The 46,543-nt window shown below is 67.5% G+C and carries 41 protein-coding genes and 3 pseudogenes; 23 read left to right on the plus strand and 21 right to left on the minus strand.

The genetic code is table 11. From position 1 onward, the window contains the following. Positions 1–97 precede the first annotated feature (97 nt). Positions 98–943 carry a hypothetical protein gene (locus ACFWAY_RS38815; protein ID WP_378451287.1) on the minus strand — a complete coding sequence of 282 codons (846 nt, stop codon included), beginning with the start codon at positions 941–943 and terminating at the stop codon, positions 98–100. A gap of 142 nt (positions 944–1,085) precedes the next feature. Beyond that, on the minus strand, positions 1,086–2,525 hold the full coding sequence (proS, locus tag ACFWAY_RS38820; protein WP_378514283.1) for a proline--tRNA ligase: 1,440 nt from the start codon (positions 2,523–2,525) through the stop codon (positions 1,086–1,088). A gap of 190 nt (positions 2,526–2,715) precedes the next feature. On the opposite strand from proS, the gene ACFWAY_RS38825 reads away from it, so the two are divergent. From ACFWAY_RS38825 to ACFWAY_RS38840, 4 genes are all read left to right on the plus strand, one after another. Continuing rightward, complete coding sequence (locus tag ACFWAY_RS38825) at positions 2,716–4,263, plus strand: DUF1254 domain-containing protein (RefSeq protein WP_378452269.1); 1,548 nt, start codon at positions 2,716–2,718, stop codon at positions 4,261–4,263. 11 nt (positions 4,264–4,274) lie between these two features. Next, entirely contained in the window at positions 4,275–5,528 is a 1,254-nt protein-coding gene (locus tag ACFWAY_RS38830) for a cation:proton antiporter (RefSeq protein ID WP_378514284.1), read from the plus strand. 34 nt (positions 5,529–5,562) lie between these two features. After that, complete coding sequence (locus ACFWAY_RS38835) at positions 5,563–6,516, plus strand: hypothetical protein (RefSeq protein ID WP_378514285.1); 954 nt, start codon at positions 5,563–5,565, stop codon at positions 6,514–6,516. A 106-nt stretch (positions 6,517–6,622) separates the two neighbouring features. Further along, positions 6,623–8,170, plus strand: a complete 1,548-nt coding sequence (locus tag ACFWAY_RS38840; RefSeq protein WP_378514286.1) for a DUF1254 domain-containing protein — start codon at positions 6,623–6,625, stop codon at positions 8,168–8,170. A gap of 194 nt (positions 8,171–8,364) precedes the next feature. On the opposite strand, the gene ACFWAY_RS38845 is transcribed toward ACFWAY_RS38840, so the two are convergent. Next, positions 8,365–9,021, minus strand: coding sequence for a maleylpyruvate isomerase N-terminal domain-containing protein (locus tag ACFWAY_RS38845; RefSeq protein WP_378514287.1), 657 nt, complete (start codon positions 9,019–9,021; stop codon positions 8,365–8,367). 34 nt (positions 9,022–9,055) lie between these two features. Between ACFWAY_RS38845 and ACFWAY_RS38850 the strand changes: the two genes are divergently transcribed. Beyond that, entirely contained in the window at positions 9,056–9,718 is a 663-nt protein-coding gene (locus ACFWAY_RS38850) for a class I SAM-dependent methyltransferase (protein WP_378514288.1), read from the plus strand. 42 nt (positions 9,719–9,760) lie between these two features. Here the strand turns inward: ACFWAY_RS38850 and ACFWAY_RS38855 are convergent, their stop codons facing one another. Continuing rightward, positions 9,761–10,417, minus strand: a complete 657-nt coding sequence (locus ACFWAY_RS38855) for a TetR/AcrR family transcriptional regulator (protein WP_378514289.1) — start codon at positions 10,415–10,417, stop codon at positions 9,761–9,763. Here ACFWAY_RS38855 and ACFWAY_RS38860 point away from each other — a divergent pair. Continuing rightward, a complete protein-coding gene (locus tag ACFWAY_RS38860) occupies positions 10,395–10,994 on the plus strand; it encodes a DUF2867 domain-containing protein (protein WP_378514290.1) in 600 nt (199 codons plus the stop codon). The two genes, ACFWAY_RS38855 and ACFWAY_RS38860, sit on opposite strands and share 23 nt — an antisense overlap. Before the next feature lie 14 nt (positions 10,995–11,008). Here ACFWAY_RS38860 and ACFWAY_RS38865 read toward each other — a convergent pair whose 3' ends face one another. Further along, positions 11,009–11,944: an RNA polymerase sigma-70 factor gene (locus tag ACFWAY_RS38865; RefSeq protein ID WP_378514291.1), complete on the minus strand. Its 936-nt coding sequence runs from the start codon at positions 11,942–11,944 to the stop codon at positions 11,009–11,011. A gap of 206 nt (positions 11,945–12,150) precedes the next feature. Here ACFWAY_RS38865 and ACFWAY_RS38870 point away from each other — a divergent pair, with 206 nt between their 5' ends. From ACFWAY_RS38870 to ACFWAY_RS38890, 5 genes and pseudogenes are all read left to right on the plus strand, one after another. After that, positions 12,151–12,636 carry a carboxymuconolactone decarboxylase family protein gene (locus ACFWAY_RS38870; RefSeq protein ID WP_378514292.1) on the plus strand — a complete coding sequence of 162 codons (486 nt, stop codon included), beginning with the start codon at positions 12,151–12,153 and terminating at the stop codon, positions 12,634–12,636. 77 nt (positions 12,637–12,713) lie between these two features. Then, positions 12,714–13,379, plus strand: coding sequence for a HEAT repeat domain-containing protein (locus ACFWAY_RS38875; protein WP_378514311.1), 666 nt, complete (start codon positions 12,714–12,716; stop codon positions 13,377–13,379). 14 nt (positions 13,380–13,393) lie between these two features. After that, complete coding sequence (locus ACFWAY_RS38880; protein ID WP_378514293.1) at positions 13,394–14,440, plus strand: MerR family transcriptional regulator; 1,047 nt, start codon at positions 13,394–13,396, stop codon at positions 14,438–14,440. Positions 14,441–14,667: 227 nt separating this feature from the next. Further along, positions 14,668–15,102, plus strand: a complete 435-nt coding sequence (locus tag ACFWAY_RS38885) for a hypothetical protein (protein ID WP_378514294.1) — start codon at positions 14,668–14,670, stop codon at positions 15,100–15,102. A 73-nt stretch (positions 15,103–15,175) separates the two neighbouring features. Further along, a pseudogene (locus tag ACFWAY_RS38890) lies at positions 15,176–15,337 on the plus strand (gas vesicle protein); the annotation flags it as partial. 535 nt (positions 15,338–15,872) lie between these two features. Here ACFWAY_RS38890 and ACFWAY_RS38895 read toward each other — a convergent pair. The 4 genes and pseudogenes from ACFWAY_RS38895 to ACFWAY_RS38910 form a co-directional block, all read right to left on the minus strand. Beyond that, positions 15,873–16,653 (minus strand): annotated as a pseudogene (locus tag ACFWAY_RS38895) (DUF899 domain-containing protein). Positions 16,654–16,774: 121 nt separating this feature from the next. After that, the gene (locus ACFWAY_RS38900; RefSeq protein WP_378453416.1) at positions 16,775–17,191 is read right to left on the minus strand and encodes a hypothetical protein; all 417 of its coding nucleotides are present in this window, start codon (positions 17,189–17,191) and stop codon (positions 16,775–16,777) included. A gap of 126 nt (positions 17,192–17,317) precedes the next feature. Continuing rightward, the gene (gene helR, locus ACFWAY_RS38905) at positions 17,318–19,462 is read right to left on the minus strand and encodes an RNA polymerase recycling motor ATPase HelR (protein WP_378514295.1); all 2,145 of its coding nucleotides are present in this window, start codon (positions 19,460–19,462) and stop codon (positions 17,318–17,320) included. Between the two features lie 4 nt (positions 19,463–19,466). Beyond that, entirely contained in the window at positions 19,467–20,696 is a 1,230-nt protein-coding gene (locus ACFWAY_RS38910; RefSeq protein WP_378514296.1) for a glycosyltransferase, read from the minus strand. A gap of 463 nt (positions 20,697–21,159) precedes the next feature. Between ACFWAY_RS38910 and ACFWAY_RS38915 the strand changes: the two genes are divergently transcribed. Next, positions 21,160–22,425, plus strand: coding sequence for a hypothetical protein (locus ACFWAY_RS38915; protein ID WP_378514297.1), 1,266 nt, complete (start codon positions 21,160–21,162; stop codon positions 22,423–22,425). A 16-nt stretch (positions 22,426–22,441) separates the two neighbouring features. On the opposite strand, the gene ACFWAY_RS38920 is transcribed toward ACFWAY_RS38915, so the two are convergent. Further along, positions 22,442–23,188 (minus strand): glycoside hydrolase family 25 protein, encoded by a 747-nt coding sequence (locus tag ACFWAY_RS38920; RefSeq protein ID WP_378514298.1) that lies wholly within the window; start codon positions 23,186–23,188, stop codon positions 22,442–22,444. A 47-nt stretch (positions 23,189–23,235) separates the two neighbouring features. Further along, complete coding sequence (gene speB / locus ACFWAY_RS38925) at positions 23,236–24,270, minus strand: agmatinase (RefSeq protein ID WP_378453411.1); 1,035 nt, start codon at positions 24,268–24,270, stop codon at positions 23,236–23,238. Positions 24,271–24,378: 108 nt separating this feature from the next. Between speB and ACFWAY_RS38930 the strand changes: the two genes are divergently transcribed. The 4 genes from ACFWAY_RS38930 (at position 24,379) to ACFWAY_RS38945 (ending at position 29,032) form a co-directional block, all read left to right on the plus strand. Next, positions 24,379–24,999 (plus strand): helix-turn-helix domain-containing protein, encoded by a 621-nt coding sequence (locus tag ACFWAY_RS38930; RefSeq protein WP_378514299.1) that lies wholly within the window; start codon positions 24,379–24,381, stop codon positions 24,997–24,999. Positions 25,000–25,092: 93 nt separating this feature from the next. Then, the gene (locus ACFWAY_RS38935) at positions 25,093–26,550 is read left to right on the plus strand and encodes an amino acid permease (RefSeq protein ID WP_378453409.1); all 1,458 of its coding nucleotides are present in this window, start codon (positions 25,093–25,095) and stop codon (positions 26,548–26,550) included. Further along, the gene (locus ACFWAY_RS38940) at positions 26,547–27,347 is read left to right on the plus strand and encodes a carbon-nitrogen hydrolase family protein (RefSeq protein WP_378453408.1); all 801 of its coding nucleotides are present in this window, start codon (positions 26,547–26,549) and stop codon (positions 27,345–27,347) included. The genes ACFWAY_RS38935 and ACFWAY_RS38940 overlap by 4 nt, the downstream gene beginning before the upstream one ends. Beyond that, the gene (locus ACFWAY_RS38945; protein ID WP_378514300.1) at positions 27,344–29,032 is read left to right on the plus strand and encodes a flavin monoamine oxidase family protein; all 1,689 of its coding nucleotides are present in this window, start codon (positions 27,344–27,346) and stop codon (positions 29,030–29,032) included. Before ACFWAY_RS38940 ends, ACFWAY_RS38945 begins: the two co-directional genes overlap by 4 nt. A gap of 51 nt (positions 29,033–29,083) precedes the next feature. On the opposite strand, the gene ACFWAY_RS38950 is transcribed toward ACFWAY_RS38945, so the two are convergent. Genes ACFWAY_RS38950 through ACFWAY_RS38960 form a run of 3 tightly spaced genes read right to left on the minus strand, consistent with a single transcriptional unit; the run spans position 29,084 to position 31,411 of the window. Next, positions 29,084–30,421: an amylo-alpha-1,6-glucosidase gene (locus ACFWAY_RS38950; protein ID WP_378453406.1), complete on the minus strand. Its 1,338-nt coding sequence runs from the start codon at positions 30,419–30,421 to the stop codon at positions 29,084–29,086. Positions 30,422–30,468: 47 nt separating this feature from the next. Continuing rightward, entirely contained in the window at positions 30,469–31,296 is an 828-nt protein-coding gene (locus ACFWAY_RS38955; RefSeq protein WP_378514301.1) for a class I SAM-dependent methyltransferase, read from the minus strand. Next, entirely contained in the window at positions 31,289–31,411 is a 123-nt protein-coding gene (locus tag ACFWAY_RS38960) for a hypothetical protein (RefSeq protein ID WP_378453404.1), read from the minus strand. The genes ACFWAY_RS38955 and ACFWAY_RS38960 overlap by 8 nt, the downstream gene beginning before the upstream one ends. Positions 31,412–31,533: 122 nt before the next feature. Between ACFWAY_RS38960 and ACFWAY_RS38965 the strand changes: the two genes are divergently transcribed. The 5 genes and pseudogenes from ACFWAY_RS38965 to ACFWAY_RS38985 all read left to right on the plus strand — a co-directional run bounded on the left by ACFWAY_RS38965 (position 31,534) and on the right by ACFWAY_RS38985 (position 37,325). Then, on the plus strand, positions 31,534–31,740 hold the full coding sequence (locus ACFWAY_RS38965; protein ID WP_378514302.1) for a heavy-metal-associated domain-containing protein: 207 nt from the start codon (positions 31,534–31,536) through the stop codon (positions 31,738–31,740). Between the two features lie 30 nt (positions 31,741–31,770). Beyond that, positions 31,771–32,661 carry a hypothetical protein gene (locus ACFWAY_RS38970; RefSeq protein WP_378514303.1) on the plus strand — a complete coding sequence of 297 codons (891 nt, stop codon included), beginning with the start codon at positions 31,771–31,773 and terminating at the stop codon, positions 32,659–32,661. Continuing rightward, positions 32,661–34,931 carry a heavy metal translocating P-type ATPase gene (locus ACFWAY_RS38975; protein ID WP_378453401.1) on the plus strand — a complete coding sequence of 757 codons (2,271 nt, stop codon included), beginning with the start codon at positions 32,661–32,663 and terminating at the stop codon, positions 34,929–34,931. Before ACFWAY_RS38970 ends, ACFWAY_RS38975 begins: the two co-directional genes overlap by 1 nt. Then, on the plus strand, positions 34,928–35,248 hold the full coding sequence (locus ACFWAY_RS38980; protein WP_378453400.1) for a metal-sensitive transcriptional regulator: 321 nt from the start codon (positions 34,928–34,930) through the stop codon (positions 35,246–35,248). Before ACFWAY_RS38975 ends, ACFWAY_RS38980 begins: the two co-directional genes overlap by 4 nt. Before the next feature lie 36 nt (positions 35,249–35,284). Then, a pseudogene (locus tag ACFWAY_RS38985) lies at positions 35,285–37,325 on the plus strand (heavy metal translocating P-type ATPase). A 194-nt stretch (positions 37,326–37,519) separates the two neighbouring features. On the opposite strand, the gene ACFWAY_RS38990 reads toward ACFWAY_RS38985, so the two are convergent. Both ACFWAY_RS38990 and ACFWAY_RS38995 read right to left on the minus strand, forming a co-directional pair. Beyond that, positions 37,520–38,842 (minus strand): peptide MFS transporter, encoded by a 1,323-nt coding sequence (locus ACFWAY_RS38990; RefSeq protein ID WP_378514304.1) that lies wholly within the window; start codon positions 38,840–38,842, stop codon positions 37,520–37,522. 77 nt (positions 38,843–38,919) lie between these two features. Further along, positions 38,920–39,243: a hypothetical protein gene (locus tag ACFWAY_RS38995; protein WP_378514305.1), complete on the minus strand. Its 324-nt coding sequence runs from the start codon at positions 39,241–39,243 to the stop codon at positions 38,920–38,922. A 21-nt stretch (positions 39,244–39,264) separates the two neighbouring features. On the opposite strand from ACFWAY_RS38995, the gene ACFWAY_RS39000 reads away from it, so the two are divergent. Continuing rightward, positions 39,265–39,612 (plus strand): cupin domain-containing protein, encoded by a 348-nt coding sequence (locus ACFWAY_RS39000; RefSeq protein ID WP_378514306.1) that lies wholly within the window; start codon positions 39,265–39,267, stop codon positions 39,610–39,612. 39 nt (positions 39,613–39,651) lie between these two features. Here the strand turns inward: ACFWAY_RS39000 and ACFWAY_RS39005 are convergent, their stop codons facing one another. From ACFWAY_RS39005 to ACFWAY_RS39015, 3 genes are all read right to left on the minus strand, one after another. Further along, entirely contained in the window at positions 39,652–41,304 is a 1,653-nt protein-coding gene (locus ACFWAY_RS39005; RefSeq protein ID WP_378514307.1) for an FAD-dependent monooxygenase, read from the minus strand. 36 nt (positions 41,305–41,340) lie between these two features. Beyond that, positions 41,341–42,303, minus strand: a complete 963-nt coding sequence (locus tag ACFWAY_RS39010) for an MBL fold metallo-hydrolase (RefSeq protein WP_378514308.1) — start codon at positions 42,301–42,303, stop codon at positions 41,341–41,343. Positions 42,304–42,502: 199 nt separating this feature from the next. Continuing rightward, entirely contained in the window at positions 42,503–43,558 is a 1,056-nt protein-coding gene (locus tag ACFWAY_RS39015; RefSeq protein WP_378514309.1) for a YeiH family protein, read from the minus strand. A gap of 101 nt (positions 43,559–43,659) precedes the next feature. Here ACFWAY_RS39015 and ACFWAY_RS39020 point away from each other — a divergent pair, with 101 nt between their 5' ends. Then, positions 43,660–44,565, plus strand: coding sequence for a LysR family transcriptional regulator (locus ACFWAY_RS39020; RefSeq protein WP_378514310.1), 906 nt, complete (start codon positions 43,660–43,662; stop codon positions 44,563–44,565). A 7-nt stretch (positions 44,566–44,572) separates the two neighbouring features. Here ACFWAY_RS39020 and ACFWAY_RS39025 read toward each other — a convergent pair whose 3' ends face one another. Next, positions 44,573–45,304, minus strand: a complete 732-nt coding sequence (locus ACFWAY_RS39025) for a sulfite exporter TauE/SafE family protein (protein WP_378453391.1) — start codon at positions 45,302–45,304, stop codon at positions 44,573–44,575. A gap of 49 nt (positions 45,305–45,353) precedes the next feature. Next, on the minus strand, positions 45,354–46,382 hold the full coding sequence (locus ACFWAY_RS39030; RefSeq protein WP_378453390.1) for a phosphotransacetylase: 1,029 nt from the start codon (positions 46,380–46,382) through the stop codon (positions 45,354–45,356). Between the last annotated feature and the right edge of the window lie 161 nt (positions 46,383–46,543).

Here is a 46,543-nt window from a genome sequence, read left to right on the forward strand (position 1 = left end):
GGGGTTGGGGGGGGGGGGGTTGCGCCCGCCCCCCCCCCCCCCCGGGGGGGGGCTTGGGGTGCCAGGGCACGCTTCGCCGCTCACCTACCGAGGGTCGCTACCGTTCGGCCACGCCGCATTCGCCGCACGCGGGCACCAGTGCCTCACTGCGCGGCTGTGCCGCACCGGCCGGCGACCGTACCGGGAGCAGCGGCGGCCACGGCCAGTGCTGGCCGAGGCGCCCCCGCGCACGCAGGAAGCCGAGGCCGAGCACGAGCCCGAAGATCAGATGCCCGACCAGCGACAGCGTGATCGTCGTCGGCGTGAGCGGGAACATGTCGTGCTGTCCGCGTGGCGACAGCGCGACCGTTGCGATGAGCCCGGCCCACACCGGGAACACCGCGAAGGTGACGAACGCGAAGAGGACGACGCGGCGCGACCGATGTTGGAGGCCGAGCGCGAGGGCGATGAGGAAGAAGGCGATTCCGATACCGCCGCCGTCTCCGAGGTACCGCCACAGGTAGCCGACGATCGCGCCGGTCCGGGTATCGGTTCCCGAGTGCAGCCACGTACCCATTTTCGGAATGAAGTCGCCCCACAGCCCGAGCAGATACACGGTGTCGAGGCGGAAGACGTCGTAGGCCAGACACGCGAACATCCCCCAGCCGAGGCCATGGCCGACGATGCGGTCGATGGGGTGCGGAGCGAACACGCACAACACGGCGAGGGTGGCGGCGAGCGGAATGATCACCAGGGCACCGGTGGCATTCATCGGCACGACACCGAACACCTGCGCCGAGATCGCGAGCAACGGTAGGGAAGCGAGCAGCAGGTACAGGCCTATCCGGGCGAAGGCCCAGTGGTGACGGACCGCCTTCCGGACGGATTCGACGGCGGGCAGGGCCGCGCCCGGCGGATCGTGTTCGTGGACGTCGGGGACGGTGGTGCCGAGGATTCGGGGCATGGTGGAAGGTTCCTTCCGATCGAGGGGAGTCTCTCTCCGAGTGGTCGGTTTTCGCGATCCCCAGCGTCCGTCGAGTGCCGGGCATGCGAATAGTCCCCCGAGGGGTGGTGATGGGCACCCCTTCACGTACCGCCCCGTTCCGTCAGTAGGCGCGCCCGAAGATCACCCGCTTGCCGTACGCTGACGCCGCGCCACATCGCACGCACCCGCCTGTCTCCGGTTCGCCGTCGAGGGGGACACACCGCGGGGTGGCAGCGGTGAGGGACTTGATCTCCTCCTCGCACGTGGAGATCCCGCAGTGCAGTGCCAGTGCCCACCCGGTCGACACCGCGTCCGCGAAATCCGCCCAGTTGTCGACGGTCCGAGTGTGGTTGTCGCGGAACGTGGTGGCACGATCGAGCAGGAAGGCCTGGAAGTCGTCCAGGACCCCCGGCATGGTCTCGGGCAGGGCGCCGATCGGCACGGCCTGCTTACCGTCGTCGCCGAGTCGTTTCACCATCATCACGGTGCCGGCCTCCAGATCTCGCGGGCCGAGCTCGAGCCGGATCGGGACGCCGCGCAACTCCCACTCGTTGTACTTGAACCCCGGAGTGAGCTGGGGACGGGCATCGACGTGGGTCCGCACCCCTGCCGACCGCAGGCGGCGAGCCAGCTCGTCGGCCGCTTCCTCGACCGCAACGTTGCCGCCACGGGTGATCGGCACGATCACCACCTGGTGGGGTGCCAACCGCGGCGGGAACACCAGACCCTTGTCGTCGCCGTGAGTCATGACGATGCCACCGATCATCCGGGTGCTCATTCCCCAGGACGTGGTGTGACACAACTTCTCTCGCCCCGACTCACTGGTAAAACGGATGTCGAACGCCGACGCGAACCTGGTGCCCATGTAATGCGAGGTGCCGGACTGCAGCGCACGGCCGTCCCGCATCATGCCCTCGATCGTGTAGGTCGCCTCCGCACCGGCGAACCGTTCACCGGGTGTCTTCTCACCCGGAACGACCGGGATCGCGGCCAACTCGCGCGCCACCTCGTGATAGATGTCCAGTGCCAGCATCGTCTCGCGGCGGGCGGTGGCCTCGTCGGCGTGCGCGGTGTGGCCCTCCTGCCACAGAAACTCTGTGGTGCGCAGAAACATTCGTGGCCGCAGCTCCCACCGCACGACGTTCGCCCACTGGTTCAACAGCAGCGGCAGGTCGCGGTGCGAGCTGATCCACTTCGCCATCATCTCGCCGATGACCGTCTCCGACGTCGGCCGCACCACCAGCGGTTCTTCGAGCATCTTCCCGCCGGCGTGGGTGACCACCGCCAGCTCCGGGGAAAACCCTTCGACGTGTTCCGCTTCCCGGCCCAGGTAGCTTTCCGGAATCAGCAACGGGAAGTATGCATTCTCGTGACCGGTGTCCTTGATGCGGCGGTCGAGCTCGGACTGCAACAGCTCCCACAGCCGGTATCCGTACGGTCGGATCACCATGGTGCCCTTGGCCGGACCTCGGTCCACGAGGCCCGCCTTGAAGACCACCTCGTTGTACCAGGCAGCGAAGTCCTCACTCTGGGCCGTCACACCACGCTCATCCCGTGCCATGCCCACACAGACTACTCGGGAGGATCAGGCGACTTCGTTGAGAGTTCGGTCCCCGCGCACGCACCCCGAGCCTCCCATCGACGTGGGGAGACGATGCATCCGGACCGATGTCGGTCCAGGGGTTTGAACTGATGCCCGGGGGGTACCGCCCCCGGGGAATCGTCGCCGGCGATCGGAAGGGAACCGTCTGATGAGTGTCGACCGAAAAACCCTGGAATCGATCTCCGCGCCGGACCGGATGCACACCCCCGTCAACGCCCTGGCGTTCACCGACGGCGCACCCAGCAGGGAGACCGTCGACAAGGTGTACGACCACCTCGACTTCCTTCACGGGGTAAACGTCTACCTGGGCGCGTTCCCGGGAGCATCCACCTGGGCGCTGCGCCGAGGGTTCATCGACGCGGGCGCCGAGGACAACACGATCCTCATCTTCTCCGAGCTGATGGATTCGCAGTCCCTGTTCCTGACCGCCAATGCCGACACGGTCTACTACGTCGGCATCATCGACTTGACCGGTGGACCCATGGTGGTCGAGACGCCGCCGATGGCGCTGGGCGTCTTCGACGACATGTGGTTTCACTGGATCATCGACTTCGGTCTTCCCGGCCCCGACCGGGGCGAGGGCGGGAGGTTCCTGCTCGTCCCCCCTGGCTACGACGGCCCCCTCCCTGATAGCGGCTTCCACGTCGGACATTCGGGCACCAACCAGGCCCTCATCCTCGGCCGGTCCTTCCTCCAGGACAACGACCCGAAACCCACGGTCGAGGAGATCAAGGACCGGCTGAAGATCTACCCGTACACACCCGGTGGCTACGGCACCGCCGTCGCGACCCTCCTGGAGGGAAAGGTCCGCCCCGGGAAGTCGGCCGAACACCCCGAAACCCGGTTCGTCGAGGCGAGCGGGAAGGCGTTCAACACCATCCCGCCATCCGACTTCGGTTTCTACGAGCTGCTCAACGCAATGGTTCAGGAGCAGCCCGCCACCGCCACCGACGCCGAGACCATGGGGCAGCTGGCGGCGATCGGCATCGTCAAGGGTGAAAAGTTCGCCCCCGACGAGCGGATGCGCAAAATCCTGGACGAGGCGGCCGCCGTGGGCCACGCGACCTCGCGCGCGTTGATGTTCGATGCTCGCGAGTCGGAGGGGCATTTCTATTACCCGGGGTCGGCGTGGACCGCCATGCTCTTTCCTGGCGGTTACACCTTCGAGACGCCGCCGCCGCTGGTCACCGAGGAGGGCATCGAGCCGTTCCCGCCCGGGGGCGCGAAGAAGCTGAACCTGCGGACGTTGTTCTTCTTCGGTTACACCGGCATCACCCCGGCGATGTGCATGCGGCTGACCGGTCTCGGGTCGCAATACCTGGTTGCGTTCAAGGACTCCGAGAACAACTACTACGACGGCTCCCAGCACTACACGGTGACGTTGCCGCCCGACATCCCCGCGGCCAGATTCTGGTCGGTTACCTTGTACGACAATCAGACTCGGTCGATGCTGCAGACTCCGCAGCGCTACCCGAGGTCAGGCAGTCAGAGCTACCCGTCACCGGCCGCGGAGGCCGATGCCGACGGGTCGACCACCGTCCACTTCGCCCCTGAGAAACCGGACGGTGTGGGCGAGGGCAACTGGATCCAGAGTGATCCGGACAAGGGATTCTTTGTGATACTGCGCTTCTACAGTCCGCTGCAATCGTTCTTCGACAAGACCTGGAGACCCAGCGAGGTTGACCAGGCGCATTGAGTCGGTGCATCGTGACGTGGGCACTGCCTGCAATCACCGGGGTGCTGCTCGTCTTTGCGGCGATCTCGGGCCGCATCAAGGGCACACCGATTACCGCCCCGATCGTCTTCACCGGCAGTGGCCTCGTACTCGGCGCGAGCGTGGCCGGGCTGATCGACGTGGAAGCCACCGGCGAGATCATCAAACTCCTCGCGGAGGTGACGCTGGCATTGGTGCTGTTCTCCGATGCCTCCCATGTGGACCTGCCGGCACTGCGCGCCGAAATCTCCTTGCCGGCACGGCTGCTCGGCATCGGGCTGCCGTTGACGATCGCGGCTGGTTTCGGCGCCGCGGTGGTGATGCTCGGTGACTTCGCCTGGCCCGAGGCGCTGCTACTCGCGGTGATCCTTGCCCCCACCGATGCCGCGCTCGGGCAGTCCGTGGTCACGCTCCCGCTTCTGCCGTCCCGGGTGCGGCAGGGCTTGAACGTCGAAAGTGGTCTCAACGACGGGATCTGCGTGCCGCTTTTTCTGATCGTGCTGGCGGTCGCCCAGGCCGAGTCGGGGGCGATCGGCAACGGCGCGGCCGTCCGGTTGCTCGCCGAACAGATCGGGTACGGCATCGTGGCCGGCCTCGGCGCCGGCGCGGTCGCCGCCGCGATCCTGATCACCGCCCAACGGCGCCGCACGATCGACCCGTTGTGGGCGCAGATCGTTCCCGTCACGGCCGCCGTGCTCGCCTACACCGTCGCCGTGCCGCTGGGCGGGTCGGGATTCATTGCCGCGTTCGTCGGTGGACTGACCTTCGGGACGATCCGGCGTCGCAGTGGGGCCGGCAGTGACGGTGCGGGCCTCCTCGACGAGTCCGGGGACCTGTTCAGCGCCGTGACCTTCATCGTCTTCGGCGCCATCCTGCTCGGCCGCGCCCTCGGCCACCTGTCCTGGGCGGTGCTCGGTTACGCGGTGGTGAGTCTGACCGTCGTCCGCATGGTCCCCGTGGCGTTGTCGATGATCGGGATGCACGCCCGCGCCCCGACCGTCGGCTTCATCGGCTGGTTCGGCCCCCGCGGGCTCGCCACCATCGTCTTCGCGATTCTCATCCTCGAAGAACCGGGCGAACTGCCCCACGAGGATCTGCTCCTGACCACCGCGATCGTCACGATCGGGCTCTCGGTCCTGGCCCACGGACTCAGCGCCGCTCCGCTGGCCAACCGCTACGCCACCTGGTTCCGCAACAACCCCCGCGGCGAGACAGAACCAGCCCAGGAAACGACCCCCTCGACATGACCGGCGGGCACCGAACAAAAAGGGAGAAGATCCGATGACCACAGATTTCCAGGAGAGGGCTCGCCGGCTGCGCAACGCGCTGGAACCGGTGGCGGCCGGGGTGTACTTCGCCCCGGAGGCGCATGCGGCGTACGAGGAACTCGGTTTTGCGGGCAGTCCCGTCACCCATGAAGGCGCGGCCCGCCCGGATTTAACGGCGTACTTCACCAGTCGCGGCGCATGTTTGGGCCAGGTGCCGGAAGTAGTTGTCGCCGCCTTCGGCTGCTTCAACCCGAAGGTGGTCGTGCCGGCCGTCGAGGCCGGTTGGCAGATCGCCGGCCGGGAGGCGGTCCTCGCAGCTCGGGAGAAGGGAGCGACCGCCATGCTGGCGCGGGTGCTCGGCGATCAGCCCGACGGCCTCGATCGGGTCACCGAGCTGCTCCGCCGCGGCGCCGCCGCGGCCCGGTGGGAAGCGCACCCGATCTACGGGGGACTACGCTCGCTCGGCTTCCCCGGCAACCCGATCGGCGACCTGTGGCGGGCCGCGGACCTGCTGCGGGAGCACCGCGGCGACAGCCACGTCATCACCTGGGCGGTCGGCGGCGTCGACGCGGTCGAGATCCTGCTGCTGACCGAACAGTGGTGGGGGCTACCCGCCCGCGCATACGCCCCGACCCGCGGCTGGGCCGCGGCCGACATGGACGCCGGATTCGAGCGACTCGAGAAGCGTGGACTGATGACCGGCAATAAGAAGCTCACCGACGCCGGCCGCGCATTCCGCGAGGAAATCGAGGTTCGCACCGACGAACTCGAACGGTCCGTGCTGGACGCACTCGGAGACGACCTCGACGAACTGCTGTCGCACCTCGACCCCTGGTCCGAAGCCGTCGTCGCCGCCAACTCCTATCCCAAGCGGATCGCCGGCATCTACAACATCGGTGGCGGTCCGCATTTCGGCTCCGGGTTGACCATCGACACCGCCGCCGAGCAGTACGAGAACAAGGCATGAACCGCCCGGGCGGTAGCGCCCGGGCACAGGACAGATTTGCGCGCGGTGCGCATCCGGGGCCGCGTCAGCCGCGTCGCCAGCGTCAAGAGTGGAAGGAACCTGTCAGATGAGTGTCGACCGAAAAACCTTGGAATCGATCTCCGCGCCCGACCGGATGGAAACCCGCCTCGGTGCCTTGGAGTTCACCGACGGTGCACCGTCCAGGGAAACAGTGGAGAAGGCGTACGACCACCTCGATTTCCTGCACGGGGTGAACGTCTACCTGGGCGCCTTTCAGGGAGCATCCACCTGGGCGCTGCGTCAGGGATTCATCGACGCCGGTGCCGAGGACAACTCGATCCTGATCTTCTCGGACCTGATGGATTCCCAATCGCTGTTCCTCACCGCCAACGCCGACACGATCTACTACTGGTCGGTCGTGAATCTCAGCGACGGCCCGATGGTGGTCGAGACACCGCCGATGGCGTTGGGCACCTTCGACGACATGTGGTTCCACTGGATCTGCGACTTCGGCCTTCCCGGCCCCGACCGGGGTGAGGGCGGCAGATTCCTGCTCGTCCCCCCGGGCTACGACGGTCCCCTGCCCGACAGCGGCTTCCACGTCGGACATTCGGGCACCAACCAGGCCCTGCTGATCGGTCGTTCCTTCATGCAGGACAACGACCCGAAGCCCACGGCCGCCCTGATCAAGAGCACTCTCGCGATCTATCCATACGTGCCGGGCACTTACGGGACCAGCGTCGCGACCCTCCTGGAAGGGAAGGTCCGCCCGGGGAAGGCGGCGGCGCCGCCGAAGACCCGGTTCGTCGAGGCCAGCGGCACAGCGCTCAACACCATCCCACCGTCCGGCTTCGGTTTCTACGAGACGCTCAACGCGATGATCCAGGAGCAGCCCGCCACCGCCACCGACCCCGAGACGATGGGACAACTGGCGGCGATCGGCATCGTCAAGGGTGAAAAGTTCGACCCGGACGAGCGGATGCGCAAGATTCTGGAGGAGGCGGCCGCGGTGGGGCACGCGACCTCGCGGTCGTTGATGTTCGACGGCCGCGATGCCGAGGGCCTGCGGTACTACCCGGACTCGGCCTGGACCAACATGCTCTTCCCGGGCGGTTTCACCTTCGAGACGCCGCCGCCGCTGGTCACCGAGGAGGGCATCATGCCGTTCCCGCCCTGCGGTGCGAGGAAACTGCACCTGCGGACCCTGTTCCTCTTCGGCTACACCGGCATCACCCCGGCGATGTGCATGCGATTGACCGGCATCGGATCGCAATATCTGGCGGCCTTCAAGGACACCGAGAACAACTACTACGACGGCGCGAAGACCTACAAGATGTCGTTGCCACCGGAGATCCCCGCGGCCCGGTTCTGGTCGGTCACCCTGTACGACAACCAGACCCGGTCGATGCTGCAAACATCGCAGCGCTTCCCGAGATCGGGGAGTCAGAGCTACCCGTCACCGGCCGCGGAGGCCGATGCCGACGGGTCGACCACCGTCCACATCGGCCCCGAGAAGCCCGACGGTGTCGGCGACGGCAACTGGATCCAGACCGTTCCGGGAAAGGGCTGGTTCGTCATCCTGCGCCTGTACAGCCCGCTGCAATCCTTCTTCGACAAGAGCTGGCGGCCCAGCGAGATCCAGGAAACGGAGTAGAGCCCGGCGGCGCCGAAACAGACTGAACAGCCGAGGCCGGAGACCGCAGGATCCGAAGGCGACTAACCCTCGGTATGCGTGTTCGACCCGGTCCCGCAAGCCATTCGCACGGCGTTCCTGGTTTGCTGTCCATAGACCTCGAACGCGTATCTGCTCAGCCTTGCCCACGCGGAAGGTCCCGGTCGGCTGGACGATCATCCGAGGACGAGCGGGAGGTTCGCGACCAGCGCGCCGAGTTCGGCCTTCTCCGCGTCGGTCGGGGCCCGCCGTCCGGTGCCGACCAGCAGCGCGTCTGTGTCGGAGAACGACGCGGGGAACGCGGCCCCTGCGATCTTCTCCAGCATGTCGCGGGACCGGGCGAGCCCCTCTGCGGGCGGTTCCGCGGTTCCTGGCAGGTGGGCGATCAGGTCGAGGTGGTGCAGCGTCGATTCCAGAACGTACGCGGAGAGGTAGTCGTCGACGGTGAGGACCTCGTCGCGGGTGCTGACCCACAGGTCCGGGTCGGCGAGTTCGGCGGCGCGGCCGGCGGCTGAGCCGACGTCGTCGAAGTGGAACTTCAGCAGCCGAGGCTGCTGGTACGCGGCGGCCAGCCGGACGATCAGCGCGTCGAGCGGGTCGTCGCCGGTCGGCGGCGTGTCGGCGAGGTCCCAGTAGGTCACGGCGTCGCGGGTCGGTTCCGTGTCCGCGGGGGTCACGAGGGTGATCAGGACGTCCTGCGCATCGATAATCAGGTGGCACACCAGATCCCGTACAAGCCAGCCGGTGCAGCCGGACGGCTGTGCGAAGTCCTCGTCCGGGAGTTCGGCGACCGCGGTGCGCAACGCCGACCACGAGCGGAAGAAAAGATCCACATCGTCACGGTAGTGCGGGCGTACCGTCGATGTCATGACCGAGGAGAACCAGGTTGCGCCGTGGGACGACATCTACCGAGGCAAAGCGGAGGAATTTTCGGGACAGGTGCCGTGGAACATCGGTGAGCCGCAGCCCGAGATCGCCGCGCTGATCGCGGAGGGCAAATTCCGCAGCGACGTGTTGGACGCGGGCTGCGGACATGCCGAGACGTCGCTCCATCTGGCGGCGCAGGGGTACACAGTGGTCGGCCTGGACCTGTCGCCGACGGCCATCGCGGTGGCCCGGGCCGCCGTCGCCGATCGTGGACTGACGACGGCCACCTATCAGGTGGCGGACATCAGCTCGTTCACGGGTTTCGACGGCCGGTTCTCCACGATCGTCGACAGCACCCTGTTCCATTCCCTCCCCGTCGACCGGCGGCGCGACTACCTGCACGCCGTCGCCCGGGCGGCCGCGCCCGGCGCGTCCTACTACATCCTGGTGTTCGCAAAGGGCGCCTTCCCCGAGGGGGAAGGACCGAACCCGGTGACCGACGACGAGCTGCGCGAGGCCGTCGCCGAGTTCTGGACCATCGACGACATTCGCCCGGCCTTCATCCACGCACTGCTAGGCCCGGAGCAGGCCGCGAACTGGGAGCACGACGAGAAGGGCCGGACCATGCTGCCGGCGTGGCTACTGTCGGCTCACCGCGACTGAGCCGGTCGGCAGAAACCCTTACTCGGCAGGACAGTTCGTACCTTACGGGCGCAAGAGGAATTCTCCGGCAAGCTGGATGGCTTCGCGTTTGGTGTACCCGGGGTGGTCGGCGACGATGAAGTGGCGGCCGATCGCGAGCCCGAACATCAGCGTGCTGCGTGCCTCGATCTCGTCGGGGTCGGTGACGAAGGTGCCGAACATCGTCCGCAGAAACTCCATCCGCTCGTTGTCGATGCGCTGCAGGCGCGTCGCGACGGACTGGTCGTGGTGGGCCCAGGCCCGGACCGCGAGATCGATCCGGTGTAGGTCCTCCGAGTAGGTCAGTTGCCCCACGCGCCGGATTCTGTCGGCGGGGGTGCCGCCTTCGGCGTCTGCCTGGGCGATAACGGCTTTGGTGCAGCGGCGTTCCCACTCGTCGAGCATCTCGGTGAGCAACGCGGGGCGGCCGTCGAAGTAGCCGTAGAACCCGCCCTTCGTCACACCGAGCTCGGCGGCGAGTGTCTCGACGCGGACGAAGTCCGGCCCTCCTCGTGCGAGGGCGTCGAGGCCCGCCTCTATCCAACGGGCTCGTGTCGTGCGGGCCACGGCAGGAATCTGGCCACCTCCATTGATCGCGTTCAATTTGTACGGTACCGTATAGATGAAATATACGGTGCCGTATAGATCGGGGACGACAGTGCCACGAATAGCAGAGGCCAACTACATCGAGCAGCCTTGGCGCATCCACGAATTCACGAGCGACTTCGACGTCGAGGACGTGTGGTCGTTCCGCACTCCCGGAGCCGGGCCCGACGACTTCCCGACGATGCTCGCGGCGATGCGAACCGCGGGGGGACCCTCGAAGCAGCCCTGGCCGGTGAGGTTGTTGTTCGCCGTTCGGTGGAAGCTCGGGGCACTTTTCGGCTGGGACAATCCGTCAACGGGCGTCGGTGAGCGGGTTGCCTCGCTCCGCGACCGCCTGCCCAGCGATGTCCGCGCCGCACCTCGCGGCCCGGACGACGACGGCATGCCCCTCACCGCGGTGTACGAGCTCGACACGGAGTCCGCCCGCGAGCTGGCGAACAAGACCGTCCACACCGTGATGCATCTCGGCTGGGCGAGAGGAGCGAACGGCGACTACGAGCTGCAGATGACCGTCCTCGTCAAGCCCAACGGTTGGTTCGGGCGGCTCTACATGACCGCCATCGCGCCTTTTCGGTACCTCATCGTCTACCCGTCCCTGACCCGCCAATGGGAAGCAGCCTGGCGCGACCGCCACCGTGCGGAGGCGAACTAGGGAGACTTTCGGACTCAGCGGCTCACCGCGGTTTCCCGCTCGACGCGCGACAGCTTCTCGGGGTTGCGCACGATGTAGAGACCGGTGATCATGCCGTCGTCCATCCGCACCGCCACGACGTCGTCGATCTCCCCGTCGAGCCGGACGATCAGAGCCGGGGAGCCGTTCATCTGCACCGGCTCGACCGACACCTCGCCGTCGATCCGGGGCAGGCCGGCCGCCAGCAGGCGACCCACCTTGTCGGCCCCCACGATGGGCCGCAGCACAGCCTGCTTCACTCCGCCACCGTCACCCAACAGGACGACGTCCGGTGCGAGCAGGTCGAGCAGGCTCTGCAGATCGCCCGTCTCGAGCGCCCGTTGGAACGCCTCGAGTGCGTCCCGGGACTCGGCCGGGGAAACGGCGCCGCGCGGCCTGCGCGCCGCGACATGTGCCCGCGCCCGGTGCGCGATCTGGCGGACGGCGTCCGGACTCTTGCCGACGGCAGCCGCGATCTCGCCGTACTCCAGAGCGAACACCTCACGCAGCACGAACACCGCCCGCTCGGTCGGCGCGAGCGTCTCCAGCACCAGCAGCATCGCCATCGAGACGCTGTCGGCTAACTCGACGTCCTCGGCCACATCGGGCGCGGTCAGCAGCGGCTCGGGCAACCAGGGGCCGACGTAGGACTCTTTGCGCCGGCTGAGTGTGCGCAGCCGGACGAGCGCCTGGCGGGTGGTGATCCGGACCAGATACGCACGCTGATTGCGCACCGTGCCGAGATCGACGCCCGCCCACCGCAGCCAGGTCTCCTGGAGGATGTCTTCGGCATCGGCGGCCGAGCCGAGCATCTCGTAGGCGACGGTGAACAGCAGGTTGCGGTGGGCGACGAACGCCTCGGTAGCGGGGTCCGAACGATCGTCCTGGCTCCCGCCGCGATCTGCGGGCGTGGTCTGCGACGTGCCGGCCATGGTGGCTCCTCTTCACTCTCGACTGTGTCACACACCAGACACCGGACCCCGCCGTTTTGTGACATCAGACGGCTGCCGACCCGTGTGCCCGCTGCCAAATTACGTGACCGCGAGGCCGCGGCGTGAGCGATTGTCACAAGGACCGGGTGGCCGGCATCTCATGTTCGTACCGATCAGCACACGACGCCACGAGTGAGGACGAAGTCATGGACGCCCGATTCAACCTGTTCGACAACGAGATCGCCCTGAAATTCGGCAAGCGGTTCGCCAACGCCGCCATGGTGATCGACCAATCGCCGCTGCCGAAGGCCACCCAGCACCTGGTCGAGATCCGGGCCAGCCAGATCAACGGCTGCGGGTTCTGCACCGACATGCACACCAAGGACGCCACGGCCGCCGGCGAGACTCCGGTCCGGCTCAACCTCGTCGCCGCCTGGCGCGAGGCCACCGTGTTCACCGAGGCCGAGCGGGCCGCGCTGGCACTCAGCGAGGAAGGTACCCGGCTCGCCGACGCCCACCACGGCGTGTCCGACGAGACCTGGGCCCAGGTGCGCAAGCACTACGACGACGACCAGATCGCCGCGCTGGTCTCCCTGGTCGCCCTCATCAACGCCGCCAACCGGATCAACGTGATCGTGCGCAACCCGGCGGGTTCCTACGAGCCCGGCATGTTCGCCAGTATGACGAGCTGACCGGCAGACGACGGCCCCCTGACAACGAGTCCTTGACCCTGACACAGTGCCAAGGACTCGAATGGTCGACGAAGGAGGTGGTTGTCGTGAACACAACCAACCACGGTGGGCCGCATGCTCACCTCGTCGACGCTCTGGCCGCAGCCGACCCGTCGGGTCGACTGCGGGCGGCGCTCTCTGCAGGCACACGCCCCGATCCGAATCTCACGGACACTCTCGTCGATCGGTGTGCCATCGAACCGGACTTCTTCGTCCGGGACATGCTGACCTGGGCATTGTGCCGCCTGCCGACCGAGCTCACGGTGCCGAGACTGGTCCGAGAGCTCGGTTCCGGCACCGCGCAGGCCCGCAGTCAGTCGCTGCACACCCTGTCCAAGATCGGGGACCGGCTCGCCTGGCCCGCGGTGTCGGCACTGCTGCACGACGAGCACGACGAGGTCGCGCGCAGTGCGTGGCGGGCGGCCGTGGCACTCGTGCCGCCCTGCGACGAGGCTGCGCTCGCGGTCGATCTGGCGACCGAACTCGGACGGGGCGACCAGCACATGCAGCTCAGTCTGAGCCGTGCGCTGGTGGGACTCGGCGACGCTGTCCTACCGGTCCTCGACGCAGCCGGGACGAGTCCCGATCCGCGCATTCGTGCGCTTGCGGATGCGACGAGGCGGCTCTGCCACGACCCCGACAGTGGGTTCACCCTCGCGGTCGAGACGGCGAAGCGCGTCGCGGTCGCCGGTCCGGACACGTAGTAGGAGGAGATGGGATGTTGATCGGTGAGGTCTCGCGGCGTTGCGGTGTCAGCACGCGGATGTTGCGTCACTACGACACGTTGGGACTTGTGAAGCCCACGGGCCGCACGTCCGGCGGCTACCGCGAGTACTCCGCCGACGACATCCGACGGCTCTTCCACGTCGAGAGCCTGAGGACCTTGGGGCTGTCGTTGAACGAAGCCAAGCGTGCACTGGACGAGCCCGATTTCGCACCGGCCGATCTGGTGGGAGACCTCATCCGCCACACCCGCCAGCGGATCGCCGCCGAGGAGGAACTGCTCGGCAAGCTCGAACGAGTCGACGCCGCCTCGCCGGCGGAGTGGGACGATGTCCTGCGCATCGTCAGTCTGTTGCGTGCGCTCGAATCGGAGTCCGCGGCCCGCCGTCAACAAGCGATCCTGTCTCAGAGCGGGACTGCGTCGCTGCCCGTCGAATCGCTGGTCGAAGCCATCCTGTCGGAGGACGACCTCAATGTGGCCGGAGCGCTGCAGTGGTCGTTGGCACGGGTCGCCGGTCGGGGACTCGCGGATCTGGCCCACGGTCTCGACGCGGAGGAGGTCGACGTCCGGCGTCGCGCCACTGCCGCGATAGCGGCAATCCACACCGCCGAGGCAACGGTCCAACTGAGGCGAGCTCTCGAGGATTCGGACGCCACAGTCCGCGGGTACGCGGCCCTCGCTCTCGGCTCTCGCGGAAAGATCGACTCGATGCCCACCCTGATCGAGATGGTCGTCGAGGGGCGGCGCGATGTCGAGGCCGCTGAAGTTCTGGGCCTGCTGACCACGGTCTCGCCCTCGGCCGACGACATCGTCGAGGTCATGCAGGACAAGCTCGACAACGCCGATGACCCGCCCACGCGGTTGCGGATCACGCAGGCGCTCGCCGAGATTCCCGGCACGGCGGCGCGGCGGGCACTCGACCGGCTGACCCACGACGGCGACCGGACGATCGCGTCGACCGCGGCAGCGATCGTGAACACGCTGGACCGCGGACGAATCGTCCGAACGTCGGGCCTCCGACCCGTCCGAAGGCTGTTGTAGCCGGAATCCCGCGGAGAAGCGACCGGGTCGGACCGTTACTACCGCCCGTCACACGTACCGAATTTCCCAGCCAATTGCGGTCTTTGACCGGTTGACGGCGATCCGTTGCGGGTAGTCGGGTTCGGGGTGGTACACACCGACTTGACGATTTCGGGTACGCCGGGCGGCCAGCTCCGGGTCGCCCGGCGTCGACCAGCGATCGCCGATCCGGGTGAAGGGAGTCGACGATGATAGCCCGCTTGCAGGTCGCGGCAGCGGTGGTCGTGGGCTATTGGCTGGGCCGGGCGCATCGGAAGAAACTGGTACTACTGCTCGCGGCGGCGAGTGCCGGCCGCCTCGCCGGGGGACCTCAGGAGATGGTGGACCGGGCCGCCACACTGCTCCAATCCTCACCCGAGTTCGCCGAGCTCAGTGAATCGGTGCGTGGCCAACTCCTCGACGCCGTGAAAGTGGCGGCGATGACCGCCGTCACCGCCCGAGTCGACGCACTCGACAACCGGCTGCTCCGCAGCAGCGATGCGGTCCTCGAGACCGCCGAACACCTGCTCGAGGGAACCGCGGACACGGCCGGAGGCGCCACCGTGGGCGCGGTAGGGAAAGTCGACGACGACGCGACGGCAGAGCCAGCTGAGGAACGACCGCCCGGCAAGCGCGGCGATTAGGCGAGAACCTCTGGTAATCGAATGCGAGGAGTGCAGCGATGACCACAGGAGGTGGCCCGAGTTCGAGCAGCGCGAACTCAAGGGCCTGACCGACCTCGTCTCCGAAGTGAAGGGCAGCGGCAGCACGAAGTCCAAGACCAAGGGCGCACTCGAGGCCGTGGGGGAGTCGCTCGGTGAGCTGTTCGGCGGATCGGAAACCGAACGCGAACCCGAACCGCGTCGGAGGCGAACGTGATCCGACGACACTGACGTGGCCGCGGCGCTCATCCTGATTACATATTGCTGTTCCTGATAGGAGACGGCCACAGCCGAGTACGTTCGTGGCATGGGTGACGAGGCAATCGACCCCGAAGCGGCATATGAAGCCCTTTCCGCCGGCGCGCGCCTCGCTCTGCTCCGAAACCCCGAGGGCATAATGCCGCCGCACTTCATCGGGCAGGTGATGGCCGTATGCGGGGACTCGTGCGTCGCAGGTATCAGTGGTGGAGCTGATTCGGTACCGCAGGTGGCGGTTCTCCAAGGGCCACTCTCCGATTACCTCTCCCAGTGCAGGTATGTGCTGGATGCGTGGTGGAACTCCTTGACGCCGCGACTCCGGGCAGATATCAGGTGTCGCGAAGCGGCACCAGAATCATTGGCACTGCAACTACCCCAACACACGCCCTGGACTGCGGTGTCCACGCCGTGTTCTCACCTGTTGGTGCGCGACTATCTCGAATTGCAGGCAACGGGACTCGAACTGATGTAGCTCAGTCGGGCAGATGGAGCGGTCAGTCGGGGATCTTCTCTCCTGAAATCTCGTCTGGTTCGTATTCGTCGTGGCGGCGCAGCCAACTCATGAAGGGGTCGTCGCCGCGGCGGGGTTCTGGTTCCCAGCCTTCCTGGCGGCCGCGGGCGGTGAGGTCGAGCCAGTGGTAGGTGCCGAGGAGAATCTCGGTGGAGCGGGCGTTAGCCGGAGTAAGTGTGAAAGATGCGCTCACCCTGGCGGAGGAAAGCACTGACACCGTGTTCTTCACCGCACCAGCCTTTCCACGCGGGGTTCAACCGCTCGAGCTCGGCCTCGTCCTTGTAGTTGTATTCGACCGGTGCGACCGACGCGTCGAGGGTGACGTGGAAGTCGTAGTTGAAATCGCTGCCGTGCGAGGAGTACCAGGGAAAAGTCCAGCCCATGCGCTGGCGGTACTGCTCGAGTTTGTCCAGCGGTGCGCGCGACACGGCCGCGAACGACGTGTCCCGGGCATAGAGGTGCTGGAGGTAACCGAGGTTGTCCATCGTGAACGAGCACGACGGGCATCCTTCATCGGCGTCGGGTTCGAACATGAAGTGGTAGATCAGGAGTTGGCTGCGGCCGTCGAACAGGTCCCCGAGTCTGGTCCTGCCGTCGGGGCCGTCGAATACGTAGTTCTCGGTGATCTCGACCATCGGTAGCGCGCGCCTGGCGGCGTTGACCCGGTCGCGGTGGCGGGTCAGCTCCTTCTCCTGTGCGAGGAGATCGCGCCGCGCGACGAGCCACTGCTCGCGGGTGGTGACCTGTGGATCGGACGCAGTCATCTCTCGTCTCCTCTCGAAGGGCACCTGCAATCCTCGCAGGCGACTCTGGGCGACGGCACCCCGACCGCGCAGATTGTCTCGCTTCGCGCAGAATTCGCGTCGGCACGAACTCGAGTGGATCCTATTCGAAGTGGGCCGGCCTGCATCCATAACTTTGCGGCATCCGATACCAAGGACTGTGCCGGGCGATTTCACCACACGCCGAGCACCTGATGCGCCGCGGCTCGTTCACAACCAGTTTGTTTCCGACAAACGTGTGCACGATAAGCGACTTCGAGTGGCTCGCGTCTACCAGGCCGGTGAATACGAAGTCGTACATGGTCAGCAGCCGTCCACAACATTGACAGGACAATCTTTCGAGGTAGTACTCGTCACCGGCCAGCATGCCCGGCCGCAGGTCCAGGAGGCGCTCCATCTTCGCTATGTCGACTGCGTCGGATTTCGTCGACTTGGTTTCATCGTCGAGTTCCGCCTGGCTCGGCGCCGATCGCTCGAATTCCTCACGGGACAACGAAACAACGCTGTTGTAGTCAGCCATTTCTCCACTCCCACTTCCCAGACATCGACCCAGCTTCGAACAAGACCGGTTGGTTCCGATCCTTCTCGGAGGCCTCGGGATTGTCACTGGTGGTTCGCTTCTCTAAACGAAACCACCGCGGCGACGTCAGGTACTCGTGAGGATGACGAGTCGCTGGGTCGCCCGGGTCATGGCGACGTAGCGGTCGACCGCTCCTTCGATCCCTTTGCCGAAGGTGTCGGGGTCGACGAGGACGACGAGGTCGAACTCGAGCCCCTTCGACAGCTCCGGGGTCAGCGAACGGACGCGGGACGTTGCGCGGAACGTCGGATCGCCGATGACGCAGGCGATCCCGTCGGAGTTCGATTCGAGCCAGGTGTCGAGGATCGAGCCCAGATCGGGAACAGATCCGTGTACGACGGGGATGTCGTTGCTGCGGATGGAGGTCGGTACGTTGGCGTCCGGGAGCACGGCACGGATGACCGGCTCGGCTTCCGCCATGACCTCTTTCGGCGTCCGGTAGTTGACGGTCAGAGAGGCCAGCTCGATCCGGTCGAGCCCGACCCTCTCGAGCCGTTCCTTCCACGACTCCGTGAACCCGTGCCGGGCCTGGGCCCGGTCACCGACGATGGTGAAGCTCCGGGATGGGCAGCGCAGCAACAACATCTGCCACTCGGCGTCGGTCAGTTCCTGCGCTTCGTCCACGACGATGTGCGCGAACGTGCGGGTGAGCAGGTCGGGGTCGGTGCTGGACAGCGCGGCTTCGTCGACCAGCATCTCCTGCAGGTCCTTCTGCCGCAGCTGCGTCATCAAGCTTTCACCGTCGTCGTAGGCATCGGCCGCGATCAGGTCGTCGATGACCTTGGACCTCTCCTCGCGTTCGGCGGCGACGGCGGCGTTGTGTCGACGCCGCCGTCGTGATTCCTCGGGGTCGCCGAGCCGCTGCCGTGCTGCGTCCAGGAGTGGCAGGTCGGACACCGTCCAACGCTGGGCGTCCGGGCGTTGCAGCTTCCGAACGTCGTCGGGGCCGAGCCAGGGAGCACACTTGCGCAGGTAGGCGGGCACCGACCACAGGTCTGCGACGAGGTCGGCCGCCTCGATCAGGGTCCACGCGTTGTCGAGGGTTGTGCGCAATTCGTCGTTCTGCTGCAACGACTTCCGTAGATGTGCCGTCGGAACGTCACCGTCGTACTTGTCGATCAGGATCGTGAGCAGCAGCTCCCAGATCTGCTCGCGCGCCTCGTTGTGCGGAGTGCCGGGTTCCGGCGCTTCGAACGCCTCGGCCCAGTCGTCGGTGCTCAGCCAGATGTCGGACCACTCGGTCGCGACCGTCATGCCGTCGGTGGGCGGCTCCTCGTAGAACTTCACGGCCGCGTCGATGGCCTTCACCAAATCCGCGGACGACTTCAGGCGGGCCACGTCCGGGTCGGTTTCGATCTTCGCGGTGGCACCCTCGGCGACGAGGTCCCGCAGGGTGCAGAGCTGCACACCCTCCTCTCCGAGGCTGGGCAGGACATCGGCGACATAGGCGAGGTAAGGCTCGTGAGGACCGACGAACAGCACGCCGTGACGGAGCCGGGGATCGGAGTAGAGCAGGTACGCGGCGCGGTGCAGCGCGACGACGGTCTTGCCCGTACCCGGGCCGCCGTCGACGACGAGGGCGCCACGGGATCCCGCGCGGATGATGGCATCCTGGTCGGCCTGGATGGTGCCGAGCACGTCCCGCATCCGGGCCGACCGGTTGCTGCCCAGGCTGGCGATGAACGCGGACTGGTCGTCGAGCGCGGCATTCCCTGCGAACCCGTCCGGGGCGAACACCTCGTCCCAGTAGTCGTTGACCCGGCCGCGGGTCCAGCGATACCTGCGGCGTCGTGCCAGACCCATCGGATTGCCGTGGGTCGCACCGAAGAACGGCTCGGCCACGGGGGAGCGCCAATCGACGAGCAGCTGATCGCCCGCACGGTCCATCAGGCCGAGTCGTCCGATGTACACGGGCTCGGGGTTGTCAGCGCCGACGAAGTGCCCGAGGCACAGGTCCAAACCGAACCGGCGCAGGGCGCGCAGCTCAGCGGTCAGCCGGTGGACCATCATGTCCCGCTCCATCGCCTCCTGGCCCAGCCGGCGGGGTGCCTTGCGCTCGGCATCGATGCGGCGGGACAGGTCGGCGATCGACTGCGCGAGGCTTTCCGCGAGGGCCGCGAAGTGCCGCTCGTCGTCGGCGATCAGCGTCGGGTCCGCCTTGGGTGCGAGGTGGTCGGGAAGATCGAACGCACTGGTAGTCAGGTTTTTCATGTCATCAGCTCCGATCTGAGGTTCGGCCGATCGTGTCGAGCAGCAACGTCGCGGCGACCGCTGCTCCGTCGGTGCGGATCGTGCCCGCCACGGCGGCCGCTCGTGCTCCGGTCTCGAGGGTCAGGGCCGCCGTGAGCGCAGCCGACAAGGACTCGAAGGTCGGAACCGGACCGTCGTGCGCCGCGCCGATGCCCAAGTCGGCCACCCGGCCGGCCCAGTACGGCTGGTCCGTCGCCTGCGGCACCACCACCTGAGGCGCGCCGGCCAGGGTGGCCGTCGTCGTAGTCCCGGCGCCGCCGTGGTGCACGACAGCGGCCACGCGCCGGAACAGTGCCTGCTGGTTGACCTCGCCGACGGCGAAGCAGTCGTCCAGGTCGTCGATCAGGGCCAGGTCGGCCCAGCCGCGCCCGACGAGTGCGCGACGGCCCTGCGCGCGGATCGCCTCGATGGCCACCTGGGCGGCGTCCGTCGCCGCATGCAAGGGCATGCTGCCGAAGCCCACGTACACCGGTGGTGTGCCGGCGTCCAGGAATGCCACCACGTCGGCCGGGAGTGGGCGGTCGTCGGGAGGGACCCACGCGCCGGTCTGTACGACGTCGAGGTCCGGCGTCTGCTGCCACGGATCCAGGATGGGGTCCGTCGCCAGCCACGGCCGGTCGCCGATGACGTAGTCGCGAACGTTGCCCACCGGGCGCAGGCCGATCGACGCCCGGTTGGTGTCGAGCGCCTCCCCGAACAGCGCATCGATGCTCTGAGCGTCCAGGTCCCACAGCATCCGGTTGTCCGTCACGTCCGGCGGGAACGCCCGGCCCGGATACGCCAGCGGCGGGCGATGCGGCGACGGCAGGGTGAGCTGCTGGAAGGTCACGGACACAGAAAGGATGCCCAGTTTCTCGGCCACCGACAGCGCGCCGGCCGCGGCCGGCATCACGCCGGTCGCCACCAACGCGTCGCATCCCTCGGCCGCCGCGGTGACCGCGTCGAACTGGCCGGCGATCAACTCGGCCGCTCGCCGGGGCAGGTCCGCCGACGACGGCGCCGCAGTCGTCAGCGCGCGCGCCGACCGGCCGACGGGCACCATCGACACACCGACCCCGGCCAGCCGCTGCGCGAAATCCTCGTCCGGCGGCGCGCACACCCGCACCTCCGCGCCGAGCGCCTTCAACTGCACGACGAGTCCCACCAACGGTTCGACGTCCCCACGCGACCCATACGTCGACAACAACACACGCACTCGCGACTCCCCTTTCCGCAGGTTCTGGCTACGGCCGGTAATTCTGCGACACCACCCGGGCCTTGCCGCAAGCCCCCCGGTGCGCTATAAATTGAAAGTGGAAGAGAGTTGATTCTCGTCATTCCCTCATCGTCCGATTGGACGGACATCCTTCGCGAGCGTGACATCGTCGCTCTAGCAGAGCTTTCTGCGACCCGCGCTGCGGGCCTTCGGTCACGACGTCGCGAACCCCGACATTGCGGGCGCCGATCAGACGAATTCGACTGTGCTGGTGTGCAGTTCATAGACAGCGCAGGAGCTGGTCCTGGATGAAGGACAACCCTTGCACATTTCGCCGACGCCGCGAATCGCAGCGTGCACGAAGGTGACTCCGCCAACCGGCCGCACTCGAGAGAACCGCGCGTCCCACTTGTTCCCCGGTGTTAATGTTGATCTACTCGGCCACACCGAAAGGTGAACCTCGATGAGAAGATTCACTCGAAGAGTCGGTGGAACCATCGTGGCGCTGTCGCTTACCGCTGCTGCCTTCGTCGTGTCACCGCCACCGGTGTACGGATTCGCCGAGGATATTTGCTACACCGAGGACGGTGCCCCACCGCATAATTGCGCCCCGCTGCCACCGGAATGCCTACTCGACGATCCCAACTCGCCGATCTGCGGCGCCGAGGCGTTCGTCCGCTACGGGTTCACGTTGCGCCGCCCGCTCGGCGGACGGAGTCTCGTGCATTCGGACTCGACGTACATCATCGCCCGCACCGTCGGCTTCTCGGAGCTGGATGCGTACTGGATCGCGGCGTACGACGAAGCGACCGACCTCGGCACGTTCGCCCCCCGCGACATCTTCGGCCGGCTCGTCCCGGATGCCGGCGCACTGACCACCAAGGACATCAGCGGACTGGTGCGCACCCACTTCGACACCGGCGGGTTCCTCTTCCACTTCCTGCCCACGATGCGCGGACCGATGGATCCCCTGCCCAACGGGTTGCACCCCGATGTCGACGATCCACGGCACGAGGTCATGCTCACGCACCTACGGAATTGGGCCCTGTCCGGTCCGGGAAGCGGCGCTCCGTTGTGCACGGGAGGTTTCACGAACCTCTCGGAGAACGGCGATTATGCCACGGGCGCAACATGTTACGGGGATGCGAATCCCGTGCAGATCAACGGCACGTACAGCCTGGAGACTCCGGCCGCCATCCCGTTCACCAACATGACCGGGCAGCAGGTCATCTCCGACACGGTCCCGTCGTCACAATTCGACTCCTGGATCGGCGAGAACTCCTGGAATGCGCGGACCGGCATCTACATTCATGCACTCGGCGATCGCATCTCACACCACGTCTGCACCGACGCCGGCACGATCACGCCGCCGGGCCCGGGCGGGCCGGACTTTCGGATCGATCTGAACCAGCCCACCTGCGACCAGGGTCCGCATGCCGTCCGTCACGAATACGAGACGGGCGTGGACTTCGCCGGGCTGCACCCGGAAGACCGGACGACCGAGGCGGCACTGTCGATGGTGTACGACGAACTCGTCAACTTCGCGCGGGTGCGGGGAACCCTCGACGAGCGCGCCACGGCGCCGGCGACCAAGAATGCACTCCTGACCTACGGCCTCGTGCCGGCGCTCGAGATCCGGGAGCCGGTCGAGCGGTTGACCGCCGTCACCGACGTCGGCTGCCGAGTCGGCGTCCCGGCGTTCCCCGGAAATCCGGCGTGCCGGGATTGATCGCGCCCGCCGGGTGTCAGCTGCCGAAGGGGGCTGCGCTGTTGGAGTACCGCGCGAAGTCGCCCTGCGCCCCGCTGTAGACGTTGAGGTCGACGTCGCCGTTGACGCCGGCGATGCGACCGGTGCTGGTGTACTGCCAGAACGTCCAGTTGCTCCAGCCGCCGGGGAGGGGGCCGGGTGTGTTCTGACCGTTGTAGTCGGCGATCCACAGCGGGTAGCCGGCGAACTCGTTGGTGTTCGCCATCGCCGTCCGCCAGAAGTTCGGGTACGTGTAGATGATCGGCTGACGTCCGGTGAGCGATTGGACGGTGTCGAGGTAGCGGTGCGTCCAGTCGATCAACGCCGCGGGCGGCAGCCCACCGGATTGCTCGAGGTCGAGGACCGGGGGCATGTCACCCGGACCGTTGATGCCCAGCACCACCGTCGAGTAGAACGCAGCCTGCGCTTCCGGCGACTGGGTGGGGTCGGCGTAGTGGTACGCGCCGCGGGCAACGCCGGCCACCCGCATGGCGAGACAGTCCTGGACGAAGAACGGATTGACGTAATTGAGACTCTCGGTGGCCTTGACCATCGAAAAGTCGTGGCCGGCGTTGCGGACGGCGAACCAGTCGATCGGTGACCCGCCCGGGTGCTGCCACGAGGCCACGTCCGGACCTCTGACGGGTTCGGCGGCAGCATGCCCCGGCACTGCCGCCGCGAGCGCACCGGCGAGCAGTAGTGGTGCGATCTTGGAGAACCTTCGGACCTTCACCCCGATAGCCATGCGCCCGAGGGTAACGTCTTCCCGCTATCCGCACGTGGCAACGGACGTCACTTCGTCACGTACGCCGCCTGCCGGAGCGTCTCGCCGCGCGCAGCCCGGCCCGGGGCCGCCGACGCGTTGATCGCGAGAACCGACAGCAACTCGTACGCGACGTGCGCTGCCGCGATGCCGGTGATTTCGGCGTGGTCGTATGCGGGCGCGACCTCCACGATGTCGGCGCCGACCACGTTCAGGCCGACGAGTCCGCGCAGCGTGTTCAGCAACTCGCGGGACGTCATGCCGCCGGCCTCGGGTGTTCCGGTGCCCGGCGCGTGCGCGGGATCGAGGACGTCGATGTCCACGGACACGTAGACCGGTCCGCCGTCGAGCCGTCGACGCATCCGTTCGACGATGCTGGCGACGCCGTCCACCTCGTAGTCGTCGGAGCGGATGACCTGGAAACCGAGAACCGCGTCGTCCTCGAGGTCCTTCTTGCTGTACAGCGGGCCGCGGATGCCGATGTGCTGCGACCGCTCGAGGTCGATCAGCCCCTCCTCGCTGGCCCGCCGGAACGGGGTGCCGTGCGTGTAGGGGGCGCCGAAGTAGGTGTCCCACGTGTCGAGGTGCGCGTCGAAGTGCAGGACGGCGATGGGGCCGTGGTCGCGGGCGAGGGAACGCAGGATCGGCAGGGCGATGGTGTGGTCGCCGCCGAGCGTCAGCACGGTCGAGCCGTCCTTGCGCAGGTCGGTGACGGCGCCGTCGACGGTGGCCAGGGCTTCCTGGATGTCGAACGGGTTGACGCCGATGTCGCCGAAGTCGGCGACCTGCTGCGCCGCGAAGGGGTGCACGTCGAGTGCGGGGTTGTACGGACGCAGGAGCTTCGACGAGGCGCGGATGTGGCCGGGGCCGAAGCGTGCGCCGGGACGGTAGCTGACGCCGGAGTCGAACGGGACGCCCATCACCGTGACGTCGGCGCGGGACACCTCGTCGAGCCGGGGGAGGCGGGCGAACGTGCTGGGTTCGGCGTAGCGCGGCGTGCGGGTGGCGTCGACGGGGCCCTGGATGCGGGTCGCGTCGTGGGCCCTGCTGTCGTCTGTACTCATCGGAATCCTTCGGTGTGTGCCGGAGACGTGGCGTCGTCGTATCGTTTCCCTGGAACGCACTATTGTCAACACCTGTTTCCTATACGAGACACGACGAAGGATCGATGCATGGCGAACGAGCTCGCAACCGAAGGTGCGTCGGGCGTCGACGCGCCCAGGATCGGCCCCCGGCTCAAGGCGGCCCGGCAGGCCCAGCGCCTCACCCTCGACGATCTGGCGGCGAGCTGCGGCATCACCAAGGGCTACCTGTCGAAGATCGAGCGGGACCACGCGAGCGCATCCGTCGCCACGCTGGTGCGGATCTGCGCCGCCCTGAACATTCCCGTCGGGTCCCTGTTCGAGAGCTCCGCCGCAGGAGAGGTCGTACGTGCCGACAACTACCCGCCGATCAGCTTCGGCGGGGAGCGCATGGCCGAGTTCCTGCTGACACCGTTCGGCGAGCGCCGCATCCAGTCGCTCCTGAGCCGGATCGAACCCGGCGGCGGGAGCGGCTCGGAAACGTACGAACTGCCGGTCGACGTCGCATTCGTCTACGTCGTCTCGGGCGAGATCTGCATTTCCTTCAACGGCCCGGGGGCCGGGGAGGACGTGTCGCTCGCGGCCGGGGACGCGTTCACCTTCTCTCCCCAGTTGCCGCACAGCTTCCGCGCGCTCGGCGACGACACCGCGACCGTTCTGTGGATTCTGGCCCCCGCACTACCGGACGACGTCCGGCCCACCTCCCGCTAGGAAACCGTCAAGCGGTTTAGGAAACATGTGTTGACAGTCACGGCTCGTCCGTTCATTGTTGTCCACATCACTCCACCGCTCAGGAGCTCAACGTTGGACATCACCAAGATTTCTCCGCGCCCGCCGGGACTGGCCGGCGCACTGCGCGCCCGTAAATCGGTCGACGCGATCGTGGCGCGCAACGACCAGGAACCCGGTCACGGACTCAAGCGGTCGATGGGCCTGGTGCACCTCACCGCGCTGAGCATCGGTGCGTCGCTGGGAACGGGCATCTTCGTCATCCTCGGCGAGGCGACCCCCAAGGCCGGCCCCGCCGTCGTCCTCGCCTTCGTGCTCGCGGCGTTCACCGCGCTCTTCTCCGCCCTCTCCTACGCGGAACTCGCCGGCAGCATCCCCGTCTCCGGCAGCTCGTACTCGTACACCTACGCGACGATGGGCGAACTCTTCGCGTGGATCTGCGGCTGGTGCCTGATGCTCGAGTACGGCGTCTCGGTCGCGGCCGTCGCCGTCGGCTGGGGCGAGTACATCAACGAACTACTCCACGGCATGTTCGGCATCGCGCTACCCGCCGCGATCAGCGAATCACCGGGAGCGGGCGGCATCGTCAACGTGCCCGCCATCGTCATCGTGCTCGTCGCGGTGGCACTGTTGACCCGGGGAGCGTCCGAGAGCGCCCTGGTGAACACGGTCATGGTCGCACTGAAGATCCTCGTGCTCGTGTTCTTCTGTGCTGTCGCGTTCACCGCGTTCCGTGCCGGAAACTTCACGCCGTTCATCCCCCTCGGCGCGGCAGGCGTGACGGCCGCGGCCTCCCAGGTGTTCTTCGCCTACATCGGGTTCGACGCCGCCTCGACCGCCGGCGACGAGGCGAAGAACGCGAAACGCGACCTTCCCCGCGCCATCATCCTCTCGCTCCTGATCGTCACGATCCTCTACTGTCTGGTCGCGATCGCGGCTGTCGGCGCGATGCCCTGGCAGGACATCGCGGGGGAGGGCGCCGCACTCGCGACCATCCTGAATGCCGCGACCACCAGCACCTGGCCCGCCATCCTCCTGTCCGCGGGCGCGGTGATCGCCATCGCCAGCGTCGTCCTCGCCGTGATGTACGGGCAGACCCGCATCCTGTACGCGATGTCGCTCGACGGTCTCGTTCCGCGGGTCTTCTCCCGCGTCAACCCGCGCACCCGGGTGCCCGTCGTCAACATCGTGGTCGTCGGCGGTGTCGTCTCCGCGCTCGCGGGGTTCGTGCCGCTGGGCGAACTGGCCGACGCGACGAGCATCGGCTCGCTGTTCGCGTTCATGCTCGTCAACATCGCCGTCATCATCCTGCGCCGCCGCCACCCCGACCTGCACCGCAGCTTCCGGACCCCGCTGTTCCCACTGATGCCGGTCCTCGGCGTCGTGTTCTGCGCGCTGCTGCTGTTCGGCCTGGGCGTCTCGACGTGGGTGGCGTTCGCTCTGTGGATGGCAGTCGGGCTCGCGATCTACTTCGCCTACGGCGTCCGCAAGTCCGAACTCCGCAGCAACCCGGAAGAGGTGACGGCACGATGAGGGCAGCACTGTTCCAAGGTCCCGAACTCTCCTTCGACGTCGCGGCGAACCTCTCCGCCATCGCCTCCGCCGCGCAGACGGCGGCAGCATCCGGGGCGTCCATCCTGGTCTGCCCGGAGATGGCGGCCACCGGCTACAACATCGGATCGCTGATCGCGGAGCGGGCCGAACCCGCCGACGGACCGATTGCGACGCGAATCGCGGAGATCGCCCGCGAGTCCGGGATCGCCGTCGTCTACGGATACCCCGAGGCGGACGCGGGCATCGTCTACAACAGCGTGCAGGTTGTCGACCCGTCGGGTACGTCGCTCGCGAACTACCGCAAGACGCACCTGTTCGGTGAGCTCGACCGGTCGCACTTCGCCGCCGGCGACGAACTGGTGGTCCAGTTCGACCACGCCGGAATCCGGTGCGGAATCCTGATCTGCTACGACGTCGAGTTTCCGGAAGCCGTTCGCGCACATGCCGACCGGGGAACCCAGTGGCTCGTCGTCCCCACCGGCCTGATGAGCCCGTACGAATTCATCGCGGAGAGCGTCGTCCCGACCCGGGCCTACGAGAGTCAGCTGTTCGTCACGTACGTCAACCGGTGCGGCACCGAAGCCGACCTCGACTACTGCGGGTCCAGTTGCGCGATCGCGCCCGACGGCACCGAACTCGCCCGCGCAGGCCGCCACGAGGAGCTGGCGATCGTCGACCTCGAACTCGACGTCCTCCACCGATCCCGCCGCGACAACACCCATCTCGACGACCGACGCCTCGACCTCTACCCCTTCATGCAGGAGAAGACTTCATGACGATCCCCGTCACTCCGGACAGCACCGCCGCGGACACCGATCCCCGGCCGCTCACCATGTTCGGCCCCGACTTCCCGTTCGCCTACGACGACTACATCACGCACCGGTCGGGTCTCGGCGCGGTGCCCGCCGATCGCCACGGCACCGAGGTGGCAGTCATCGGCGGCGGACTGTCGGGAATGGTCACTGCGTACGAGCTGATGAAGCAGGGCCTGAAACCGATTGTCTACGAAGCCGATCAGATCGGTGGCCGGATGCGGTCGGAGCCGTTCGACGGGCACCCGGACGTGGTGGCCGAGATGGGTGCGATGCGGTTCCCACCGTCGTCGACCACCCTGTTCCACTACCTCGACGCCATGGGACTGCGGACCGAGGCGTTCCCGAACCCGCTCGCCGACAGCACCCCCAGCACGGTCATCGACCTCAAGGGCGAAAGCTACTACGCGCAGCACCTCGACGACCTGCCGCCCGTCTTCCGGGAGGTGTCGGATGCGTGGCAGCGCACGCTCGAGGATCATGCCGAGCTGATTCCGCTCCAGCAAGCGATCCGCGACCGTGACACCGCCGAACTCAAGCGGATCTGGAACGACCTGGTGGTCCGGCTGGACGATCAGACGTTCTACGGTTTCCTCGCCGGATCCAAGCACTTCGCGTCGTTCCGGCATCGGGAAGTGTTCGGCCAGGTCGGTTTCGGAACGGGCGGCTGGGACACCGACTTCCCCAATTCGATCCTCGAGATCCTGCGCGTCGTCATCACCGCCGCCGACGACCACCACCGCGGCATCGTCGGCGGGTCGCAGCAACTGCCCCTGCGCCTGTGGACCGACACCCCGTCGGGGATCGCGCACTGGCCGGACGGCACGTCGGTGCGTGCGCTGAACGGCGGAGCCACCCGTCCCCGCGTCACCGAGGTCCGGCGAACCGCACCGCACCAGGTAACGGTCACCGACTCGTCCGGTGAGATCCGCACCTACCCCGCCGCGGTCTTCACGGCGCAGAGCTGGATGCTGCTCAACAACATTCACTGCGACGACGACCTGTTCCCGATCGACCACTGGACCGCCATCGAGCGCACCCACTACATGGGGTCGACGAAGGTGTTCGCCCTCGTGGATCGTCCGTTCTGGAAGGACAAGGATCCGGTGACCGGCCGCGACCTCGTCAGCATGACCCTGACGGACCGGATGAGCCGCGGCACCTACCTCCTCGACCACGGCGACGACAAGCCCGGCCTGATCTGCCTGTCCTACACGTGGTCCGACGATTCGCTCAAGCTCCTGCCGCTCGACGCGACGGAGCGGATGAACCTCATGATCAAGTCGCTCGAGGAGATCTACCCGGGTGTCGACTTCCGCAGTCACATCATCTCGACGCCGGTCACGCTGTCCTGGGAGACCGAACGCGACTTCATGGGGGCGTTCAAGGCGAACCTCCCCGGTCACTACCGGTACCAGGAACGGCTGTTCAGCCATTTCGTGCAGGACGAACTCGACCCGCGACATCGCGGCATCTTCCTGGCCGGCGACGACATCTCCTGGACCGCAGGCTGGGCGGAGGGCGCCGTGCAGACCGCGCTCAACGCCGTCTGGGGCGTGATGCACCATCTGGGCGGCGCCACCCCGGCCGACAACCCCGGCCCCGGCGACCGGTACGCCGAGCTCGGCCCGATCCGCTTGTGCGACTAGCGCCTGTGAGTACTTATTAACGTCCTGCGGTTAATAAGTACTCACGGGGGCTCAGCCCAACCAGTCCAGAACTGCGGCGGCCGTCCACGACTGCTGCATGCTGCCGAGGGGCTGACCGGTGAACGGTTCGTAGTATTCGGCGAAACTGCCGTCGCTGGCCTGCCGGAGCCCCTCGGACCGCAGCAGGTGGGCGCGCTCGGCCCACCCGCGCCGGGCGAACGCCCAGGAGAACAGCCACGTCATCACCGGCCACACCGGACCGCGCCAGTACTCGCGCGGGCGGAAGTCGCCCGACACCGGCGACGTCGACGGCGGCACGGCGTACCGGAGGTCGGGGTGGCCGCAGAATTTCGGCCCCTCGAACGTGCGGAGCAGAGCGCGTTCGGCGTCACGGCTCAGGCCGCCGCACAGCAAGGGGGAGAACATGGCCAGGGTCTCGGTGGAAATCCACCGGCCGCTGCGCAGATCGAAATCGCGTGCCGCCCCGGATCGTTCGTCGGTGGTGGTGAGGACGCCCTGCCGGAACCGGGCGGCCCACCCGTGCAGTTCCCGGACATCGGAGTTCGGCATCGAGTGTTCCTCGCCGATGGTCGCGAGCACCTCGCACGCCATCGAGAACACGGCGCTGACGAACACGTCCTCCACCGCGAAGCTCATGGCGGTGGCCAGTTCCTCGTCGTCGTAGCGGACCGTCTTCATCTCCTCGAGCAGCCACAGGTAGCGGTCGTACTCGCCGTTCGACGGCCGCTGTCCCGTGTCGGTGACGTGGGACAGGTCCTCGCGCAGATACGTGGGCATCACCCCGGCCACGACGTTGGCGTACGAGTGGTCCCAGCGCGGCGAGTTGTCCATGCCGGACTCCCAGCCGTGGTACAGCGCGATCCGGCCGTTGCCGTCGAGGTCGCGGGCGTTGGCCAGCCAGCGATGCCAGCGCACGAGGTCGGGCCAGCGCCGGTCGAGGAACTCCTCGGCGACGGCACGGGTGCTGCGACCGTGCCTGCGTGAGTGATCGAGGATGCGCTGCACCGCGATGGCGTGGACGGGCGGCTGGGTGATCCCCGACGTCTGCGTGCCGCTCGGCGCGTGGGCGGCGAGGGTCCCGCACTCCCACCGCCCGGGACCGGGGAAGTATCCGTCGACGCCGTTCGCGAACACGATGTGCGGGATCATCCCGTTCTTCCACTGCGCCGACAGCAGGGTGTCGAGTTCGACGACGGCCCGCTCCACGCTCAGGGGCGCCAATCCGACCGCGACGAACGCCGCGTCCCAACTCCACATGTGCGGGTACAGGCGCGGCGCGGCACTCGTCATCGTGCCGAGGTCGTTGCCGCGAAGCAGGTACGCGGCACGTGCCGCGAGCTGTGTCGGGGTGAATCCGCGGTCCGCCATTGCACCATTCTGCTGCTGGTCGGCCCACATCGCTCGTCGGACGGGGTTCAGCCCGCGAATCCGCACAGGGTCAGCGTCGGACGCGAGTTGCGCAGCGGCCGCAGTTCCGACAGCCTGCGGAGCAGGGTCGACCCCCACAGACCCCGGCCGAGGGGCAGCGTCACCTCGCGGGTGAACGCGAGGTCCGGCACCTGTCCGGGCAGGTCCGCCGCGTCGCCGGCGGAGAGGTGGAACGGCATCGGCGGGACGGTGTAGTCGCCGTGGATCCGCATTCCCTTCTGCGTCTTGCGGCTGAACCATTTCGGCACCGAATCGAACATCATCCGACCGCCTGGGAAACGCCGGGCGCAGTCGCCGATCAGGGACAGCGACTCGTCGGCGGGCAGATACATCAGCAGGCCCTCGGCCGAGACGAACACGCCCCGATCGGTGTCGACGTGGTCCATCCACGAACGGTCCAGCGCGGACACCGCGAGTGTGGTGACGTTCGGCTCGTCCGGCAGGAGTTGTGTGCGCAGGGCGACCACCTCGGGCAGGTCGATCGACACCCACCGGACGTCGGGGTCGCCGATCCGCCAGTAGCTGGTCTGCAATCCTTCACCGAGGGCGACGACCGTTCCGCCGGGGTGGTCGGCGAGGAACGCCCGTATCTCGTCGTCGAAGGCCCGAGCGCGCAGTGCGTGGGATTGGCCCGGTTTCCCGAAGTTCTCGTACGGATAGTCGAGGGTCTCGTAGAGCGTCACTGCAAGCGGGTCGGCGAACGTGCTGCCCGGACGCGACGCCTCGACGGCACGGTTGCGGAGCGTCCACATCATCGTCGCGGGAACACCGGTCAGGGTGGTGGCATCCACCCGTTTCCGGCCGTCGTCAGGCATTCCGCACCAGGTCGGAGTTCTCGGTGAGCGGTTTGCGGCGCAGCATCAGGGTGCGCAACGTGTCCATCGACATTGCCAGGCTCCGTTTCCCGGTGAGATGCGGTACCTCACTCAATCACTTTTTTCGGGTCCGCGTGGGAGAGGAACGCGGACTCGGCACACGCTTGCGGGAATACGGTAGGGGGGTATGGTAGCTCTCAGAGAAGACATCGATACCCCGAAGAGAGGCGAACCCCCGTGAGCACCTCCAGCGTTACCATCACCGGCATGACCTGCGACCACTGCGTGTCCTCGGTAACCGAGGAGATCAACGAACTCCCCGGCGTCACCGCCGTGAACGTCGATCTGGCCACCGGCAAGGTCGTCATCGAGAGCACCACCGACCTCGACCCGGGCGCCGTCGCGGATGCCGTCGCGGAAGCCGGATACTCAGTCGCCGGCTGAGCCGGCAAACTCCAGCACAGGAGCCCCATCATGAACGCAACCGGCAAGTTCGCCGGATTCACCGTCGGACTCGTCGTGATCTTCGGTGCCGCGCTCGCCCTCGGGTCGGTTGCCGGCCCGGACGTGGCCGAGCCCGCCGCGCACACGGCCGAGGACGACGGACACGGGGCGGCAAGCCACGACGCCGCCGCCGACCCGACCCCGGGCGGACTGACGCCCACTGCGAACGGCTACACCCTCGAACTCGCATCCGACCAGGTCACCGCCGGTGCCGGGGTCCCGGTGCAGTTCCGGATCACGAACCCCTCGGGGGTACCCGTGACGGATTACGCCGTGGAGCACGAGAAGCTGCTGCACCTGATCGTCGTCCGCCGGGACCTCGCCGGATTCCAGCACGTGCACCCGACGCTCGACGCGGCCGGAACGTGGAGCATCCCCCTCGACCTCGCCCGCGGCGGCGACTACCGCGTGATCGCGGACTTCACCCCGGCAGGCGGGGAAGGCGTCACCCTGGGCACGGACCTGCGCGTCGCGGGCACCTACGACCCGCAGGAACTGCCCGCTCCCGCACCGACCACCACCGTGGACGGGTACACCGTCACCCTCGACGGCACGCTCCGACCGGGAGAGACGTCGAACGTGACCCTCGCGGTGAGCCGCGACGGACAGCCCGTCACCGATCTGCAGCCCTACCTCGGCGCATACGGTCACCTGGTGGCGCTGCGCACCACCGACCTCGGATACCTGCACGTGCACCCGGACGGACATCCCGGCGACGGCGTCACCGCGGCGGGTCCCGGGATCGATTTCGCCGTCACGGCGCCCGGCGCGGGCGACTACCGGTTGTTCCTGGACTTCCAGCACGCCGGCGCCGTCCACACCGCGGAGTTCACCGCCACCGCCGGACCGGAGGAGAAGTGATGACCCGCGGGGCCGACATCGCGGCACTGCCCGATTCCCAGATCGAACTGGCCATCGGCGGGATGACCTGCGCGTCGTGCGCCAACCGCATCGAGCGCAAGCTGAACAAACTCGACGGCGTCACCGCGACCGTCAACTATGCGACGGAGAAGGCCCGCGTCCATTACGACGCCGCCGACGTCTCGCCCGAAGACCTGGTCGCCACAGTCGAGCAGGCCGGGTACACGGCGCGACTGCCCGAGGTGAAGCCCCCGGCCCCGGAGGAAGAGGACCCGGCGGCGGCACTGCGGCAGCGGCTGCTCGTGTCGGCGGTGCTGACGGTCCCCGTCATCGCGATGGCGATGATCCCGGCGCTGCAATTCACCAACTGGCAGTGGCTCTCGCTCACCCTCGCGGCCCCGGTCGTGGTCTGGGGTGCGTGGCCGTTCCACAAGGCCGCCTGGACGAATCTGCGGCACGGCACCGCGACCATGGACACCCTGGTGTCGATGGGCACGCTGGCCGCGTTCGGGTGGTCGCTGTACGCCCTGTTCTGGGGCACCGCCGGCATGCCGGGGATGACGCACCCGTTCGAGCTCACGATCGCGCGGGTCGACGGCACCGGCAATATCTATCTGGAGGCCGCGGCAGGCGTCACCACGTTCATCCTCGCCGGCCGTTACTTCGAGGCCCGCGCCAAACGCCGGGCGGGAGCGGCACTGCGGGCGCTACTCGAACTGGGCGCCAAGGAAGTGTCGGTGCTGCGGGACGGCACCGAACAGCTGATCGGCATCGACCGACTCGAGGTCGGCGACCTCTTCGTGGTCCGTCCCGGCGAGAAGATCGCCACCGACGGCGTCGTCGTCGAAGGTTCGTCGGCGGTGGACGCGTCGATGCTGACCGGTGAATCCGTTCCGGTCGAGGTGTCGCCGGACTCCGAGGTGGCGGGTGCGACGGTCAACGTCGGCGGCCGAATCGTGGTTCGCGCCAGCCGGATCGGAGCCGACACCCAGCTCGCGCAGATGGCATGGATGGTCGAGGACGCGCAGACCGGCAAGGCCGAGGTGCAACGCCTGGCCGACCGGATCTCCGGCATCTTCGTCCCGATCGTGATCGCATTGTCGGTCGCGACCCTCGGTTTCTGGATCGGGACCGGCGGTTCGGTCGCCGCCGCGTTCACCGCCGCGGTCGCCGTCCTGATCATCGCGTGCCCGTGTGCGCTCGGACTCGCCACCCCGACCGCCCTCATGGTCGGCACGGGACGCGGGGCCCAGCTGGGCATCCTGATCAAGGGACCCGAAGTTCTGGAATCGACGCGGCGAGTCGACACCGTGGTGGTCGACAAGACCGGCACCGTCACCACCGGCACGATGTCGCTGCACGATGTGGTCGCCGCGGACGGCCAGGACGAGGAGCAGGTTCTCCGGTTCGCCGGCGCGCTCGAGGACGCGTCCGAGCACCCCATCGCGCGGGCGATCACCCGCGGTGCGAAGGAGCGGCTGCACACGCTCCCCGACGTCGAACAGTTCACCAACATCGCGGGGCTCGGCGTCCAGGGCATGATCGGCGGACACGCGGTGGTCATCGGCCGCGCGAAACTGCTCCGCGACTGGTCGCTGCACCTCACCACGGAACTGCAGCGCGTCATCGACGCGGCCGAGTCCGAAGGCAAGACGGCCGTCGGGATCGGCTGGGACGGCAAGGCACGCGGCGTGCTCGTGGTCGCCGACACCGTGAAACCCACCTCCCGCGAGGCGGTGTCGCAGTTCCGCGAACTGGGTCTCACCCCGATCATGCTCACCGGCGACAACAAATCCGCGGCCCGGGCAATCGCCGCCCAGGTCGGCATCGACGAGGTGATCGCGGAGGTCCTGCCCCAGGACAAGGTCGACGTGATCAAGCGTCTGCAGGCCGAGGGCAAGGTGGTCGCGATGGTCGGCGACGGGGTCAACGACGCCGCCGCTCTCGCGCAGGCCGACCTCGGTCTCGCCATGGGAACCGGCACGGACGTGGCCATCGAGGCCAGCGACCTCACGCTCGTGCGCGGCGACCTCCGGGCCGCCGCCGACGCGATCCGGTTGTCGCGCAGGACGTTGAGCACGATCAAGGGCAACCTGTTCTGGGCCTTCGCCTACAACGTCGCGGCGTTGCCGCTGGCGGCGGCGGGCCTGCTCAACCCCATGCTGGCCGGCGCCGCCATGGCATTCTCATCGGTGTTCGTCGTGAGCAACAGCCTGCGACTGCGCCGCTTCCAGCCCCTGACCACTCCCACCCGAGGGGAACACTCATGACCGAGCAACCGACCACCGACCACGATCACACAACCGGTCACGGGTACATCAGCGCGAAGGACGACTACCTCAAGCGACTGCGCCGTATCGAGGGCCAGGCGCGGGGTCTGCAGCGGATGGTCGAGGACGAGAAGTACTGCATCGACATCCTCACCCAGGTCTCTGCCATGACCAAGGCGCTGCAGGCTGTGGCGCTTGGTCTGCTCGAAGACCACATCAGCCACTGCGTCGTCGACGCCGCCGTCGCGGGCGGCACCGAGGCGGACGCGAAGATCAAGGAAGCCACCGACGCCATCGCACGACTGGTGCGTTCCTGAAACCAGACCACGAGAGCAGCTTCCGAGGGAGCACGCATGTCTCACGATCACCAGCAGCAGGAAGTGGAACAGGTCCGGGACACCGGTCACGGTGCGCACGGTGAGGTGTTCCGGCAAAAATTCTGGATCAGTCTCGCACTGTCGGTGCCGGTGGTGGTGTTCAGCCACATGTTCGCCGACCTCCTCGGCTACACCGTCCCCGACTTCCCCGGTGCGTCGTGGATTCCGCCGGTGGTCGGCACCGCGATCTTCTTCTACGGCGGCGCGCCGTTCCTCACCGGCGCGTGGAGTGAGCTGAAGTCGCGGCGGCCCGGCATGATGCTGCTGATCGGCATGGCGATCACGGTCGCGTTCCTCGCGTCGTGGGTGACGACCCTGCAAATCGGCGGCTTCAACCTCGACTTCTGGTGGGAGCTGGCGCTTCTCATCGTCATCATGCTCCTCGGCCACTGGCTGGAGATGCGGGCGCTGGGGTCGGCGTCCGGCGCCCTCGACGCGCTCGCCGCGCTGCTCCCGGACACCGCCGACCGGGTCACCGACGACGGCGTCACCGAGGTGCCCGTCTCCGAACTCGCCACCGGCGACCTGGTGCTGGTCCGGGCCGGTGGCCGCATCCCCGCCGACGGCACCGTCGAGGACGGCCGCGCGGAGGTGGACGAATCGATGATCACCGGCGAATCCAACCCTGTCCCACGGTCGGTCGGCGACACCGTGGTGGCCGGCACCGTCGCCACCGACAGCGCGCTGCGGATCCAGGTGGGCGCGGTGGGGGAGGACACCGCCCTCGCCGGGATCCAGCGACTGGTCGCCGACGCGCAGTCCTCCTCGTCCCGGGCGCAGGCCCTCGCCGACCGCGCCGCGGCGTTCCTGTTCTACTTCGCCTCGATCGCAGGGCTTCTCACGTTCGTGGTGTGGTCGCTGCTCGGCAACGTGGACGAGGCCGTGGTGCGGACCGTCACCGTTCTGGTGATCGCCTGCCCGCACGCGCTCGGCCTGGCGATACCCCTCGTGATCGCCATTTCCACCGAGCGCGCCGCGAAGGCCGGTGTCCTCGTGAAGGATCGACTGGCACTCGAACGCATGCGCAACGTCGACGTCGTCCTGTTCGACAAGACCGGCACCCTGACCCAGGGCAGGCACGTCGTCACCGGAGTGGTCACCACCGCGGGTGTCACCGAGAGCGAACTGCTCGCGCTCGCCGGCGCCGTGGAGGCCGACAGCGAGCACCCGGTCGCTCGGGCCATCGTCGCCGAGGCGGCGTCGAAGGTGCCCGCGGATGAGCGACGCACCGCATCCGACTTCCGGTCGCTGCCCGGGCCGGGGAGTGCGCGCGAACGTCGACGGCGACGAAGTGACCGTCGGCGGACCGGCGATGCTCGCCGAACTGAACGTGACGGTCCCCGGCGACGTTTCCGCGCAAACGAAACGGTGGGTCGAACGCGGCGCCTCCGTCCTCCACGTTGTCCGCGACGGGCGGGTGCTCGGCGCGGTGGCGCTCGAGGACGCTGTCCGCGAGGAGTCCCGGCAGGCGATCGACGCCCTGCACAAGCGCGGCGTGAAGGTCGCGATGATCACCGGAGACGCCCGCCAGGTGGCCGACGCCGTCGCCGCCGATCTCGGCATCGACGAAGCGTTCGCCGACGTGCTGCCGGAGAACAAGGACGCCGAGGTCGCCGCACTCCAGACCCGTGGCCACCGGGTGGCGATGGTCGGCGACGGCGTCAACGACGCTCCCGCACTCTCCCGCGCGGATGTCGGCGTCGCGATCGGGGCCGGCACGGACGTCGCCATCGAATCGGCGGGTGTCGTGCTCGCTGCCGACGACCCCCGCGCCGTGCTCTCGATCATCGACCTGTCGCAGGCGAGCTACCGCAAGATGTGGCAGAACCTGGTGTGGGCCACCGGATACAACATCATCGCCGTCCCGTTGGCCGCCGGTGTCCTCGCGTTCGCCGGGGTCGCGATCTCACCCGCGGTGGCGGCGATCCTGATGTCCGTCTCCACGATCGTCGTCGCACTCAACGCGCAGCTGCTGCGACGACTCGATCTGGATCCGGAACGGCTGAGTCGACCCTGACCGCGGTCTGCGTCGCCCCTGCCGAGCCCTCGCTATCTGCTGTCGGTCAGTGCTTCGACCGTGCGGGATGAGGGCGAACAGCACCGCTCCCAGTAGGACGGCTCCGGACCCGACGACGAGGAAGAACGTTCCGGTGGAGATGGTGGTGAACAGTCCGCCGAGAAGGCCGGAGAGCGTCGATCCACCGGCGAGAGTCAGGAAGAGCAGTGCCACGGTTTGCGCCTTGAATCGATCGGGTGCGATGCGCGTGGCCAGTGCGAGTCCGACCGGTCCGACGAAGATTTCGGTGAACCGGCAACGGCCATGCTGACGAGAACCAGGAGCGGCGGCACGGTCTTGTCGGGAAAGAACTGCGAGAGCAGCAGCAGTAGGTAGGCGCAGCCGACCATGGTCAGGCCGATGGCGAACTTCGCGGACGTAGTCGGTTGGCGAGTACCGAGTTTCGTCCACAACATGGCGACGAGAGGGGTGAGCAGGACCGCGGAGACCGGGCTGATCGTGGTCAGCCAGGGGGCGGGTACCTGCCAGCCACCGACGTCGAGATCGACCCGATCCTTGATGAACACCGAGATAGTGGTGAACTTCTGGAACAGGAATCCGAAGTACAGCAGGCTCGCGATCCACAAGGGGATGAAGCCCCTCATACGGCGCTTCTCCGCCGGTGTCACGTTCTGCGAACGCAGGATCACGGTGAAGTAGATGATCGCGGCGACGAGGATGACGGCCCCGACGAAGCGCGAGAGGTTGGTGTTGTCGACGAGCCCGAACTGCCAAAGGGCGACCACGAACGCCGTCACGGCGGCGACGGCAGCCAACGCGTAGGGCAACTGGGTGCGGGCGATGGGATTCTTGACGACGCCGGCCTCGACGGGGAGGTCGCGCATCTTCCACGAGTACTGGATCAGCGCGCCGACCATTCCGACGGCGGCGAGGCTGAAGGCTGCGTGGAATCCCCATCTGCTCTGAGTGAATCCGGTGAGCAGCGGTCCGAATGCGGAGCCGGTGTTGATGGCCATGTAGAAGTACGAGAAACCGGCGTCGCGCGCGGGGCGATTGTCGGCATAGAGCATGCCCACTATCGAGGTGATGTTCGTCTTGAGCGCGCCGGTACCCAGGACGATGAGTGTGAGGCCGAAGGCCAGGCCCGAGAGGCCGTCGAGTACCGCGAGGGTGACGTGGCCGAGGGTGATGACGATGGCGCCGTAGAGGACCATTCGGCGAGGCGCGATCAGCCGATCGGCGATCCATGCCCCGAGGATTTGAGACAGGTACACCGAGCCGCCGTAGGCGCCGACGATGCTGACCGCGGTCGCCGGCGCGAGATCGAGTCCACCGTCGCTGAGCGAGTACAACAGATAGAAGCTGAGAACTCCTTGCAAGCCGTAAAAGCTGAAACGCTCCCAGAGTTCGGTGAACGCCAGGTTCCACAGACCCCTGGGTTGCCCGAACGAGTCGGACCTCTTCCGCTCCACCGTGGGGTGGTACTCGGTTGCGACGCTCTTGTCGATCTCGGTCATGTCTCTCCCTGGGTTCGGGGAAGGGGATGTAGTTCGTACCGGCGCCTCGGCGCTGAGCGCGTGCTGATGGTGAGAGATCAGCGCCCGGCGATCTTGTCGGCCATCAGCGCGAGTCGGGAGGTGCGAGGGCCGGCCGCTCGAGCCTCGAGAACGTCGGCGATCGAGTAGATGCGATAGAGGCCGTGTGCGCCGATCCACCGGAGCGGTTCGGGTTCCCAGCGTCTGGGCATCTGGCGAACCCAGGGCAACGTGGAGAGCTTGGTATCGCCCTGCAGGATCAGGTCGGAAGCGATGCGGCCGGCGAGATGGGCGGCCGTCAGACCTTGGCCGGCGTAGCCGCCCATGCGCAGGATCTTGCTGCTGGGGTCGTTGTCGATGAACGGTGACCAGTCGCGGGTCACCCCGAGCACACCGCACCACGCGTGAGGGGGACAACGGCTGTGCACCGGTACCGCACCGCCCATTTCAATGCCTTCGGCACCAACGCGCGCAAGGTCCGCATCACGCCGACCACCCATCGCCAGCTCGAATCGTTCATCGGGGAGTTCGACCCGTACGGAACCACCGGCGACGAGCTGTACGCACACGGCGACTCCGAAGAAGTTCTGCTGGTCATCTCCGGCCGCATCGAGATCACCGTCGGTGAGCACACCGACGTGCTCAACGCACTCGACAGCGTCGCGTACGCGAGCGCCAGCCCGCACCGCGCCCGGGAGATCGACGGCAATCCGGCGGTAGCGCTCTGGATGATGTCGCCACCGAGCTACTGACGGCGATCCGTCGATACGGGAGCAGCCCGCGGCGCCCCTCTACGACGCCCGAGGCGCGGAGGTGATCACGTCGACGACGGATTCCGTTGCGGTGGCACCGGGTTCGGTGATCCGGCACAACGCGGACACCAGCCCGTCGACCGTGTCGGTGACCGCCGCGATGTAGGCGTCGGGGCGGATGACCCACACCTCGCCGGGCTTCGCGTCCAACGCGGCGGTGAGGACGCCGGTGCCGTCGACCTCCGACAGCCGGACGAGGCGGAGCGGGGTGTGCACCGCGCCGAGGGCCGCGCTGCGGATCTCGTCGACGTCCACGCCGTCACCCGCGAGAAGCAGGATTCCGTGCCGGGCGATGTCGCGGAGACGGGTGCCGGCACCGCCGCGCAGCGTCACCGGGGTGTCGGGCACGAGGATTCCCGGCGCCGCAGCGGGAGTGCATCCACGCTCGGGGCGACCGGCGAAGGGTCGTTCCGGATCCATTGTGGTCAAGGGGGATTCGACGTACCAGAACGGCTCGGCGAGGCGACCGCTGTCGACCTGTGACCGCGCCTGCGGGTCGGTGACCGCCGCGGTGAGCACGTCGCGCCGGTGCCGATGCTGGTCCTCGGACTGTGGGACGAGGAAATCCATCGTCGCCGTGGTAACCGCGATATTCTCGACGGCCGCCGCGTGCCGCTCGGTGTGATACGTCTCGAGCAGCGACTCGTCGGCCCAGCCCCGCAGGACGAACGCGAGCTTCCACGCCGCGTTCTCGGCGTCGGCGACACCGGAATTCAGGCCTCGCGCCCCGAACGGCGACACGATGTGCGCGGCGTCCCCGGAGAGCAGCACCCGGTCGACGCGCATCCGGTTCGCGACCCTGGAGTGGAAGCGGTACACCGATTTCCACACGATCCGGTAGTCGGTGTCGCCGATGATCTTCCGGATCCGCGCGTCCAGCGCACCCGACTTCTCCTCGGCCTCGAGATCGTACTCGCCGGGCACCTGCCAGTCGATGCGGAACGTCGAGTCCGGGCACGGGTGGATGAGCACCTGCCTGCCCGGGTTCCACTCGGGGTCGAAGTAGAAGCGGCGCTCGTCGGCCCAGCCCGGGATGTCGGCGGCGATGTCGCAGATCAGGAACTTGTCGTCGAACGAGCGACCGTCGAACGTGACACCCAGCTGCCGCCGGATCGCGCTGCCCCGCGACCCCACGGCCACCACCGCGTAGTCCGAGGTGACGGTCTGCTCCCCGGAGCCGGTGCGGCAGGTAATGGTGACGCCGGTCTCGTCCTGATCCACGGACGTGGCCTCGTATCCCCACCGGACGTCGATCGACGACGTGGCCGCGATCCGCTCGTCGAGCAGTTCCTCGGTCCGGGCCTGGGAGATGTTGACGAACGGCGGGAACGACGAGATGCCGCGGTCGACGAACGTCTGCGCGAACAATTCGTGGTCGCGGTGGAACGTGCGGGCGCACCCCCACGTCACGCCCTCGTCGGCCAGCTGCCTGCCGACGCCGATCGCGTCCCACACCTCGAGGACGTCCCGCTGCTGGCAGATGGCCTTCGATCCGATCGGGTCGCGTTCGGGCCGGGCGTCGAGCAACGTCACCGGTATGCCCCAGCGCGCCAGCAGCAACGCCGTCGTCTGCCCCACCGGGCCGTTGCCCACGACGGCGACCGTGCCGCCGCGGGTGTGTCGTCTTCCCATGATCCTCGCCTTGTCAGTGTGAAACGGTGACGGACTTCAGCCCTGCAACTGGTCCCAGACCTCGCGGTCACGCTCGGCGGTCCAGATGACGGGCCGTTCGATGCCCGACAGCTCGTCCCACACGCGGGAAACGTCGAACGGGAGGCAGTGTTCGAAGATCGGCCAGTGCCCGTACTGCTCGTTCAGTGCGGCGTGGGTGGCTTCGAACGCCTCCTTGAGGGTGCCGCCGCGCTGCTGCACCGCCCCGACCTCGGCCAGCATGACCTCGATGAAGTGGCGGGTCTGCTCGATCGCAGCATCGACGGCCTCCCGACCGTGGGAGACGGCGCCGCGTCCGCCGATCAGGATCTCCGCGCCGAGCGCCTTGATCCGGTCGAGTGTGCCGGTGGACCAGTCGCTGTGGAAGGCGTCGCCGGTGTAGAGCGCGGCCTGCGCCTCGACGAGGTCGCCGGCGAAGAGGATCTTCTGCTTCGGCAGCCACGCGGTGATGTCGCCCTCGGTGTGTCCGCGGCCGAAGTGCTGGAGCATGAGGTCGCCGCGTCCGCCGCCGAGATCGATGGTGAGTTTGTCGGCGAACGTCAGGGTGGGCCACGTCAGTCCGGGCACCGAGTCGGCAGCTTTGGCCAGCCGCGGCATGCGGCCGAATTCGCTTGCCCAGTCTTCCTTTCCACGCTCCTCGATGAGGGCGCGGGTGGTCTCGTGCGACACGATGGTCTCGGCGTCGAACGCGGACGCACCGAGCACGCGGACGGCGTGGTAGTGCGAGAGCACCAGGTACCGGACCGGCTTGTCGGTGTGCTCGCGCAGCTTGCGCAACCAGTCCTGAGCGGCCACCGGGGTGGCGAGCGCCTCGAAGCAGACGACGAAGTCCTCGCCCTCGATGGCGCCGATGTTGGGATCCCCCTCGGCCGTGAGGGCGTAGACACCGTCGGCGAGGACCTCGAGGGTCTGCTCCTTCTCACCAAGGTCGGCCGACGAAGCGAAGTTCGTGGGGCTCATGCGATCCACCTAACTAATCAAAGGTTTGATTGATGGTGGCCACAGTAGCCCGGATCACAAAATAATGAAAGCCTTGATCAAAAATTGGCCAGGGCTTCCACTGTCCCGACCGAACGAACGGGACGCTCGTTCGATCTGACGCAACGAGCGTCCCGTTCGTCGCGACGGGGGTGGGGTAGACGGCGGTGGGGTAGCGGTATCACCCCGCGAGCAACACCCCGACCAGCGCGATCGACGCGACCCAGACGGTGGAGATGCCTGCGAGCACGAAGGGTCGTGCGCCGACCTTCTTGATCGTCGCGATCTGGACGCCGGCGCCCAGGGCGAACATCGCGGCGGTAAGGAGGGCGGTCTGCACGATCTTGGCGTCGGCGAGCAGGCCGGCAGGCAGTAGGCCGGACGACCGCAGGCCGACGCAGGCGAGGAAGGCGAGGACGAAGAACGGGACCAGCGGCGGCCGCTTCACGTCGGCGTCGGTGCCGGCGAGCCTGCGCTGACGCACGCTGAGCACGGCCATGACCGGGGCGAGCATGAGGACGCGGGCGAGTTTGACCACCGCGGCGACGCCGAGGGCGGCACCGCCGATCGCGCCGCCCGCGGCGACGACCTGCGCGACCTCGTGGATCGACCCGCCCGCCCACAGGCCGGCGACGGTGTCGGAGAGTCCCAGCGCCCGCGACAGCAGCGGGATCGCGGGGATCATGAGCGTGCCGAAGATGACGACGAGGGCGACCGCGGTGATCACCTCTTCCTCGTCGGCGTCCACGACACCGTCCACCGCCGCCACCGCGGCCGCACCGCAGATCGAGAATCCGCAGGCGATGAGCAGTCGCTGGGTCCAGCTGAGGCCGAGCAGCTTGCCCGCAAACATCGTTCCCACGATCCCCAGACAGACGATCGACACCACCACGACGATGACGCCCCAGCCCAGTCCGAGAATGTCGCTCAGCATCAACTGGAGTCCGAGGAGGGCGATACCCACCCGCAACAGCTTCTTGGCGGAGAACTGCAGTCCCGGGCGCAGGCGTTCGGGCAGATGCACGACGTTCGACAGCACGGCGCCGAGCACGATGGCGATGAGCAGCGGACTCACCGTCGGAAGGAACCGGCCGACACCCATCGCGACGGCGGTGGCGACGGCGCACAGCGCCAGACCCGGCAGCAGAGTGGCCGTGGCGGTCCGCAGTCGCGGCAGCGTTGCCGGGCTCTCGACGCGCTGTTCCCCGGACTTCGAATCGCTCAGTTGACTACTCATGGATCCACGGTCCGTCACCGCGGCCGTCTCCGGTAGCCGTCATCTCGACATGAACATATATCAGAGTGATATGTCTTGCGCGAGGGTCATATACTCAGTGCATGTCCCGCAGATGGCCCGAGTTCCCCGTTCTCGAGTTGCTCGTCGGCGTCGACGACCACGGAAGCCTCAGCGCTGCCGCCAGACTCGCCGGAATGGCGCAGCCGAATGCAAGTCGCGCCATCAAGCAACTCGAGCGTCAGTTCGGCATGACACTGTTGCAGCGCAGCCCGACGGGCTCGATACTGACACCGCAGGGAACCGTGATCGCGCACTGGGCACGTCGGGTGCTCTCCGACACACGCAGGCTGCTCGACGTGGCCGAGGGACTGCGCGCGGAACGCGCCGCCGAGTTGACGGTGGGTGCGAGCATGACGGTCGCGGAACACCTGATGCCGGGGTGGCTGGGCCAGTTTCGCCGCTTGCACTCCGACGTGACCATTCACCTGCAGGTGCACAACTCGACTCAGGTGTTCGAGCGGATCAACAGCAGGATCTGCGACGTCGGGTTCGTCGAATCGCCGACGGTGCCGCGACCGTTGAAGAGTCTCACAGTCGCGCGTGACCGGTTGGTCGTCGTCGTTCACCCCACCCACCCGTGGGCACGGCGACGGAAGGCGCTGTCCGTCGCCGAGTTGGCGCTGACACCGCTCCTGGTCCGCGAGCCGGGATCGGGCACGCGGACCACGCTCGACGTGGCACTACAGGAGTACGACCGGGCGGCACCACTTCTCGAGCTCGGCAGTGCCGCCGCGATTCGCACCAGTGTGCTGGCCGGAGTCGGTCCCGCGGTGATGAGCACCCTCGCGGTGGCGGAGCAGGTCGGCGCCGGAGAGCTGAAGGTGATCGACGTCGACGGTCTCGAGCTCGACAGGGTGCTGCGGGCCGTGTGGCGGGGCGCACGTCAGCTCGACGGTCCCGCAGGCGAACTGGTGCGTCTGGTCCGCCGGGTCGGCGCCGACCCCTGAGCGGCTGTCATCCGAGAATGCAGGTGGCCGCACCGGCGGCGATCACCAGCACGATGACCGCGGAACGAAACACTCCCGGCGGGAGTCGGCGGGCGATCGCCAGCCCGGTGACGTTGCCGATCAGCGCGGCAATGACGAAAACCGGGAGTCGCGGCCAGAACATCGACTCCGTGATTTCGTCGCGGAACCACAGCACAGCGAGAGCCATGACGTTCGCGACGATGAAATAGCCTGCGAGATCGGCAATGAAAGCCAACGGTGGCAACCGCGCTCGCATCAGCAACAGGACCGGTGGCGGTCCGTTGAGCGATGTCGTCGTTCCGAGGTAGCCACCCACGGAGCCGGTGAGGACGTGCGCGGTCGTGGACGGCGCACGCGTGCCTTCCGCCCGGGTCGGGAGCGCCATCGCAAGCCCGCACAGCATCACCACGGCTCCCGCTGCCGGCTTCAGATACTGCTCCGGCATCAGACCGAGAGTGACCGCGCCCAGCCAGGCGCCGGGCAGGCTGCCACCACCGAGCAGTGCCACTCGTCCCCAACTGATGTGTTCTCGCAACTGATACGCGGCGCCGATCCGGGTGATCAGCCCCGCCACAAGATTGACGAATACCACTTCGGGAACGGCGAATCCGACCATCAGCATCACCGGCGTCGCGATCAGTGCCGTCCCGAACCCGGTGGCGCCTCCGATGACCGACGCGATGCCGATGCACAGGGCGCCCACGAGGAGCATCGTCATCGCGACTCCCTTCTCGATCCGGTGGCACGTTCCCGCGCAGGTCTGATGTTCAGGTGGCCAGGGACTGGACTGCGCTCACCAGCGCCATCAGTTCGATGTCGCTGCCGGTGCATCCGCGGGACAGGTCGTTCCACGGTGCGGCCAAGCCTTGCAGGATAGGCCCCAAGGCTATTGCACCCCCGAGCCGCTGGGCAATTTTGTACCCGATGTTACCGGCATCGAGATTGGGGAAGACCAGCACATTCGCCCGGCCGGCGACCCGCGAACCGGGCGCCTTGGACGCGCCGATCTCGGCGACCAGCGCGGCATCGAATTGCAGGTCACCGTCCACGTGCAACTGCGGATCCCGGACGCGCACCAGTTCCGCGGCCTCGCGGACCTTCTCCACTCGCGGGTGGCTGGCGCTGCCCTGGGTGCTGAACGACAACATCGCCGCGATCGGAGTCTGCTCGGTGAGCTGGAAGTGGGTGGCGCTGGCGGCCAGCGCGATGTCGACCAGTTCCTCGACCGTCGGGTCGGGTACGACGGCGCAGTCGGAGAACGTCAGCTGCCTGCCGTCCGGCAGCAACATCAGGATCGAGCTGGAAAGGGTGCTCGAACCCGGCGCGAGCCCCACGATGCGCAGTCCTGCCCGCAGCACGTCGGACGTCGGCCTGCTCGCACCCGCGACGCAGGCATCGACCACCCCGGCCCGCAGTGCCGCCGCGGCGAGGCACACCGGGTCGGACAGCGCCGACTCGATCCGGTCGGGGTATTTGGCGAACCCCGATTCGACGGCGTCACGGATCGCGGGGTCGGCAGCCGCGTCGGCGAGGTCGACCACGAGTTCCTCGGCCAGGGGGATCCCCGCGGCGTCGGCGATACGCCGGATGACGTCCCGCCGCCCGAACAGCCGCGGCGAGACGACACATTTGTGGTGCAGATGGTGGGCCGCACGGATCGCGCGTTCGTCTTCTCCGTCCGCGAGACCGACGATCCGATTCTCCCCGCGCAGGGAGGCGATCCAGTGGTCGATCAGCGACGAATCATTCAGTCGTGCAGCATCGGTGGGTGGTACAGCGGTGACGCCCGGGGCCATGGCCTCGCTCTCCCATCACTACGAAAAGGGGTGGCGGGGGGGGGTGTCGACGACCCCCCCCCCCGGGGAAAAGGGGGACAGTGGGTGCCAAACGGGGGGTTGGCGTTTAGATTTGGGTGTTGATGGGGTGGGTGGCGGGGGCAGGGGGGTTTAAACAAAAG

Origin of the sequence: Rhodococcus sp. NPDC059968 (assembly GCF_042738615.1) — a bacterium.
In the GTDB taxonomy this organism is placed as follows: Bacteria; Actinomycetota; Actinomycetes; order Mycobacteriales; family Mycobacteriaceae; genus Rhodococcus_F.

Bases quoted from the DNA above. Each gene is read 5' to 3' on its own strand.
- ACFWAY_RS38815 (WP_378451287.1), bottom strand. From the start codon at position 943: ATGCCCCGAATCCTCGGCACCACCGTCCCCGACGTCCACGAACACGAT.
- proS (WP_378514283.1), bottom strand. From the start codon at position 2,525: ATGGCACGGGATGAGCGTGGTGTGACGGCCCAGAGTGAGGACTTCGCT.
- ACFWAY_RS38825 (WP_378452269.1), top strand. From the start codon at position 2,716: ATGAGTGTCGACCGAAAAACCCTGGAATCGATCTCCGCGCCGGACCGG.
- ACFWAY_RS38835 (WP_378514285.1), top strand. From the start codon at position 5,563: ATGACCACAGATTTCCAGGAGAGGGCTCGCCGGCTGCGCAACGCGCTG.
- ACFWAY_RS38840 (WP_378514286.1), top strand. From the start codon at position 6,623: ATGAGTGTCGACCGAAAAACCTTGGAATCGATCTCCGCGCCCGACCGG.
- ACFWAY_RS38850 (WP_378514288.1), top strand. From the start codon at position 9,056: ATGACCGAGGAGAACCAGGTTGCGCCGTGGGACGACATCTACCGAGGC.
- ACFWAY_RS38865 (WP_378514291.1), bottom strand. From the start codon at position 11,944: ATGGCCGGCACGTCGCAGACCACGCCCGCAGATCGCGGCGGGAGCCAG.
- ACFWAY_RS38870 (WP_378514292.1), top strand. From the start codon at position 12,151: ATGGACGCCCGATTCAACCTGTTCGACAACGAGATCGCCCTGAAATTC.
- ACFWAY_RS38880 (WP_378514293.1), top strand. From the start codon at position 13,394: ATGTTGATCGGTGAGGTCTCGCGGCGTTGCGGTGTCAGCACGCGGATG.
- ACFWAY_RS38885 (WP_378514294.1), top strand. From the start codon at position 14,668: ATGATAGCCCGCTTGCAGGTCGCGGCAGCGGTGGTCGTGGGCTATTGG.
- ACFWAY_RS38900 (WP_378453416.1), bottom strand. From the start codon at position 17,191: ATGGCTGACTACAACAGCGTTGTTTCGTTGTCCCGTGAGGAATTCGAG.
- helR (WP_378514295.1), bottom strand. From the start codon at position 19,462: ATGAAAAACCTGACTACCAGTGCGTTCGATCTTCCCGACCACCTCGCA.
- ACFWAY_RS38915 (WP_378514297.1), top strand. From the start codon at position 21,160: ATGAGAAGATTCACTCGAAGAGTCGGTGGAACCATCGTGGCGCTGTCG.
- ACFWAY_RS38920 (WP_378514298.1), bottom strand. From the start codon at position 23,188: ATGGCTATCGGGGTGAAGGTCCGAAGGTTCTCCAAGATCGCACCACTA.
- speB (WP_378453411.1), bottom strand. From the start codon at position 24,270: ATGAGTACAGACGACAGCAGGGCCCACGACGCGACCCGCATCCAGGGC.
- ACFWAY_RS38930 (WP_378514299.1), top strand. From the start codon at position 24,379: ATGGCGAACGAGCTCGCAACCGAAGGTGCGTCGGGCGTCGACGCGCCC.
- ACFWAY_RS38940 (WP_378453408.1), top strand. From the start codon at position 26,547: ATGAGGGCAGCACTGTTCCAAGGTCCCGAACTCTCCTTCGACGTCGCG.
- ACFWAY_RS38945 (WP_378514300.1), top strand. From the start codon at position 27,344: ATGACGATCCCCGTCACTCCGGACAGCACCGCCGCGGACACCGATCCC.
- ACFWAY_RS38950 (WP_378453406.1), bottom strand. From the start codon at position 30,421: ATGGCGGACCGCGGATTCACCCCGACACAGCTCGCGGCACGTGCCGCG.
- ACFWAY_RS38955 (WP_378514301.1), bottom strand. From the start codon at position 31,296: ATGCCTGACGACGGCCGGAAACGGGTGGATGCCACCACCCTGACCGGT.
- ACFWAY_RS38970 (WP_378514303.1), top strand. From the start codon at position 31,771: ATGAACGCAACCGGCAAGTTCGCCGGATTCACCGTCGGACTCGTCGTG.
- ACFWAY_RS38975 (WP_378453401.1), top strand. From the start codon at position 32,661: ATGACCCGCGGGGCCGACATCGCGGCACTGCCCGATTCCCAGATCGAA.
- ACFWAY_RS38980 (WP_378453400.1), top strand. From the start codon at position 34,928: ATGACCGAGCAACCGACCACCGACCACGATCACACAACCGGTCACGGG.
- ACFWAY_RS38990 (WP_378514304.1), bottom strand. From the start codon at position 38,842: ATGACCGAGATCGACAAGAGCGTCGCAACCGAGTACCACCCCACGGTG.
- ACFWAY_RS39005 (WP_378514307.1), bottom strand. From the start codon at position 41,304: ATGGGAAGACGACACACCCGCGGCGGCACGGTCGCCGTCGTGGGCAAC.
- ACFWAY_RS39010 (WP_378514308.1), bottom strand. From the start codon at position 42,303: ATGAGCCCCACGAACTTCGCTTCGTCGGCCGACCTTGGTGAGAAGGAG.
- ACFWAY_RS39015 (WP_378514309.1), bottom strand. From the start codon at position 43,558: ATGAGTAGTCAACTGAGCGATTCGAAGTCCGGGGAACAGCGCGTCGAG.
- ACFWAY_RS39020 (WP_378514310.1), top strand. From the start codon at position 43,660: ATGTCCCGCAGATGGCCCGAGTTCCCCGTTCTCGAGTTGCTCGTCGGC.
- ACFWAY_RS39025 (WP_378453391.1), bottom strand. From the start codon at position 45,304: ATGACGATGCTCCTCGTGGGCGCCCTGTGCATCGGCATCGCGTCGGTC.
- ACFWAY_RS39030 (WP_378453390.1), bottom strand. From the start codon at position 46,382: ATGGCCCCGGGCGTCACCGCTGTACCACCCACCGATGCTGCACGACTG.